The organism is Micromonospora sp. WMMD1219 (genome assembly GCF_049315215.1).
GTDB lineage: Bacteria > Actinomycetota > Actinomycetes > Mycobacteriales > Micromonosporaceae > Micromonospora > Micromonospora tulbaghiae.
This window is the reverse complement of record NZ_CP186057.1, coordinates 3107064-3163360: the sequence shown is the minus strand read 5'-3', so window position 1 is coordinate 3163360 and position 56297 is coordinate 3107064. Positions and strand designations below refer to the sequence as shown.

Annotated in this window: 54 protein-coding genes and 1 pseudogene (2 of these 55 cut by a window edge); 20 read left to right on the top strand and 35 right to left on the bottom strand. The window is 73.6% G+C overall.

The window, feature by feature from the left end; translation table 11 throughout:
* From ACN27C_RS15315 to ACN27C_RS15300, 4 genes are all read right to left on the bottom strand, one after another.
* On the bottom strand, positions 1–484 hold the 5' portion of the coding sequence (locus ACN27C_RS15315; protein ID WP_422751447.1) for a hypothetical protein. It extends 287 nt beyond the left edge of the window; only the first 484 of its 771 coding nucleotides appear in the window; its start codon is at positions 482–484; its stop codon lies beyond the left edge, outside the window.
* A 111-nt stretch (positions 485–595) separates the two neighbouring features.
* A complete protein-coding gene (locus tag ACN27C_RS15310) occupies positions 596–835 on the bottom strand; it encodes a YrhB domain-containing protein (protein ID WP_252450172.1) in 240 nt (79 codons plus the stop codon).
* Positions 836–974: 139 nt separating this feature from the next.
* Positions 975–1400 (bottom strand): nucleoside deaminase, encoded by a 426-nt coding sequence (locus ACN27C_RS15305; protein WP_422751446.1) that lies wholly within the window; start codon positions 1398–1400, stop codon positions 975–977.
* Between the two features lie 15 nt (positions 1401–1415).
* A complete protein-coding gene (locus ACN27C_RS15300) occupies positions 1416–2447 on the bottom strand; it encodes a hypothetical protein (RefSeq protein ID WP_422751445.1) in 1032 nt (343 codons plus the stop codon).
* 81 nt (positions 2448–2528) lie between these two features.
* On the opposite strand from ACN27C_RS15300, the gene ACN27C_RS15295 reads away from it, so the two are divergent.
* Positions 2529–3044 carry a hypothetical protein gene (locus ACN27C_RS15295; protein WP_357473199.1) on the top strand — a complete coding sequence of 172 codons (516 nt, stop codon included), beginning with the start codon at positions 2529–2531 and terminating at the stop codon, positions 3042–3044.
* Positions 3045–3055: 11 nt separating this feature from the next.
* Here ACN27C_RS15295 and ACN27C_RS15290 read toward each other — a convergent pair whose 3' ends face one another.
* Positions 3056–3703, bottom strand: coding sequence for an MOSC domain-containing protein (locus ACN27C_RS15290; RefSeq protein ID WP_357473202.1), 648 nt, complete (start codon positions 3701–3703; stop codon positions 3056–3058).
* A gap of 128 nt (positions 3704–3831) precedes the next feature.
* On the opposite strand from ACN27C_RS15290, the gene ACN27C_RS15285 reads away from it, so the two are divergent.
* Both ACN27C_RS15285 and ACN27C_RS15280 read left to right on the top strand, forming a co-directional pair.
* Positions 3832–6789 (top strand): Hsp70 family protein, encoded by a 2958-nt coding sequence (locus ACN27C_RS15285; RefSeq protein WP_422751444.1) that lies wholly within the window; start codon positions 3832–3834, stop codon positions 6787–6789.
* Positions 6790–6866: 77 nt separating this feature from the next.
* A complete protein-coding gene (locus tag ACN27C_RS15280; protein WP_422751443.1) occupies positions 6867–8987 on the top strand; it encodes a M14 family zinc carboxypeptidase in 2121 nt (706 codons plus the stop codon).
* Positions 8988–9064: 77 nt separating this feature from the next.
* Here ACN27C_RS15280 and ACN27C_RS15275 read toward each other — a convergent pair.
* Positions 9065–10944, bottom strand: a pseudogene (locus tag ACN27C_RS15275) (propionyl-CoA synthetase).
* Between the two features lie 155 nt (positions 10945–11099).
* Here ACN27C_RS15275 and ACN27C_RS15270 point away from each other — a divergent pair.
* Both ACN27C_RS15270 and ACN27C_RS15265 read left to right on the top strand, forming a co-directional pair.
* Positions 11100–11351, top strand: coding sequence for a hypothetical protein (locus ACN27C_RS15270; protein WP_422751442.1), 252 nt, complete (start codon positions 11100–11102; stop codon positions 11349–11351).
* Between the two features lie 200 nt (positions 11352–11551).
* A complete protein-coding gene (locus ACN27C_RS15265) occupies positions 11552–12031 on the top strand; it encodes a hypothetical protein (RefSeq protein WP_120573594.1) in 480 nt (159 codons plus the stop codon).
* A gap of 54 nt (positions 12032–12085) precedes the next feature.
* On the opposite strand, the gene ACN27C_RS15260 is transcribed toward ACN27C_RS15265, so the two are convergent.
* Positions 12086–12628: a hypothetical protein gene (locus ACN27C_RS15260; protein ID WP_120573593.1), complete on the bottom strand. Its 543-nt coding sequence runs from the start codon at positions 12626–12628 to the stop codon at positions 12086–12088.
* A gap of 99 nt (positions 12629–12727) precedes the next feature.
* Between ACN27C_RS15260 and ACN27C_RS15255 the strand changes: the two genes are divergently transcribed.
* Entirely contained in the window at positions 12728–13948 is a 1221-nt protein-coding gene (locus ACN27C_RS15255; protein WP_422751441.1) for a GNAT family N-acetyltransferase, read from the top strand.
* A gap of 426 nt (positions 13949–14374) precedes the next feature.
* A complete protein-coding gene (locus ACN27C_RS15250) occupies positions 14375–14761 on the top strand; it encodes a hypothetical protein (protein WP_121683154.1) in 387 nt (128 codons plus the stop codon).
* A gap of 16 nt (positions 14762–14777) precedes the next feature.
* On the opposite strand, the gene ACN27C_RS15245 is transcribed toward ACN27C_RS15250, so the two are convergent.
* From ACN27C_RS15245 to ACN27C_RS15230, 4 genes are all read right to left on the bottom strand, one after another.
* Positions 14778–15248: a ribose-5-phosphate isomerase gene (locus ACN27C_RS15245; protein WP_120573590.1), complete on the bottom strand. Its 471-nt coding sequence runs from the start codon at positions 15246–15248 to the stop codon at positions 14778–14780.
* A 72-nt stretch (positions 15249–15320) separates the two neighbouring features.
* Complete coding sequence (locus ACN27C_RS15240; RefSeq protein WP_357798439.1) at positions 15321–16520, bottom strand: DUF1015 family protein; 1200 nt, start codon at positions 16518–16520, stop codon at positions 15321–15323.
* 87 nt (positions 16521–16607) lie between these two features.
* Complete coding sequence (locus tag ACN27C_RS15235; RefSeq protein WP_120573588.1) at positions 16608–16937, bottom strand: hypothetical protein; 330 nt, start codon at positions 16935–16937, stop codon at positions 16608–16610.
* A 127-nt stretch (positions 16938–17064) separates the two neighbouring features.
* Positions 17065–17688, bottom strand: a complete 624-nt coding sequence (locus ACN27C_RS15230) for a disulfide bond formation protein DsbA (RefSeq protein WP_120573587.1) — start codon at positions 17686–17688, stop codon at positions 17065–17067.
* Positions 17689–17916: 228 nt separating this feature from the next.
* Here ACN27C_RS15230 and pepN point away from each other — a divergent pair, with 228 nt between their 5' ends.
* Complete coding sequence (gene pepN, locus ACN27C_RS15225; protein ID WP_422751440.1) at positions 17917–20463, top strand: aminopeptidase N; 2547 nt, start codon at positions 17917–17919, stop codon at positions 20461–20463.
* Positions 20464–20602: 139 nt separating this feature from the next.
* Here pepN and ACN27C_RS15220 read toward each other — a convergent pair whose 3' ends face one another.
* The 14 genes from ACN27C_RS15220 to ACN27C_RS15155 form a co-directional block, all read right to left on the bottom strand.
* Positions 20603–21016, bottom strand: coding sequence for a DUF5130 family protein (locus ACN27C_RS15220; RefSeq protein ID WP_091423148.1), 414 nt, complete (start codon positions 21014–21016; stop codon positions 20603–20605).
* The gene (locus ACN27C_RS15215; RefSeq protein ID WP_026268244.1) at positions 21003–21287 is read right to left on the bottom strand and encodes a hypothetical protein; all 285 of its coding nucleotides are present in this window, start codon (positions 21285–21287) and stop codon (positions 21003–21005) included. Before ACN27C_RS15215 ends, ACN27C_RS15220 begins: the two co-directional genes overlap by 14 nt.
* Positions 21288–21357: 70 nt before the next feature.
* Positions 21358–22830 (bottom strand): amidase, encoded by a 1473-nt coding sequence (locus tag ACN27C_RS15210; RefSeq protein ID WP_393158118.1) that lies wholly within the window; start codon positions 22828–22830, stop codon positions 21358–21360.
* Between the two features lie 63 nt (positions 22831–22893).
* Positions 22894–23889 carry an amidohydrolase family protein gene (locus ACN27C_RS15205; protein WP_422751439.1) on the bottom strand — a complete coding sequence of 332 codons (996 nt, stop codon included), beginning with the start codon at positions 23887–23889 and terminating at the stop codon, positions 22894–22896.
* A gap of 3 nt (positions 23890–23892) precedes the next feature.
* Entirely contained in the window at positions 23893–24417 is a 525-nt protein-coding gene (locus ACN27C_RS15200) for a 3-hydroxyanthranilate 3,4-dioxygenase (RefSeq protein ID WP_013288058.1), read from the bottom strand.
* A complete protein-coding gene (locus ACN27C_RS15195) occupies positions 24410–24835 on the bottom strand; it encodes a RidA family protein (protein ID WP_120573584.1) in 426 nt (141 codons plus the stop codon). Before ACN27C_RS15195 ends, ACN27C_RS15200 begins: the two co-directional genes overlap by 8 nt.
* The gene (locus tag ACN27C_RS15190) at positions 24832–25605 is read right to left on the bottom strand and encodes a 2-keto-4-pentenoate hydratase (protein WP_422751438.1); all 774 of its coding nucleotides are present in this window, start codon (positions 25603–25605) and stop codon (positions 24832–24834) included. Before ACN27C_RS15190 ends, ACN27C_RS15195 begins: the two co-directional genes overlap by 4 nt.
* The gene (gene dmpG / locus ACN27C_RS15185) at positions 25602–26660 is read right to left on the bottom strand and encodes a 4-hydroxy-2-oxovalerate aldolase (RefSeq protein ID WP_358175140.1); all 1059 of its coding nucleotides are present in this window, start codon (positions 26658–26660) and stop codon (positions 25602–25604) included. The genes ACN27C_RS15190 and dmpG overlap by 4 nt, the downstream gene beginning before the upstream one ends.
* Complete coding sequence (locus ACN27C_RS15180) at positions 26657–27586, bottom strand: acetaldehyde dehydrogenase (acetylating) (protein ID WP_422751437.1); 930 nt, start codon at positions 27584–27586, stop codon at positions 26657–26659. Before ACN27C_RS15180 ends, dmpG begins: the two co-directional genes overlap by 4 nt.
* Positions 27587–27631: 45 nt before the next feature.
* On the bottom strand, positions 27632–28441 hold the full coding sequence (locus tag ACN27C_RS15175; RefSeq protein WP_121683144.1) for a 2-keto-4-pentenoate hydratase: 810 nt from the start codon (positions 28439–28441) through the stop codon (positions 27632–27634).
* Between the two features lie 56 nt (positions 28442–28497).
* Positions 28498–29979 carry a 2-hydroxymuconic semialdehyde dehydrogenase gene (locus ACN27C_RS15170; RefSeq protein ID WP_422751628.1) on the bottom strand — a complete coding sequence of 494 codons (1482 nt, stop codon included), beginning with the start codon at positions 29977–29979 and terminating at the stop codon, positions 28498–28500.
* 20 nt (positions 29980–29999) lie between these two features.
* The gene (locus tag ACN27C_RS15165) at positions 30000–31331 is read right to left on the bottom strand and encodes an FAD-dependent oxidoreductase (RefSeq protein WP_422751627.1); all 1332 of its coding nucleotides are present in this window, start codon (positions 31329–31331) and stop codon (positions 30000–30002) included.
* Positions 31325–32665, bottom strand: a complete 1341-nt coding sequence (kynU, locus tag ACN27C_RS15160; protein WP_422751436.1) for a kynureninase — start codon at positions 32663–32665, stop codon at positions 31325–31327. Before kynU ends, ACN27C_RS15165 begins: the two co-directional genes overlap by 7 nt.
* 14 nt (positions 32666–32679) lie before the next feature.
* Positions 32680–33564: a tryptophan 2,3-dioxygenase family protein gene (locus tag ACN27C_RS15155; RefSeq protein WP_135241658.1), complete on the bottom strand. Its 885-nt coding sequence runs from the start codon at positions 33562–33564 to the stop codon at positions 32680–32682.
* A gap of 142 nt (positions 33565–33706) precedes the next feature.
* On the opposite strand from ACN27C_RS15155, the gene ACN27C_RS15150 reads away from it, so the two are divergent.
* From ACN27C_RS15150 to ACN27C_RS15140, 3 genes are all read left to right on the top strand, one after another.
* Complete coding sequence (locus tag ACN27C_RS15150; RefSeq protein WP_091423095.1) at positions 33707–34147, top strand: Lrp/AsnC family transcriptional regulator; 441 nt, start codon at positions 33707–33709, stop codon at positions 34145–34147.
* Positions 34148–34225: 78 nt separating this feature from the next.
* The gene (locus ACN27C_RS15145; protein WP_120573575.1) at positions 34226–34735 is read left to right on the top strand and encodes a hypothetical protein; all 510 of its coding nucleotides are present in this window, start codon (positions 34226–34228) and stop codon (positions 34733–34735) included.
* 14 nt (positions 34736–34749) lie between these two features.
* Positions 34750–35619 carry a class F sortase gene (locus tag ACN27C_RS15140; protein WP_120573574.1) on the top strand — a complete coding sequence of 290 codons (870 nt, stop codon included), beginning with the start codon at positions 34750–34752 and terminating at the stop codon, positions 35617–35619.
* Positions 35620–35628: 9 nt separating this feature from the next.
* Here the strand turns inward: ACN27C_RS15140 and ACN27C_RS15135 are convergent, their stop codons facing one another.
* Complete coding sequence (locus tag ACN27C_RS15135) at positions 35629–36168, bottom strand: HNH endonuclease (protein WP_013288071.1); 540 nt, start codon at positions 36166–36168, stop codon at positions 35629–35631.
* A gap of 255 nt (positions 36169–36423) precedes the next feature.
* Between ACN27C_RS15135 and ACN27C_RS15130 the strand changes: the two genes are divergently transcribed.
* The 3 genes from ACN27C_RS15130 to ACN27C_RS15120 all read left to right on the top strand — a co-directional run bounded on the left by ACN27C_RS15130 (position 36424) and on the right by ACN27C_RS15120 (position 39525).
* Positions 36424–37452: a mechanosensitive ion channel family protein gene (locus tag ACN27C_RS15130; RefSeq protein ID WP_393158245.1), complete on the top strand. Its 1029-nt coding sequence runs from the start codon at positions 36424–36426 to the stop codon at positions 37450–37452.
* 234 nt (positions 37453–37686) lie between these two features.
* Positions 37687–39060 (top strand): MFS transporter, encoded by a 1374-nt coding sequence (locus ACN27C_RS15125; RefSeq protein ID WP_252450197.1) that lies wholly within the window; start codon positions 37687–37689, stop codon positions 39058–39060.
* 78 nt (positions 39061–39138) lie between these two features.
* A complete protein-coding gene (locus tag ACN27C_RS15120; protein WP_120573572.1) occupies positions 39139–39525 on the top strand; it encodes a globin in 387 nt (128 codons plus the stop codon).
* Positions 39526–39541: 16 nt separating this feature from the next.
* On the opposite strand, the gene ACN27C_RS15115 is transcribed toward ACN27C_RS15120, so the two are convergent.
* The 4 genes from ACN27C_RS15115 to ettA form a co-directional block, all read right to left on the bottom strand.
* Complete coding sequence (locus ACN27C_RS15115) at positions 39542–40126, bottom strand: YbjN domain-containing protein (protein ID WP_120573571.1); 585 nt, start codon at positions 40124–40126, stop codon at positions 39542–39544.
* A 131-nt stretch (positions 40127–40257) separates the two neighbouring features.
* Positions 40258–40920 (bottom strand): hypothetical protein, encoded by a 663-nt coding sequence (locus ACN27C_RS15110; RefSeq protein WP_120573570.1) that lies wholly within the window; start codon positions 40918–40920, stop codon positions 40258–40260.
* Positions 40917–41360, bottom strand: coding sequence for an acyl-CoA thioesterase (locus ACN27C_RS15105; protein WP_120573569.1), 444 nt, complete (start codon positions 41358–41360; stop codon positions 40917–40919). The genes ACN27C_RS15110 and ACN27C_RS15105 overlap by 4 nt, the downstream gene beginning before the upstream one ends.
* Positions 41353–43029 carry an energy-dependent translational throttle protein EttA gene (ettA, locus tag ACN27C_RS15100; protein ID WP_120573568.1) on the bottom strand — a complete coding sequence of 559 codons (1677 nt, stop codon included), beginning with the start codon at positions 43027–43029 and terminating at the stop codon, positions 41353–41355. The genes ACN27C_RS15105 and ettA overlap by 8 nt, the downstream gene beginning before the upstream one ends.
* A gap of 214 nt (positions 43030–43243) precedes the next feature.
* Between ettA and ACN27C_RS15095 the strand changes: the two genes are divergently transcribed.
* From ACN27C_RS15095 to otsB, 4 genes are all read left to right on the top strand, one after another.
* On the top strand, positions 43244–43525 hold the full coding sequence (locus ACN27C_RS15095) for a hypothetical protein (RefSeq protein WP_121685652.1): 282 nt from the start codon (positions 43244–43246) through the stop codon (positions 43523–43525).
* Positions 43518–43904: a hypothetical protein gene (locus ACN27C_RS15090; protein ID WP_422751435.1), complete on the top strand. Its 387-nt coding sequence runs from the start codon at positions 43518–43520 to the stop codon at positions 43902–43904. The genes ACN27C_RS15095 and ACN27C_RS15090 overlap by 8 nt, the downstream gene beginning before the upstream one ends.
* Positions 43905–44045: 141 nt before the next feature.
* Positions 44046–45446 carry an alpha,alpha-trehalose-phosphate synthase (UDP-forming) gene (locus ACN27C_RS15085; protein ID WP_013288079.1) on the top strand — a complete coding sequence of 467 codons (1401 nt, stop codon included), beginning with the start codon at positions 44046–44048 and terminating at the stop codon, positions 45444–45446.
* Positions 45443–48043 carry a trehalose-phosphatase gene (gene otsB / locus ACN27C_RS15080; protein ID WP_120573565.1) on the top strand — a complete coding sequence of 867 codons (2601 nt, stop codon included), beginning with the start codon at positions 45443–45445 and terminating at the stop codon, positions 48041–48043. Before ACN27C_RS15085 ends, otsB begins: the two co-directional genes overlap by 4 nt.
* Positions 48044–48189: 146 nt before the next feature.
* Here otsB and cobA read toward each other — a convergent pair whose 3' ends face one another.
* Genes cobA through cobC form a run of 3 tightly spaced genes read right to left on the bottom strand, consistent with a single transcriptional unit; the run spans position 48190 to position 51586 of the window.
* Entirely contained in the window at positions 48190–49437 is a 1248-nt protein-coding gene (gene cobA, locus ACN27C_RS15075) for a uroporphyrinogen-III C-methyltransferase (protein ID WP_422751434.1), read from the bottom strand.
* Positions 49434–50504, bottom strand: a complete 1071-nt coding sequence (cobT, locus tag ACN27C_RS15070; RefSeq protein WP_120574183.1) for a nicotinate-nucleotide--dimethylbenzimidazole phosphoribosyltransferase — start codon at positions 50502–50504, stop codon at positions 49434–49436. The genes cobA and cobT overlap by 4 nt, the downstream gene beginning before the upstream one ends.
* Entirely contained in the window at positions 50504–51586 is a 1083-nt protein-coding gene (gene cobC, locus ACN27C_RS15065) for an Rv2231c family pyridoxal phosphate-dependent protein CobC (RefSeq protein WP_422751433.1), read from the bottom strand. Before cobC ends, cobT begins: the two co-directional genes overlap by 1 nt.
* Positions 51587–51707: 121 nt before the next feature.
* On the opposite strand from cobC, the gene ACN27C_RS15060 reads away from it, so the two are divergent.
* On the top strand, positions 51708–53840 hold the full coding sequence (locus ACN27C_RS15060) for a transglycosylase domain-containing protein (protein ID WP_350814940.1): 2133 nt from the start codon (positions 51708–51710) through the stop codon (positions 53838–53840).
* Positions 53841–53951: 111 nt separating this feature from the next.
* On the opposite strand, the gene ACN27C_RS15055 is transcribed toward ACN27C_RS15060, so the two are convergent.
* Together ACN27C_RS15055 and ACN27C_RS15050 are read right to left on the bottom strand one after the other, a co-directional pair.
* Positions 53952–54521 (bottom strand): GNAT family N-acetyltransferase, encoded by a 570-nt coding sequence (locus ACN27C_RS15055; protein WP_120573561.1) that lies wholly within the window; start codon positions 54519–54521, stop codon positions 53952–53954.
* Positions 54518–55888: a cobyrinate a,c-diamide synthase gene (locus ACN27C_RS15050; protein WP_422751431.1), complete on the bottom strand. Its 1371-nt coding sequence runs from the start codon at positions 55886–55888 to the stop codon at positions 54518–54520. Before ACN27C_RS15050 ends, ACN27C_RS15055 begins: the two co-directional genes overlap by 4 nt.
* Before the next feature lie 135 nt (positions 55889–56023).
* On the opposite strand from ACN27C_RS15050, the gene ACN27C_RS15045 reads away from it, so the two are divergent.
* Positions 56024–56297 carry the 5' portion of an SURF1 family protein gene (locus ACN27C_RS15045; protein WP_357795105.1) on the top strand. 545 nt of this gene lie beyond the right edge of the window, so the window shows 274 of its 819 coding nt (coding positions 1–274); its start codon is at positions 56024–56026; the stop codon falls past the right edge of the window.

Sequence of the window (56297 nt, the reverse complement as noted above, 5' to 3'; positions counted from 1 at the left end):
CGGCGCCGAGCAGGGTGCCGGTGCTCGTGGCGGCGCGGAACCCTCCGGGGGCGGACTGCGTGATGCTCAGCCTCGACCCGTGCGCCGGATGGGTGAGCGTGACCGTCATCCCGTCTAGCTCGGCCCGCCAGCCGTCGCACGAGGCGCCCGGCACCCGACGGATCTCCCGCCATCCGCGTGTCTCGGCGGCCCGCCGCATCTGCTCGGACAGCGCGCAGTCGGCACCGTCGCCGTACTGGAACTCGATCCGGCTCCCGCCGACGTCGTCGGCGGCCAGCCAGACGCCGTACCGGTAGCCCTGCACTGTCGTCGCGCCGCTCGGCTCGACACCGGGAAGCAGTTCGCCGGGCGCGCTCCGAATTGCCTCGGCGCTCAGCGGCTCGGTGCCCCGGCCGCCGTACCAGGACCCGAGGGCCAGGCCGGCCGTACCGAACAGCAGCGCGCCGAGCAGCGCCATCGCGACGTACCCCGGCCGACGCCCCACCGGCCCACCCCCTGTCGCCGTGCGGCACAGCGTAGGCGTCGCACACCGTCCGCGGTGCCCCGCGTGACGACGGTGCCGGCACCCCGGTGCGTGGGCAGGCGATCCCCGCGTTCAGGCAGAGAAGCGGGCTTCGCCCGTTCGCTTGTCCACCGCGACCGGAGAGTTGCCGGCCATCGCCTCGCGCCAGTCGCCGGATTCGACGTACGCCTTCCCGTCGTAGGGGAACACGTACACGTCGTCGAGTTCCTTCACGGCGTCGTCCACGATGACGACCGGATGGGGGAAGCGGTATCGGATCTCGGTGTCCAGGAACTCTTCGGCGATCTGCCGCGCCGATTCCGGTGCGATCACGGTTTCACCGTCTCCACATCTCGGCCCAGCCGCTTCCTCGCAGCAGGGGCGGCCACCACACGGCCATGTAGCGACGCCAGAGGCCACCGCGCCGCTCGACCCGGTGCTCCGCCGTGGCGCGTCCACCGTCGCCTCGGTGCTAGTAGTGGTCCTCGATCGGCCGGCGTGCCTCGTCGAACAGCGCCGGCCCGTCGTACCGCACCGGACGCGGCGCCGAAGTCGAAGGCTTGACCTGCTCGAACTGTTCGGTGGACAACGCGTACACGACCCGGCCGAGGCCGGACGCGTTGATCGCCACGGTGCACATCGGGCAGGGCTGGCAGCTGGTGTACATGGTGGTGGCGACCGCCGCCTCGGGGGCGAGCTGTCGGGCGGCCCAGCGGGCCAGTTTCAGCTCCGGATGGGCGGTGACGTCCCGGTCGGAGACCACCGTGTTGTGGTCCTCGATCAGGACGGTGCCGTCCGCGCCGACGAGCAGCGACGCGAACGGCCGCTCGCCGGACGCGCCGGCCCGGTCGGCGAGTTCCACGGCGCGGCGCAGGAACGCTTCGTCGTCGGGTGTCATCGGCCCTCCACGTGTTCAGTCGGCGGCGATCTGCTCGACGGATCGGGCGGCGACGGCGAGCAGGGCCGGGTCGGCGCTGCGGGCGTACGCATCGCTCAGGGTGTCGACGAATTTGATCGCGTGCGCGTCCCCGGTGTCCAGCGCCCGCGCCATGGCCTCGTCGGGTTCCGGCCCGGCGGCCGGCGGGAGGGAACGGGCCTCGGCCGGGGCGTAGGCCGCGGTGACGGCGGCGGTCGCCGCCCAGGCGGCGGCCAGGCTCGGGTGCCACAGCGCCAGCGGCAGGGCCGGCAGGGTACGCAGGACGGCGTTCGGCGCGGTGGCGGCGTGCACGAGCATCACGGGACTGGCGTACCCGTGCGTGCCGTGCCGGACCACCGCGGCGTCGACGACAGCGGCGAGCCGGGTGGGCACGTCGGCGGCGGCGTCGCCGGGCACGGCCGCCGCGGCGGCCGGCCACCGGTCCAGGTCGGCCAGCTGCGCCAGGCGGGACCGGATGCCGAACCGCTGATCGGGTACGCGCGGCACGGCGTCGAGCGCGGACCGGGCGTCGGTTCCGGGGTACGGCCCGCCGCCGGGCGGGGCGAGCGGCTGCCAGCGGGCGGCCCAGTAGGCGAGCCCCTGGCCGAGTTCGGCCACGCGCGGTGCGGTCTCGGCGTCGAGCAGCGCGCGCACGGCGTGGCCGACGCGGATGACGCCGTGGGTGGCGCCGGCGGCGATCCCCGGCAGCAGTCGTGGCCACCACCGGGCCAGCACGTCGCGCCACGGGTCGCCGGCCAGCTCGCGGTCGAAGAGGTCGAGCCAGTCGCCGGTACGCACCGGGTCGCCGAGCGGGTCGCGCCACTCGTCGGCGGCGATGCGCCGGATGCCGCGCGGGCGTTCCTCCAGCCGGTCGGCGTACGCGTCGATCCAGCGGTGCACAGCTCGTTCGTGCCCGTGGCGCACCAGGGCCTCCGCCGCCATCGGCACGTGGTTGGACAGCCACCCGTCGCGCTCGGGACCGGTGTGGCGTACGCGCTCGTACGCCTCGTCGAGTACGGAGTTCAGCACGCCCGCAAGCGTCCGACCTGAAGTCCGGTTGACGTCAAGCGGGCGCGGAACCGACTGGTGTCCGGCGGCGTCGAAGCGGCCATGAGACTTCGTGCCCTGCTCGTCGTCGCCCTGGCCGCGCTCGGCCTGGTCGTGGTCATGTCACCCGCCGAACCCGCGTGGGCCTGCTCGTGCGCCCTGTCCACGACCGAGCGGGACGAGCGGGCGGACAGCATCGTCGTCGGCACCGTCTCGGAGGTGACCGACCGCGGGGTCCGGATCACCGTCGACTCCGTCGAGAAGGGCGGCGCCGGGGTCGGCAACACGCTCGGCCTGAAGGTGTCGCGCAGCGAGGAGAGTTGCGGCTACGGCTTCCGCGTCGGCGCGCGGTACCGAGTGAACTCGTCCGCCGGTGCCACCGGGCTGTGCGCCGGGATCCGCGAGATCTCGGCCCCGGCGCTCGCCGCCACCCCGTCCGCCGCCTCGGCGGAGCGGACGCAGGTCGCGGCACGGCACGTCCCCGGCCCCTGGTGGATCGTCGGCGGCGCGACAGTGGCGGTACTCGCCGCCGGGCTGGTGGTGGCGGCCAGGCGGCGGGCCGGAGGCGGACGCCCCTGACCGTCCCCCGGTCAGGACAGGCGGCGGCGGAGCTGCGCCATGTCCTCCGCGGGCAGCGCGTCGGCCACCAGCAGCCGGGGCAGCAGCTCCGGCTCCAGCATCGTGGCCCGGAACACCAGCGCCACAGTCACGTCGTGGTCGGGCCGGTGCACGATCTCGACCGGGTCCCCGGCGCCGACGCTGCCCGGCGTGATCACCCGCAGGTACGCCCCGGGCCGTACCTCCTGGGTGAACCGCTTGATCCAGCCGCGTTCGCCCAGCCACCCCTGGAACGTGCCACAGGGGATGCGCGGGCAGGAGACCTCCAGCACCAGGTCCGGCCCGATCCGCCACCGCTCGCCGATCCGCGCGCCGTTGACGTCCAGCCCGGTGGTGGTCAGGTTCTCCCCGAAGCTGCCGTCGGCGAGCGGGCGGCCCAGCTCGGCCTCCCAGTGGTCGAGGTCCTCCCGCGCGTACGCGTAGACCGCCTGGTCGGTGCCGCCGTGGTGGGCGACGTCGTAGACCCGGTCACCGGCGAGCCCGACGTCGCCGGTGCCCTTGGGGCCGGGCGCGGTGACGGCGACGCGACCGTCCACGGGCCGCTTGTCGATGCCGGTGGCCCCGATCCCCTTCCACGGGTTCGGTTGCGGTCGGCCCACGTTGACGGAGATCACCTTCATGACGGTGACGGTATGCGGCCGGGCGTCGTACCGGCCAGTCCATTCCCGGGCCGGGTGGGCGGCGCGGCGGCGCGGCCTGCGTACGATGCGGGCCGGACATCCTCGTCGGGTGGTGGAGGTAGCCGCGGATGGCAGGCCAGCAGGACGGTTTCGCCCTCGGCGTGGACCTCGGCACCTCGAACACCGTGGCGGTGCTGCGCTGGCCGGACGGGCGGACCCGGCCGGTGCTCGTCGACGGCCACCCGATCCTGCCGTCCGGCGTCCACGCCGACGCGGACGGTCACCTGCACGTCGGGCGGGACGCGCAGCGCCTGGCCCAGGCCGACCCGGCCGGCTACGAGCCGAACCCGAAGCGCCGGGTCGACGAGGAGACGGTGGAGCTGGGCGGGCGGGCGTACCGGCCGGCGGAGCTGCTGGCCGCGACGCTGCGCGCGGTCGCGGACGCGGCGGTGGCGGCGGTCGGGATGCTGCCCCCGGCGGTGGTCACCCACCCGGCGGCCTGGACTCCGGCCCGCCGTCAGGTGCTGCACGACGCGCTGGAACTCGCCGGCTGGCCGGCCGCGGCCGAGCACACGCTGGCCGGGCCGATCGCGCCCGGCACCCGCCTGCTGCGCGAGCCGGTGGCCGCCGCGCGCTACTTCACGCAGGTGCTGCGCCGGCCGGTGCCGGTGGGCGGCTCGGTGGCGGTGTTCGACTTCGGCGGCGGCACGCTCGACGTGGCGGTGCTGCGCAACGAGGGCGCCGACCCGTGGGGCGACTCCGGTTTCCAGCTGGTCGCCACCGGCGGGATCCCCGACCTCGGCGGTCTCGACCTGGACGCGGCCCTGCTCGGACGGCTCGGCGAGCTGGTCGGCCCGGTCCACCCGCGCGAGTGGGCCCGGCTGACCGCTCCGGCGAGCACCGCCGAGCGGCGGGACCGCCAGCAACTCTGGGACAACGTGCGCGGCGCCAAGGAGATGCTTTCCCGGGCCATGGTGGCGCCGGTCGCCGTACCGGGGGTGGAGGCGGCGGTCCCGCTGTCCCGGGAGGACTTCGAACGCCTGGCCGCGCCGCTGCTGGCCCGGGCGGTGACGGAGACCCGGGAGGTGACCGCCGCCGCCGGGCTGCGCCCCGAGCAACTGTCCGGCCTGTTCCTGGTCGGCGGGTCGACGCGGGTGCCGCTCGTGGCCCGGCTGCTGCACGCCGAGCTGGGCATCGCGCCGACGGTGCTGGAACAGCCGGAGATGCCGGTCGCCGAGGGCGCGCTCACCGACCTGCCGCTGCCCCGGCGGTCCGGCCGTCCCGCCCACCCGGCGTCGGCACCACCCGCGCCGACCCGGCCCGAGCCGGCCGAACCCGCGCCCACCTCGCCCGGTTCGGCTGCGGACGCCACCGCGGCGACGGTCCCCGGCGGTGCGACGAGGCCGAACCCGACCGCGCCGTTCGGCGGAGCGGACGCGGCGCCCGCCGGTCCGCACGGCACGCTGGTCGCCGACGGACCCGTCCCACCGACGTCCCCCACGAGGTACGACGGCACGCCGCTCGCCGGGGGTCCGGTCCCGCACCCGAGGTACGACGGCACTCCGGGCGCCCCCGGTTTCGTGCCGGGGGCAGCGCCCGCCGCGCACCACGCCGGACCCGGCGTACCCGGGATGCCGCCGCCCCCGCCCGGTGGAGGATGGCCGCCGGCGGGGCCCGGTCCCGGCGTACCCGGGGCGCCCTTCTCCCCCGCCCCGGGCGGTGTCCGGCCCGGCGGCGGCCGGCCACGGCGCGGCCGGTGGGTCGCGCTGGGCGCGGGTCTCGTGGTCGTCGCCGTGGCGGCGGCGGTGCTGCTCTGGGTGTTCCGGGACCGGCACCCGGCGCTTGACTTCCACACCGCCGAGCTGGTGAGGACGGTGTCCGTTGGTGACGCGCGGCCGGACCAGATGTTCACCGCGACGCTCGGGGAACGCGCCTACCTGGTCCGTTCGCTGCCCGACGACCACCTGCACGTGACGGCCGTCGAGGCGGCCACCGGGAAGACGGTCTGGGAGAAGCGGACCGACGCGGCCGCGCAGCGGTGGGCGGGGATCCGGCCGCTGCCCGACGGGCTGCTCGTCCTCGGCGACGCCACCGGCAGCGGCACCCCGCGCGTGCTCGCGGTGCTCGACGGCGACTCCGGCAAGCAGCGCTGGCAGACCGATGTCGGCCGCGACGACACCCTGTACCTCGGGCCCGACACGATCGTCCGGCTGGATCGCACCGGCGAACGCCTGGTCGGGCTGCGGCTGGACGACGGCCGCCAGCGGTGGGAGCGGCGCAACCCGCGCACCGAGTACGGCGACGCGCGCACGAAGGTCGTCCCGGTACGCACCGGCGCGGCACTGGACGGCCCCGCCGACGCCGAGGGCGCGCCGCTCGCGCCGTGGGCGGGGAAGGCGGACCGGCTCGTGCAGGTCGGCGCGGACCGCTCGGTCCGGGTCCTGGACATGCGCAGCGGGAAGATCCTCAAGGAGCGGGGCAACATGGCCGGCCTCGACGATCCGATGGCCGCCCGCGACGACCGGCTGTACGTGGCGGAGAACGATCGTGGCCTGCGGCTGCTCGCGTACGACCTGGGCGGTCTCGGCACGCCCAGCGTGCTGTACGAGGCGCCGGAGCAGGGCGGCCGGGTGAAGGATCTCGTTACGTGCGGGGAACGTCGCGTGTGCCTGCTGGAGACTCCCGGCAGCGGCGCCGACGACACCCGGGTGGTGGCGGCGACCGAGGGTGAGGGCACCCGGCAGTGGCCGGCGCCGCGCGCCGAGTCGCTGGTGCCGGTCGGTGAGCACGTGCTGGCCGGGCGGGACTCACCGGACGCGGTGACGCTGTTCGCGCCGGACGGCGCGGTGGTGATGCGCGACCGGGACGGGTTCGCGGTCCGGCTGGACGCCGGCAACCTGCTGATCTTCTCCGAGACGCCGAGCGCGTACGAGGACGACCGGGTCCTCGCCGGGACGGCGGTGGACGGCAAGCCGGTCGAGATGGGGCAGTTGAAGCAGATCCGCAGCGAGTCCTGCTCGTGGAACACGGAGATGCTGGTGTGCGGCGCGGACAAGGAGTTCCGGTTGTACCGGTTCGCCGGCTGACCGGAAGTGAGCTTGACAGCGATCGATGCCTCGGCTGGTGTGAACGGGAGAGAGATCGACGTTCGTCAGGAGGCCCCGTGTTCGTCCGACGACGGTGGACCGCACTCGCCACCACCAGCATCCTGATCGCCGCGGCGCTGGCCCATCCCGGGCCGGGCGCCGCCGCACCGCCCTCCCCCGCGATCACGCTCGCCCCCACCGAGACCGCTCTGGTCCGCGTGCGGCTCGCCGACCGGGCGCAGCTCGACCGCCTGGTCGCGGGCGGCGCCGACCTGGCCAACCGTCCCCGCTCCCGCGACGGCGCGTGGATCGCCGACCTGGTCCTCACCGGACGGCAGCTCGCCGACCTCACCCGGCAGGGGGCCACCGCCGTGCAGGTGGTGCAGCGCGCCGACGACGGTGCCCGGCACCTGGCCGAGAGCCGCCGCGCCGCGCAGGACCGCACCCGCGCCGGGCTGCGTACGAGCGGCGCCGCCGCCGTCGACACGCTCCAGTTCCTCCAGGCGTACTGGTGGACCACCGGCGGCCGGACGTTCCTCCAGGCCCAGGTCGCCACCACCGCCACCGACGACCCGGACGTCGAGATCACTGTCACCTGGCGGACGGCCGACGGTGCCACCGGCTCGTTCCCGCTGTACCGCTTCGAGGACTCGGGCGAGTACCAGTACCACTACGCGCTGCCGCAGCCGGTGCCGAGCCGTCCGGTGCAGCTCACCGCCACCTCCACGCTGGGCGGCACGAGCCGGCCGGTGACGCCGTCGCTCTGGCCGGACGCGACCCCGCCGCCGCAGCCGGCCGGCTACCAGAAGGACTTCATCGACGCGTACCTGACGCCCGTGGACATCAAGGCGCGCATCGCCCGGCTCGGCCGCCAGTACCGCGACCTGGTCGACGTCATCGACCTGCCGAACAAGACCCAGGGCTACCGCCGCAACGCCGCCGCCTACCTGGGCGACCCGGCGGCCGCCGCCGTGGTGGTCGAGTCGGTCCGCTTCGGCGACCAGGGCATGAACGGCGTACAGGTGCGCACCGTCGACCCGGGCCGGCCGAACCGGCCGCTGAGCATGCGCTACCGGGACCGGGTGCTCACCATCTCGCTGGCCACCGACGGCGCGGGCAAGGTCACGAGCACCACCGACGACGTCGCCGCCCTGATCAACGCCCCGCGGGGCGCCCGCTTCCGGGCCACTGTGGAGGACGGCTCGGCCGGCCTGCCGATGCCGGCGACCGGTCCGGTACGCCTCGACGACGGCTTGCAGGGCACCGAGGTGCCGGCCCGGCCGTGGACGGTGCAGGCGCTGCGGATCGGCAAGCACCGCGACGGCTCCCGGATCGGCGTGCTGGCGTACTCGCAGGAGCACGCCCGCGAGTGGGCGACCCCGCTCGTGACGCTGGAGTTCGCCGAGCGGCTGCTGGCGAACGCGCGTACCGACGCGGCGACCCGCAAGCTGCTGGAGCAGGTGGACGTGTTCGTCGTACCGACCGTGAACCCGGACGGCGCGAACTACTCGTTCCACGACTACAACTTCCAGCGCAAGAACCTGGTCAACCACTGCACCGGCGCCTCCCGTGACCCGAAGAACCGCACCATGTGGGGCGTCGACGTCAACCGCAACTACACGGTCGGATCCCTGTTCGACGGGTACGTGGGCGCGAGCGCGAACTGTCTGTCCGGCAACTACGCGGGCACGGGGGAGCTGTCCGAGCCGGAGAGCCGCAACGTGATCGACCTGGCCAAGGCCCACCCGAACATCAAGTTCGCGATGAACGTGCACTCGTACGGCGGCTACTTCATGTGGCCGCCCGGGGCGTACAAGGCCGACGGGCGGGTGACGCTGCCGCGCCCGTCGATCGACGAGTCGACGCTGTTCCTGGGCAGCGCGCGGCGCATCGTGGGCGCCATCGCGGCCGAGCGCGGCACCGTCACCTGGCCGTCGCAGACCGGCCCGGTCGCCGACGTGCTCTACTCGGCGGCCGGCAACTCGGCCGACCAGCTCTACTACGAGCTGGGCATCTTCGCCTGGGACTTCGAGGTGGGCAACGACAGGTGGAACGAGGCCACCGGTCAGTGGGAGGGCGTCGGCTTCCAGCCGCCGTTCGACGAGGCGCACGCCGAGGCGCAGGAGTACGCCGGCGGCCTGGTGGAACTGGTGCGGGTCGCGCGCGACTACGCCGCCGGCAACCCGGTCCGGCGCTGACCGCAGGCGGTCCCCGGCCGGTGGAGTCCGGCCGGGGACCGCGTCGGTCCGTCCGGCGTCGTGTCGGCCCGGCCGCGTCAGCTCGGGGTGCCGAGATCGCGGAAGACGGCGAGCGCGCCCGGGTCGTCGATGGTCGCCGGCACCGGCTCGTCGCGCCCCTCCACCAGGCCCCGCATGGTGCGCCGCAGGATCTTCCCGGAGCGGGTCTTCGGCAGCGCCGGCACCACAGTGACCCGGCGGAACGCGGCCACCGGGCCGATCCGCTGCCGGACCAGCGCGACCAGCTCCGCGGCGAGCGCGTCCGGGTCCACGTCGGCGCCGGCCTTGAGCACCACGTACCCGCTGGGCGCCTGCCCCTTGAGCGCGTCGGCCACGCCGATCACCGCGCACTCGGCCACCGCCGGGTGCGTCGCCAGGACCTCCTCCATCGCGCCGGTGGACAGGCGGTGCCCGGCCACGTTGATGACGTCGTCGGTGCGGCCCATCACGTACAGGTAGCCGTCCTCGTCGAACCGGCCGCCGTCGCCGGTCAGGTAGTGGCCGGGGAACGTCGACAGGTAGGAGCGGACGAACCGCTCGTCGTCACCCCAGAGCGTGGGCAGGCAGCCGGGCGGCAGCGGCAGCCGGATCACGATCGAGCCGTCCGTGCCCGGCGGCACGTCCCGGCCCGCGCCGTCCACCACGCGCACGTCGTAGCCGGGCACCGGCACCGACGGCGACCCCGGCTTGATCGGCAGCGGCTCCAGGCCGCGCGGGTTGGCCGCCACCGGCCAGCCGGTCTCCGTCTGCCACCAGTTGTCCACCACGGGTACGCCGAGCCGCGCCCCCGCCCAGGCCCAGGTGTCCGGGTCCAGCCGCTCACCGGCGAGGAAGAGGGTACGCAGCGCGCCCAGGTCGTACCGGTCGATGTGGCTGCCGTCCGGGTCCTGGCGGCGGATCGCCCGGATCGCGGTGGGCGCGGTGAACAACGCGGCCACCCGGTGCTCGGCGGCGACCCGCCAGAACGCCCCGGCGTCGGGGGTGCCGACCGGCTTGCCCTCGTAGAGCACAGTCGTCGCGCCGGTGAGCAGCGGCGCGTACACGATGTAGGAGTGGCCGACCACCCAGCCCACGTCGGAGGCGGCCCAGAAGACCTCGCCCGGCTCGATGCCGTAGACGTTGCGCATCGACCAGCGCAGCGCCACCGCGTGCCCGCCGTTGTCCCGCACCACGCCCTTGGGCCGGCCGGTGGTGCCGGAGGTGTAGAGGACGTAGAGCGGGTCGGTGGCGGCCACCGGCTCGCACGGCGCCGGTTCCGCATCCGCCATCACCTCGGCCAGGTCAGGTCGCGGCCCGGCACCAGCGGGGCCGGCTCCTGCGGGCGCTGCACCACCACGCAGCGCTCCGGCGCGTGCGCGGCCTCGTCGAGTGCGGCGGTCAGGATCGGGTGGTACGGCACCACCCGGTCGGCCTCGATGCCGCAGGAGGTGGCCACCACCACCTTCGGCCGCGCGTCGTCGATCCGGACGGCCAGCTCGTGCGCGGCGAATCCGCCGAACACCACGGAGTGCACCGCGCCGATCCGGGCGCACGCCAGCATGGCGACCACCGCCTCCGGGACCATCGCCAGGTAGAGCAGCACCCGGTCGCCCCGGCCGACGCCGAGACGGCGCAGCGCACCGGCGAACCGGGCGGTCTCGGCGAGCAGTTCGGCGTAGGTGAGGGTACGGACCGTGCCGGTCACCGGGCTGTCGTGGATCAGCGCGGGCTGGTCACCACGCCCGGCGGCGACGTGCCGGTCCAGCGCGTTGTGACAGGTGTTCAGCACCCCGTCGGGGAACCAGCGGTACAGCGGCGCCGCCGAGTCGTCGAGGATGCGTTCCGGCGGGATGACCCAGTCGATGTCGGCCGCCGCGTCCCGCCAGAAGCCGGCCGGGTCGGCGATGCTCCGCTCGTACGCTGATCGATACGTGCCCATGCCGTCATGCTGCTCCGCGACGCCGGGCCGGCACGACGGCCGGGCGGGGCCGGTGCGCCGGAAGCACGCCCCGGCTCGCTGAACGGCCGCTCACGGCGGTGGGCGGTCGCCGACCCGGCCGTTTCCGCCGGCCCGGACGGGGGTAGGGCGGGCACATGGAGACGAACACGAAGGCGTACCTGGTGGGCGGTCCCCGCGACGGCAGCAGCCAGGACACGGACGGCAAGGCCCTGGTGGAGATCGAGATCGACGGGATGATCCACCGCTACATCCGGACCACCAAGCAGCACGGCGACGACGGCGTGGTCTACAACTACGACGGCATGGTGGCGCCCGGTGGCGGCGAGCCGGGCGTCGAGGACCCGGCGGCCCGGGTCGCGTCGCCGAAGGCCGACGAGCAGAGCTGAGCGCTCAGCCCAACGGGCGACGGATGAAGCCCGTGCGGCGGGGTAAGGCAGCACGGTCCTGGTGGAGCGACGACCGGTGTCGCGGCGTACCGCGGCCGGGCACGGGCGGGCGGCACGCATGCCGCCCGCCCGTGCGTCCCGCGGACCACCCCGGCAAACCGAGTTTGATCAATGACGGGCATCGACTAGCGTGCCCAGACGTGAAAACGAACCGGATCATCCCGATCCTCCTGACCTGTGCCGTGCTGGGCCTCGCCGCGTGCGGCGACGAGAAGCCCTCGACCACGGCCGGGCCGGCGGCCACGTCGGCCTCCGCGGCCCCCTCCACGGCGGCCCCCTCGCCGTCGGCGGCCGCCGTGAGCGACAAGGACCTCTGCACCGCCGCAGAGAAGATCAACAAGGACATGCGGACGAAGCTCATGGCCGTCGTGCAGGGGGGCGGCGACCTGACGAAGCAGACCGGCGCGATCCTGATCGAACTCGGCAACCGGGTGACCGAGCTGGCCGGGACCGCCGGCGACGGCAAGGCGGCCACCGCCCTGAAGGAGTTCGGCGCGGAGGCCGGCAAGGCCGGCTCGGCCGCCGACCCGGGCACCGCCGCCGACAACCCCGCCATGGAGAAGGCCAGCAAGGACATCAACGCCGCCTGCAAGACGGCCGGCGCGCCGACCACCTTCTGACGCCGACGCCCCGGGTCGTCCGTCCGGCGCGTACCGGACGGACGACCGGTGGGCTCAGTTGCCGGTCACCCAGTTCCAGGCGGAGACCACCCACTCGGTCTGCTGGAGATAGGCCACACCGACGCCGACCAGGAACAACGCGGTCACCAGGTGGGCGCCCCTGGCGCTGCGGCGCACCCGGCCGAACTGCCGCTCCAGGATCAGCCGGCCGAGCAGCCGGGCCAGCGCGAACAGGCCGACCGCGGTGAGCAGGCTGAGCACGAACGTCAGCAGCGGGGCGACCAGGTTGCCCCGGCCGGAGATCGCCCAGATGCCCCAGCACACGAACGCGAACAGCGCGCCGGCGGCGCTCAGCTCGCCGCCCTTGCGCGCCTGGGCCAGGTGCCAGCTCATCGGCCGGCGCGGCGCCGGCTCCGCCGCCCAGTCGCCGTGCTGCTCGACAGTGGGGAACTGCTCGGTGCGCGGCGTACGCGACGGGCGCGGCTGACCGACCGCCGCCACCCCGCGCTGGAACGCGTCCCGCTGCGGGGGCACCACCCCCGGCTGGGGCGGCACCTCCACGGTGCGCTCGGCCCACGGCTGTGTCTGGTCCGCCATCTTCCGTCCTCCCCCTCGACCGGTACCGGCCTCCGTTCCGAGGGTAGCCAGCCCGCAAATAGGGTGCCGACCCCCGTCACCGTGCGATACACACGTGCCGTGACTGACGTGCTGGTATCCCGAGCCGAGGACTTCGACGACATCGCGGCGCTGCTGGCGCTGGCCTTCCACGGCGATCTCGACCCCGAGGTGCAGGCGCTGGAACGCCCGATCTTCGAGCCGGACCGGTCGCTGCTGGTCCGCGACGGCGGGACGGCGGTGGCCCACGCCGCCGCGTTCAGCCGCGAGCTCGCGGTGCCGGGCGCGGAGGTGCCCGCCGCGCACGTGACGATGGTCGCTGTCGCGCCGACGCACCGGCGGCGGGGCCTGCTCACCACGCTGATGCGCCGCCAGCTGCGGGACGTCCGCGACGCCGGCCGGGAGCCGATCGCGGTGCTCTGGGCCAGCGAGGGACGCATCTACCCCCGCTTCGGCTACGGGTCGGCGGCCCCGCGCTACGTCCTGTCCGTGGACACCACCGGCCTGCGACTGCCCGCCCCGGCACCCGCCGAGGGCAGGCTGCGTCTGGACCGTCCGGACGCGCACCGGGACGAGCTGGCCCGGCTGTACGAGCGGGTCCGCGCCGAACGTCCCGGCTGGTCCCGCCGCGACGAGCGCTGGTGGTCGTACGTGCTGGCGGACCTCAAGGCGCACCGGGGCGGCGCCACCGAGCGCCGGGTGCTGCTGCACGAGGGCGCCGACGGCCTCGACGGGTACGCGCTCTACCGGACGAAGGACAACTCGTCGGCCACCGGGCCGCAGGCCGAGGTGCAGGTCGGCGAGGTGGTGGCGGCGACGCCGGAGGCGTACACGGCGCTGTGGCGGTTGCTGCTCTCGGTCGACCTGACCCGCCGGCTGTCGTTCCCGATCGCGGCCCTGGACGAGCCGCTGTTGCGGCTGGTGGACGAGCCCCGCCAGCTCTCCCCGCAGCTCGCCGACGCGCTCTGGGTACGGGTGGTGGACGTGCCGGCCGCGCTCGCCGCCCGGCGCTACGCCACCGACGTGGACGTGGTGATCGAGGTCACCGACGAGCTGCTGAAGGAGAACACCGGCCGCTGGCGGCTGGTCGGCGGACGCGACGGCGCCCAGTGCACGCCCACCACGGCCCCGGCCGGCCTGGCGTGTGACGTACGCGCGCTCGGCGAGCTGTACCTCGGGGGCGCGAACCCGTACGCGCTGGCCGCCGCCGGCCACGTCCAGGAGCTGATCCCGCACACGCTGACCGCGCTGACGCCGGCCTTCACCTGGCACCGCACCCCCTCCCCCATGGAGGTCTTCTGACCGCCCCCTCGCCCCGCACCCCTCCCCGCCCAGCCCGGCTGACCCGCCCAGCCCGGCTGACCCGCCCAGCCCGGCTGACCCGGCGATCATGAAGTTAGCAGCGCGGATCGTCCGATTTGTCCCGGCTAACTTCATGATCGCGAGGACGAGGGCGCGGGGGCGGGGGCGGGAGCAGGGCCGGTGGGACCGCCTCGTCGTTCCCGACCCGCACGCCCATCGGGGGACTCGTCGGCGCGCGCCTCGTCGACCTTGGAGTTGTGGCACCTCACATACCTCGCTGACGGGGCGATCCGGGCGCCACAACTGCAAGATCGACAAGGTCGGCGGGATCGGGTGTGCCGGGGAGCGGGTGTGGGACGGCTCGGTCGACGGGCCGCGCGGGGTGCGAGCAGCGCGCGGGTGGGTCGGGGGCGGTACGGTCGGGGGATGGGTGAGGCGGAGCGACGGCGACGACGGCTGCGGCATCACGGCGAGGCCGGCACCCCGGCCGACGCCGACAGCACCGGCACCGGCGGGACCACCGCCAGCACCGCACCCGTACACGACGACGTGACGCCCCGGCCCGCGCGCGGTGGACGGCCGGGCGAGCCGGAGCCCCGGGGACGCCGCGCCGCCGCGCCCGCCGAGGAGGGCGAGCGCGGGCTGCGCGGGCTGGTCGGCTCCGGCTCGTCGCAGGTGAGCGTGACGGCCGCACTGCGGGCACGCGACGCGGCCCGCCCCACCGAGGACGACCTCGCCGAGGCCGAACAGCGGGTGGTGCTCATCCGCCGCAACTGGGTGCCGCGCGAGGACCTGCCCCGCAACGGGCGGTGAACCCGGAGGGGTCCGCTCAGGCGGGCAGCTCGGGCAGGCGGCGGCTCTGCTCGTAGGCGGCCACCTGCTCGATGCGCCGGCTGTGCCGGGGGTTGCCGGAGAACGGCGTGGTCAGGAACGCCTCGACGAGCGCGGTGGCCTCGTCCAGCGTGTGCTGCCGGGCGCCGATCGCGACGATGTTGGCGTCGTTGTGCTCGCGGGCGAGCTGGGCGGTGTCGACGTTCCAGGCCAGCGCCGCCCGGACGCCCGCGACCTTGTTCGAGGCGATCTGCTCGCCGTTGCCGGAGCCGCCGATCACCACGCCGAGGCTGCCCGGGTCACCGACCACCCGGTCACCGGTGTGCAGGCAGAACGCCGGGTAGTCGTCGTCCGGGTCGAAGACGTGCGGTCCCACGTCGACCACCTCGTAGCCCTGCTTGGCCAGGTGATTGGCGAGGTGCACCTTCAACTCGAAACCGGCGTGGTCGGATCCCAGGTAGACGCGCATACCGCGCAGTCTGACAGGCCCGCCTCCGGACCGGCGCGCGGGCGGCGACCCGGAGGCGGATTCGTCACACGGTCAGTGCGGCAGCTCGGCCACGACCAGGCCGGCGCGCGCCTTCGGGGTGAACCAGGTGCTCTTGCGCGGCATCTTCTCCCGGGCCAGGTTCACCGCGACGAAGTCGTCGACAGTCACCGGCGCGACGAGCACCGCCAGCTCGGCCCGGCCGGCGTCGACCTCACCGACGAGCCAGCTCGCCGGGTAGTCGCCGCCCACGTAGGTGATCCGCTTGTCGCCCGGGTCGAGGCCCAGCGCGTCGCGCAGCAGCAGGCGCTCGACGAGCGCGTGGTCGAGGTTCTCCAGCCGGCCGGCGCCGACGTGGGGCAGCGTCACCGCGTACCCCCGGCCGCCCAGGTGGAGGTGCACGACGCCGCCGGTGGCCGGGACGTCGACCGGCCCGTGAACCGGGGTGACCTCCGCGCCCGCCGCGCGCAGCCGGTCGAGCAGCTCGTCCGGCGTGGTGGTCAGCTCGCTGACCAGCCGGTTGTAGGGCTGGATGGCGACCGACGCGGGCGTGGTGACCACCGCGAGGAAGCGCGGGAAACCGCCGGTCTGCGCGGCCAGGCTGCGGTGGTTGCCGTCCGCGACCACCAGCTCCCCGCCGCCGGCGAGCGCGGTCAGCTCGTCCTGCGCCGGGCCCGGACCGAGCAGCCAGATCGCGTGCGTGCGGCCGGACTGGTCGACGTCCGTCGCGGCGGGCGCGCCGGCCGCGTCGGTCGCCGCCGCGAGCGCGGCGTGCAGCTCGTCGCCCTTGCCGGTCTGGAGCAGGAGTACGGGTGAGAGCAGGTGACCGAGCGCCTCGGCCAGGGCGACGCGCTCGCGCACCTTGGCGATGAACACGTCCTCGTTGCGGATCACCAGGCCCGGCTCGTCGGCGCGGGTGGAGATCTGATCGGTGTCGACCATGGCCCACAGCCCGTACGCGCTCTCCTCGCCCGGCGCGCTGATCCGGTAGAGCACCACCACCTGCTCGGCCGGCGTGTAGCTGCCGTCCGCCTTCGCCTCGGCCAGGCGCGCCACGGCGTCCGGCAGCGCGTCGAGGAAGGACTTCCCGAGGCTGCCGGGCGCCCGGTGGGGCATCTCGATGCCCAGGGCGCTGTGCGGATTCGCCTCGACGATGGAGGTGATCTCCGCGTCGTCGGCGAACTCGTCGTAGTTCTGCGCGCCGGTGCCGCCAGTGGTGATCCAGGCCCGGGCGATCGGATGCACGACCGTCATGTCCGCTGACGCTACCCGGGCCCCGATCGGCGCCGCCGCCGGACTCACCCGCTTACCACCAGGTGATAGCGACCGGCCCGGGACGGCTCAGGCGGTGGAGTTGCGGTGCCGGCCCGCGGCGGGGCGGCGCACCGGCGGGGCAGGGCGGGAGCCGGCGTTGAGGCGTACCGTCGTCGCACCGACGGCGGCGCCGGACCGCGACGGCGCGCGGCCGGGCCGGACGGTCTCGCCCGGCGGTGTCATCCGCGAGGTGGCCACCACCCGGGCCACGCCGACCACGATCGGCGGGGCCAGCAGGTCGGCCACCTCGGCCGGGCCGGCCGGCCAGTGGCTCTCGGTCACCGACCAGTACGTCGCACCGGAGTCCTCGGTCGCCTGCTGCGGCGCGTCGTCGGACATGCGGCGGTGCTTGGCCATGGGAACGCCTCCAGGAGCTGCCGTGCTGCGGCCCCCCGCGGGCCGTCGGCTGGGACACCCGGTGAAACGAGCCCCGCACCGGCCCGGTGACGGGCGGTGCGGGGCCCGGGCGCGTCACGTCACGCGCTCAGTCGAAGACCGGACCCTGCTCCCGGGTGCGCTTCAGCTCGTAGAAGCCGGGGGTGCCGGCGACGAGCAGCACGCCGTCCCAGAGACGGCCGGCCGCCTCGCCCTTCGGCGCCGGGGTGATCACCGGGCCGAAGAAGGCGACCTGAGCGCCGTCCGGACCCGGGGCGTGGATCACCGGGGTGCCCACGTCGGTGCCGACCGGCCGCATGCCCGCCTCGTGGCTGGCCCGCAGCGCCTCGTCGTACTGGGTGGACCCGGCCGCGTCGGCGAGCGCCGGGTCCAGGCCCACGTCGGTGAGCGCGCCCACCAGCATGTCCCGGCCCAGGCCCTCCTTGCCGAGGTGGATCCGGGTGCCCATCGCGGTGTAGAGCTTCGCCAGCGCCTCGGCGCCGTGGGCCTGCTCGACGGCGATGCACACCCGCACCGGGCCCCAGCCGTCGCGCATCAGGTCCCGGTACTCCTCCGGCAGTTCCCGGCCGTCGTTGAGCACGGACAGGCTCATCACGTGGAACCGGATGTCCACGTCCCGGACCTGCTCGACCTCCAGCAGCCAACGGGAGGTGATCCACGCCCACGGGCACAGCGGGTCGAACCACATGTCCGCGGTGACACGTTCGGTCACGGTGTTTTCCCTTCACGACATCGTCGCGCCGGGGACCCGGCGCGGTCACCTCCGATCCTCACCCCGTACCCCGGCGCCCGGTACCGGAATGAGAGCGTGACCTCGACCACCGAGAGCGGTCCGTGCATGGAAGACTCGGTCTTCGACGGGCCGTCACGAGCGGCCGGGGGAGAACCGGCGCCGCGGGGCGCGGCGAGACGAGTGGGATGGAGACGAACAGTGCCGGGAGTGCGCAACCTGACCCAGGTCGAGGCGACCGAGCGGGCCCGCCTGCTCGAGGTGACCGGGTACGACATCAGCCTTGACCTGTCGACCGCGGTGCAGTCCACCGGTCGCACGTTCCGCTCGGTGACCGAGGTCCGGTTCCGCTGTACCGAGCCGGGGGCGACCACATTCATCGAGACAGCCGCCGAATCGGTGCGGTCGGCCACGCTCAACGGCGAGCCGGTGGACCTGTCCGGCTGGTCCGCCGAGAAGGGACTGACGCTCAGCGGCCTGGCCGCCGAGAACGTGCTGGTGGTCGACGCCGACTTCGGCTACTCCAACAGCGGGCAGGGCCTGCACCGCACCGTCGACCCGGTGGACGGCGAGACCTACCTCTACAGCCAGTTCGAGACCGCCGACGCGCAGAAGGTCTACGCCTGCTTCGACCAGCCCGACCTGAAGAGCGTCTACACCTGGCACGCCACCGTCCCGGACCACTGGCGGGTCGTGTCGAACATGCCGGTGCAGCGCGAGGAGGCCGCCGGTGAGGGCCTGAAGACGGTGCACTTCACCGTCTCGGAGCGGATGAGCACCTACATCACCGCGCTGTGCGCCGGCCCGTACCACGAGGTGCGCCGCACCCACGACGGCATCGACATGGGCTACTTCTGCCGGGCCAGCATGGCCCCGCACATGGACGCCGACGACCTGCACCTGATCACCACGCAGGGCTTCGACTTCTTCCAGGAGAAGTTCGGCGTGCGTTACCCGCTGCCCAAGTACGACCAGCTCTGGGTGCCGGACTTCAACGCCGGCGCGATGGAGAACTTCGGCTGCGTCACGCACGCCGAGTCGCACTACATCTTCCGGTCGCAGGTCACCGACTTCGAGTACGAGCAGCGCGCCAACACGATCCTGCACGAGCTGGCGCACATGTGGTTCGGCGACCTGGTCACCATGCGCTGGTGGAACGACCTGTGGCTCAACGAGTCGTTCGCCGAGTGGGCCAGCCACTGGTGCAACACGCACGCCACCCGCTTCACCGACGCGTGGACCACGTTCCTGTCGATCCGCAAGAACTGGGGCTACCGGCAGGACCAGCTCTCCTCCACCCACCCGGTCTACTGCGAGATGCCGGACCTGGAGGCCGTCGAGGTCAACTTCGACGGCATCACATACGCCAAGGGCGCGAGCGTGCTCAAGCAGCTCGTCGCGTACGTGGGCGAGGAGCCGTTCCTGGCCGGCCTGCGCGCCTACTTCGGCAAGTACGCCTGGGGCAACGCCACCTTCGACGACCTGCTGTCCGAGCTGGAGTCGGCCTCCGGCCGGGAGCTGCGCAAGTTCGCCGCCCAGTGGCTGGAGACCGCGCAGGTCAACACGCTGCGCCCGGAGGTGACCATCGGCGCCGACGGCACGTACGAGCGGGTGGTGGTCCGGCAGGAGGCGCCGGCCGCCTACCCGACGCTGCGTACCCACCGCATCGGCGTCGGCCTGTACGACCTGACCGACGGCCGGCTGGTGCGCCGCGAGCTGATCGAGACGGACGTGACCGGCGAGCTGACCGAGCTGTCCGAGCTGCACGGCAAGCCGGCCGCCGACGTGCTGCTGCTCAACGACGAGGACCTCACCTACGCCAAGCTGCGGCTGGACGAGCGGTCGATGGCCTCTGTGGTGCAGCACATCGCCGGCTTCGACTCGTCGCTGGCCCGGGCGCTGTGCTGGACCGCCGCCTGGGACATGACCCGGGACGCCGAGCTGTCGGCCCGCGACTACGTGGCGCTGGTGCTGGCCGGGCTGACCGCCGAGACCGACATCAACCTGGTCACGGCCACGCTGCGGCAGGCGACCACGGCGCTCACCTTCTACGCCGACCCGGAGTGGGCGCCGACCGGCTGGGCCGACCTGTCCCGTACCGCCCGGACCGCGCTCGCGGCGGCCGAGCCGGGCAGCGGCTTCCAGCTCGCCTGGGCCCGCGCGTACGCCTCGTCGGCCCGCTCCGGCGAGGACCTGGCCACGCTGCGCGGCTGGCTGGACGGCAACGGGGTGCCGGAGGGGCTGACCGTCGACACGGAGCTGCGCTGGACGGTGCTCCAGTCGCTCGTCGCCAACGGCGCGGCCGGTGCCGCCGACGTGGACGCGGAACTGGCCGCCGACCGTACCGCCAGCGGCGAGCGGGAGGCCGCGTACGCGCACGCGCTGGTGCCGACCGTCGAGAACAAGGCCGCGGTGTGGGCGCTGCTCACCGGCCCGGACGCGCTGCCCAACTGGCGCAACCGGGCGCTGTTGCAGGGCTTCACCCACCCGGCGCAGGTCGAGCTGACCGCGCCCTACCGGGAGCGGTACTTCGCCACGGTGGACCAGGTGTGGGCGCAGCGCGACAGCGAGCCGGCGCAGGAGTTCGTGCAGCTCGCCTACCCGGCGTACCTGGTCGAGGAGGACACCGTCGCGGCCACCGACGCCTGGCTGGCCCAGGACGGCCGGCCGGCGTCGCTGCGGCGGCTGGTGGCCGAGGGCCGCGACGGCGTGGTCCGCGCGCTGAAGGCCCGGGAGCGGGACGCGCGCAGCGCCTGAGTGAGGCATGCCGGCCGGGGCCGGCGCGGGTGGCAGCCCGTGCCGGCCCCGGCCGCTGTCGTGGGCCCTGCGCCGCCGGCGAACGAGAAAGCCCGGCCCGCGTGTGCGCGGGCCGGGCTTCGTCGTGTGTGCGGGCGGATCAGCCCTTGCCGGCGTGGCTGGCGAGCTGGTCGAGGCCCTGGATGATGCCGCCGGCCAGGTCGCCGCCGCCGAAGGAGGCCACCATGGAGAGCGCGGCCAGCTTGGCGTACGTGTCCGGGATGCGCTTGCGCGCGTACTTGCCGGTGACGATCTCCAGCTGCCGCTGGTTGGGCGACACCGCGATCAGCACCGAGCGGTCCGGGTCGGCGAGCTGGCGGTGCAGCCGCTCGGCGTGCTCCCGGATCGGCTCGTCGAGGCCGCCGACGTAGACCGAGAAGACCAGACCGGTGCCCTGGTCGGCGAGGCGCAGCGCCTCGTCGATGCGGAGCAGCTGACGGGTCGAGAACGGTCCGTCCAGCACGTCGGGCGGGGTGCCCGTCCCCGTCGTGGGCCGCGCTTCACCAACGGTCACTTGCGCCTCCGGTTCCACCGGCCGGCGCCTCCCGGCCGGCCTGCTCCTGCTTGCGGCTGGTCAACGCCGGCGCCTGCGCCCCGGCGGCCAGCGCCGTGCCGGCCGAGTCGGCCAGCTGCTCCGGACGGCCCAGGAACCAGACCGGAGTGAAGTCGAAGGGCCGGCCCGGCCGGTAGCGCTTGGCGCCGCCACCGTTGCCGCGGCTGCCGACGGCCGCCAGGGCGGCGATCAGCAGCACCGCGGCGGCCGGGATGCCGACGAAGACCACCAACGTCTCGGTAACAGACAATCCCAACGCCCCCAGGCGGAAAGAGAGACCAGGAATGGTGCGGGTCGGCCGGTCAGGACCGGTCGCGCCCCACGTCACTTGTGATGTTCACGTTAGCGGAGTCGGCGGCCCGCCAGATTGCGGGGTGCTGATCCCATCCGTCACTCCGGTGCTCCAGTTGCGCGGCAGTGGCGAGCAACGTCGCGTCGTCGCCGTACCGGCCGGTGAGCAGCACCCCGACCGGAAGCCCGTCGGCGGTCCGTCCGACCGGCAGCGAAACGGACGGATCGCCCGTCACGTTGAAGACCGCGCAGTACGGCGAGAAGCGCCGCTGCCGGTCGAAGTCCTCGGCCGGTTCGAGGGCGGCGAACGCGCCCACCGGCGCCTGCGGGGTCGCGAGCGTCGGGCAGAGCAGCAGGTCACAACCGGCGGTCCGGCGTACGCCACGGCGTACCTGCGCCTGCAGTTCGCCGAGCGCGGCCATCAGCCGGGCCGCGCCGAGCGCCTCGCCGCGCTCGCGCAGGAACCGGGTCAACGGCAGCAGGTCGCCCTCGCGCCCGGCCGGGACCGGGGTGACCGCCAGCGCGTACCAGACGGTCTCGAACAGCGGCCACGCCTCGGGGCCGAGCGGCGCGGGGACGTCGACCACCTCGTGGCCGGCGTCGGCGAGCAGCGCGGCGGCCCGGTCGACGGCGGCGACGCAGTCCGGGTGGACCGGTTCGTCGGCGAGCATCGGCGTGGTGAAGCGGCCGACGCGCAGCCGGCCGGGGCCGGTGGCGTGGGCGGCGCGGGTGACGCCGAGGTACCCGCCGGCGGGCGACTCCGGCGGCAGGTACGGCTCGCCGGGCACCGGGCGCGCGAGCACGTCGAGCAGCGCGGCCACGTCGCCGACGGTACGGCCGATCGGCCCGTTCACCGGCAGCCCGAAGCCGCCGAAGCCGAGCGGCCCGCCGGAGACCATGCCCCGGCTGGGCTTGTAGCCGACCAGGCCGCAGAGCGCGGCCGGGATGCGCAGCGAGCCGCCGCCGTCGGAGCCCTGCGCCACCGGCACGAGCCCGGCGGCGACCGCCGCTGCCGCTCCGCCGCTGGACCCGCCCGCGGTGTACGCGAGGTTCCACGGGTTTCGGGCCGGCGGCGCCACCAGCCCTTCGGAGTAGAGCGAGCAGCCGAGTTCGGAGGTGGTGGTCTTGCCGAGGCTGACCAGGCCGGCGTCGGCCAGGAGGCGGACCACGTCGGCGTCGACCGGCGGGACGAAGTCGGCGAAGGCGGCCGAGCCGAAGGTGGTGCGTACCCCGGCGGTGAGCGTGAGGTCCTTGATCGCGGTCGGCACCCCGTGCAACGGACCGCGTTCCTCGGCCCCGAGCGCGTCGGCGGCACGGGCGGCGGCAAGGGCCCGGTCGGCGGTGACGGTGACGAACGCGCCGACGGTGTCGCCGAGCGCCTCGACCCGGCGCAGGTGGTGCTCGACCAGTTCCAGGCTGGACAGCTCGCCCCGGCGGATCGCGGCGGCCTGTTCCAGCGCGGTCAGGTCGTGCGGCTCGGCCATGCCGTCCATCCTGCCGGTCCGGCGGCCGGGAGGCCCGGCGACACGTCCGGCGGGCGGCCGCCTTCAGCGGCCGAGGAACCGCAGCGCGTTGCCGCCGAGCAGCGCGTCCCGCTGCGCGTCGGTGAGGAAGTCCGCCCGGTGCACCACCTGGCCGACCGGCCGCTCCCCCAGCGGGTACGGGTAGTCGCTGCCGAGCAGCACCCGCTCGGCGCCCATGGTGTCCACGAGCAGCCGCAGCGCGGCCGGTTCGAAGACCACCGAGTCGACGTGGAACCGGTCGACGTAGGAGCTGGGCGGTGCGCTGGACGCGCCGCGTACCAGGTCGCCGCGACGGTGCCAGGCGTTGTCGGCGCGGCCCAGCCAGAACGGGAAGCTGCCGCCACCGTGCGCGAAGCAGATCCGCAGCGTGTCCGGCACCCGGTCGAACACGCCGCCGAGGATCAGCGAGAGCACCGACAGGTGCGTCTCGGCCGGCATCCCGGTCAGCCAGCGCGCCATCCACCGGTCCAGCCGGGGCCCGCCGGGCATGTCCCACGGGTGCACGAACACCGGCGCGCCGACCTCGGCGCAGTGGGTCAGGAACTGCACGATGCCCTCGTCGTCCAGATCCCGGTCACCGACGTGGTTACCGATCTCCACGCCGGCGTGCCCCGCCGACAGGCAGCGGTCCAGCTCGGCGCAGGCCGCGTCCGGGTCCTGCAACGGCACCTGGCAGAACGGCACCAGCCGGCCGCCGCCCGCGGCGGTGACCTCCAGCGTGAGGTCGTTGAAGATCCGGGCCACCTTGACCGCCTGGTCGGCCGGGCGGTCGTAGCTGAAGAACACCGGAGTGGGCGAGACGACCTGCACGTCCACGCCGTCGGCGTCCATGTCGGCCAGCCGGGTCGACGCGTCCCAGCACTGCGCGCCGATCGGGCGGAACTCCGTCTCCCCCACCATGATCATGGCGGCGCGCTCGGAGTCCACCCGCAGCCAGGGCCAGCCGGACCCGCCGCACGCCGCGGCGAGGTCCGGCCACCCCTTCGGTACGACGTGCGTGTGCACGTCCACGACCGGCACGCGTCAGCCCTTGCCCGGGTGCAGCGCGCCGCAGTTGTCGCAGGTGCGGGCCTTCTCGTCGGCGTAGAACGCGGCGAAGACCGGGGGCAGGTCGGCGGCGATGTCGCGGACCTGCAACTCCACCTCGTGCACCTTGTGGTGGCACTCGCCGCAGTACCACTGGAACTTCTCCAGCGTGCCCTCCTCGCGGACCCGCTCGATCACCATGCCGATCGAGCCGGCCTCGGGGCGCTGCGGCGAGTGCGGGGTGTTCCGCGGCAGCATCCACATCTGCCCCTCGCGCACGTGCACCGTACGCGGCCCCTCGGGCAGCATCAGGTTGATGTGCATGTTGCCCTTGACCTGGTAGAAGAACTCCTCGTACGGGTCGACGTGGAAGTCCGTGCGCTGGTTCGGGCCACCCACCACCATGACGATGAAGTCGTCGCTGCCGGGCAGCATCTCCTTGTTGCCCACCGGGGGCTTGAGCAGGTGCTGGTTCTCGCCGATCCAGCCGGAGAAGCTGAACGGCTCGGCGATCTCACTCATGGGAACCTCCCGACGGAAGTAGGGCGACGGCCTGCATCTCGATCAGCAGATGCGGGTGCGGAAGCTGGTGTACGGCCACCGTGGTCCGGGTCGGCCCGGTGGCGTCGAAGAACTCGGCCCACACCTCGTTGTAGCCGCCGAAGTCGTTCATGTTGACCAGGTAGCTGGTGACCTGCACCAGGTCGGTCAGGTCGGCGCCGACCGTGCGCAGCAGGTCCCGGATGTTCTCGATCACGGCCCGGGTCTGCTCCCGGATGTCCAGGTCGGTGGTGCCGAACTCGTCCACCGCGACGCCGGCGAACGTGTTGTCCGGCCGGCGCGACGACGTACCGGAGACGTAGACGAACCCGCCGGCCACCTTGACGTGCGGGAACGCGCCGCGCGGCACGGCCTTCCCGGCCACCACCCGGGCCGTCATGGCAGGGCCTTCATCGAGGCGGAACCCAGCTTCTCCACAGTGGCGCGCACGTGCGCACCGGGGCGCAGCGGCACCGCCGCCGTGGCCGCGCCGGCCAGGAACACCCAGCCCTTGCGCAGCCGTACGCCGTGCCGGCCGGCCAGTCGCAGCCCCTCGTCCAGCGCGCGGCGCGGGTCGCCGAGGATGGCGGCGGTCGAGCCGACCTGCGCCACCCGCCCGTCGATCTCCAGCAGCACGCCGAGGTTGTCCAGCCCGTCCGGCACCGGCGACCACGGCCCGACCACGAACGCGGCGGCCGAGGTGTTGTCGGCGATCACGTCCGGCAGCGAGAAGGTGAAGTTCGCGTACCGGGAGTCGATCAGCTCGATCGCCGGTGCGACCGCACGCACCGCACGGGTGAACGAGCCGACCGGTTCGCCCGGGTCGGGCAGCCGGTCCAGCAGGAACGCCACCTCCGGCTCGACCCGGGGGTGGATGAAGTCGCCGACGTCGACACCGCCGCCGTCGGGCACCCGCATCACGTCGGTCAGCCGGCCCCAGATCACCTCGTCCACGCCGACCTGCGCCATCTTGGCCTTGCTGGTCAGCCCCATCTTCAGGCCGACCAGCCGCTCACCCCGGTCGAGGCGGCGCTTGACCAGCGCGGTCTGCACCGCGTACGCGGCGTCGACGTCGAGGCCGGTCTCGGCGGCGAGCTGCGGGATCGCGGTGGCGTCGTCGGCCGCCGCACCCAGCTTCTCCGCGATGCCGGCGATGTCCGGCCCGATCATGAGTTACTCCCCTTAGCCGCCAGGTCCAGTGCCACGTCCACGATCATGTCCTCCTGGCCGCCGACCATCCGGCGGCGGCCCAGCTCGACCAGGATCGAGCGGACGTCCACGCCGTACTTGGCCGAGGCCCGCTCGGCGTGCCGCAGGAAGCTGGAGTAGACGCCCGCGTACCCCAGGGAGAGCGTCTCCCGGTCGACCTGGACCGGCCGGTCCTGCAACGGGCGGACCAGGTCGTCGGCGGCGTCCATCAGCGCGAACACGTCGCAGCCGTGCTTCCAGCCGTGCAGCTCGGCGACCGCGACGAAGACCTCCAGCGGCGCGTTGCCCGCACCGGCGCCCATGCCGGCGAGCGACGCGTCCACCCGGACGGTCCGCCCGGACGGCGAACCGAGCGGGCCGTCGCCGAGGATCCGGCCGTGCTCGACCGCCAGCACGCTGTTCGCCACGCCCAGGGACAGGTTGTGGTGCGCGTGGATGCCGATCTGCGTCTCGGGTTCCAGCACCTGCCGGTACGCGTCGACGCGCTGCGCCACGTCCGACATCAGCAGCCGCCCGCCGGAGTCGGTGACGTAGACGCAGTGCGCGCCGTACGACTCCATCAGCTTGGCCTGCGCGGCCAGCCCGGCCGGGTCGTTGAGGTGCGACATCATCAGGAACCCGGAGACGTCCATGTCGTTCTCCCGGGCCCAGGCGATGTGCTGGGCGGAGATGTCCGCCTCGGTGCAGTGCGTGGCGATCCGGACGCTCGTCACGCCGAGCGCCTTCGCCGCCTTCAGGTCGGCGATGGTGCCGATGCCCGGCAGCAGCAGCGTGGTGAGCCGCGCGGTGGTCAGCACCTCGGCGGCGGCGGCGATCCAGTCCGCGTCGGCGGCGGCGCCGTGCCCGTAGTTGACGCTGGAACCGGCCAGGCCGTCGCCGTGCGCCACCTCGACCGCCGCCACACCGGCCGCGTCGAGCGCGGCGGCGATGGTACGCACCTGGTCGACCGTGTACCGGTGGGCGATGGCGTGCATGCCGTCGCGCAGCGTCACGTCCTGGATGTAGAGGTCGGTCATCGCGCACTCACCTCCCGCAGCGCCACCAGCCGCTCGGCGGTACGCAGCGCGGCCGACGTCATGATGTCGAGGTTCCCGGCGTACGCGGGCAGGTAGTGCCCGGCGCCGGAGACCTCCAGGAACACCGACACCTGAAGGCCGGTGAAGTGCCGGCCCAGCACCGGCGCGTACGTGTCGACGGCGTCGAACTGCACGTCCTGCTTGAGCCGGTACCCGGGCACGTACTCCTGCACGGCCTTCACCATGTCGGCCACCGAGGCGGCGATCGCGCCCCGGTCGGCGTCGGCGTCCGGGCACAGGCAGTAGACCGTGTCGCGCATCAGCAGCGGCGGGTCGGCCGGGTTCAGCACGATGATGGCCTTACCGCGCTCGGCGCCGCCGACCACCTCGATGGCGCGGGCGGTCGTCTCGGTGAACTCGTCGATGTTGGCCCGGGTGCCCGGACCGGCGGACTTCGACGCGATCGAGGCGACGATCTCCCCGTACGCGACGGGGGTGACCCGGCCGACCGCGTGCACGATCGGCACCGTGGCCTGCCCGCCGCAGGTCACCATGTTGACGTTCGGTTCGCCCAGGTGCTCGTCGAGGTTCACCGGCGGTACCACGTACGGGCCGATCGCGGCCGGCGTCAGGTCGACGACGGTGCGGCCGTGTGCCCGCAGCACCTCGTCGTGCCGCTTGTGCGCGCCGGCCGAGGTGGCGTCGAAGACGAGCTGGACGTCCGCGAACTCGGGCAGCGCGACCAGGCCGTCGACGCCCTCGGCGGTGGTGGTCACGCCGAGCCGGCGGGCCCGGGCCAGACCGTCCGAGGCCGGGTCGATGCCGGCCATCGCCACCATGCGCAGGCTCTCACTGAGCCGCAGCACCTTGATCATCAGGTCGGTGCCGATGTTGCCCGACCCGAGCACCGCCACTCCGACGCTCATGCTGTGCCGCCTTTCGTTCGCGACTGCGGGGCTCGCAAAACCGGCTCACTCCTCGCGCTCACGGGTCTCCTCCGAGGAGAAGCAGGTACGCACCGAGCCGAGCCCGGAGATGCGCGCCTCGTACGCGGCGCCGGGCGTGACCGGCACCATCGGGCCGAGCGCGCCGGAGAGCACCACGTCGCCGGCCCGCAGCGGGTCACCGGCGCGGGCCATCGTGCCGGCCAGCCACTGCAACGCGTGCAGCGGATTGCCGAGGCAGGCCGCGCCCGCGCCGACCGAGACCGGCTCACCGGCGTGCTCCAGCACCATGCCGCACAGCCGCAGGTCCACGTCGGCGAGCCGCCGGGGCGCGGTGCCGAGCACGAACAACCCGCTGGAGGCGTTGTCCGCCACCGTGTCCACGATGGAGATGTCCCAGTCCGCGATCCGCGAGTCGACGATCTCGATGGCCGGCAGCACGTGGTCCACCGCCCGGATCAGGTCGACAGTGGTGACCCGCTCGTCCGGCAGGTCCGCGCCGAGCACGAAGGCGATCTCCGCCTCCACCCGCGGCTGGAGCAGCCGGTCGATCGGCACCTCGACACCGTCGCCGACGGCCATGTCGTCGAAGAGCACCCCGAAGTCGGGCTGGAAGACGCCGAAGCTCTCCTGCACGGTCCGCGACGTCAGGCCGATCTTCGCGCCGACGCGGCGGTGCCCCTTGCCCAGCCGTTGCCGGGTGTAGACCTGCTGCACCTGGTACGCGGCCTCGATGTCGCCCTCGGGCAGCAGCCGGCCGCGTAGCGGCGGGCAGGGCTTCCCGTCCTGCCGGGCCACTGCCAGTTCCCGGTTGGCGGCCTCGATGTCCACGGTCATGGCGGCTCCTCGCTTACGTCGCTGGGGATTCCGGCCATTCTGCCCACCACGCGCACTCATGTGAGGTCCACGCAGACGTTGGTCAGCTCGGAGTAGAAGTCGAGCGAGTGCACGCCGCCCTCGCGGCCCACTCCCGACGCCTTCACCCCGCCGAACGGGGTGCGCAGGTCGCGCAGGAACCAGGTGTTCACCCAGACGATGCCCGCGTCGAGCCGGGCGCCGGCCCGGTGCGCCCGGCCCACGTCCCGCGTCCACACCGTCGCCGCCAGGCCGTAGGCGGTGCCGTTCGCCAGCGCGTACGCCTCGTCCTCGTCGTCGAACGGCGCGACGTGCACCACCGGGCCGAAGATCTCCTCCTGGTTGGTGCGGGCGTCCGCCCCCAGGCCGGTGAGCACAGTCGGCTGCACGTACGCCCCGCCGTCACGGCCGTCGCCGAAGCGCGGCGTGCCGCCTCCCGCGCGGACCTCGGCGCCCTCGGTGCGGGCCAGCGCGTAGTGGCCGAGCACCTTGTCCCGGTGCCCGTGCGAGATGAGCGGCATGTTCGCCGTCGCCTCGTCGTCCGGCCAGCCGTACGCCAGCTCGCCGGCCCGCTCGGCCAGCCGTGCGGTGAACTCCTCGAACACCGGCCGCTGCACGTAGATGCGCTCGGTGCACAGGCACACCTGGCCGCCGTTGGTGAAGCTGGACCGCACCGAACCGGCGACCGCCGCGTCCAGGTCGGCGTCGGCGAACACCAGGCCGGCGTTCTTGCCGCCCAGCTCGAAGCTGACCGCCTTCACCCCGTCTGCGGCGGCGCGCATGATCGCGCTGCCGGTCGCCGACTCGCCGGTGAACGTGATCGCGTCCACGCCCGGGTGCCGGGTCAGGTGCTCGCCAGCCGAGCCCGGGCCGAAGCCGTGCACCAGGTTGAACACGCCCTCAGGCACGCCCGCCGCGGCCATCACCTCGGCCAGCAGCGTGGCGGAGGCGGGAGTCTCCTCGCTGGGCTTGACCACGACGGCGTTGCCGCAGGCCAGGGCCGGGGCGACCTTCCAGGTGAGCAGCAGCAGCGGCAGGTTCCACGGCACGATGACAGCGACCACGCCGACCGGCTTGCGGACCGCGTAGTTCAGCGCCCGGCCCCCGGCCGGGGTGACTGTGGTGAACGACTCGGTGGGCGCGGTGGCCACGATCTCGGCGAACGCCCGGAAGTTGGCCGCGCCGCGCGGGATGTCGAGCGTCCGGGCCTGCGAGATGGCCTTGCCGGTGTCCGCGACCTCGGCGGCGACCAGGTCGTCGAAGCGCCGCTCCAGCTCGTCGGCGACCCGGCGCAGCACCTCGGCGCGTTCCCGCTCCCCCATCCGGCCCCACGGGCCGCGCAGCGCCGCCCGGGCCGCCGCGACCGCGTCGTCCACAGTCGACTGCGACGCCTCGACCACCTCGAACACCGGCTCGCCGGTGACCGGGCTGCGCTTGGTGAACCGGGAACCGGCGTCGACGAACTCGCCGCCGACGAAGTTGCGGAGCAGGCCGGGGCCGTCCGGCGCGTGCCCGGACATCAGCCGGGGATCCCAGAGCGTCATCGCCGCCGCCCCAGCGCCGCGCGGACACCACCGGCCAGCAGCGCGACCGCGCCGGCCGCGACCGCGCCGACCACCGCGTACTGCGCGCGCACCCGGCGGCGCACCTGCGCGTACGGGGTGGTGGAGAAGGAGACCAACTCGTACTGGGAGACGTAGCGGCCGGGCAGCGCCCGTTCCAGCGCGTGCTCGACCTGCTTGCGGGTGCGGAACACCGGCGAGGCGACCTTGTCCCGCATCTCCACGAAGTTCGCCAGCGCCATCCGGGCGATCGCCTCGGCGTTGTCCTGGCGGCGGTGCTGGAACAGCGGCAGCGCGGCGGCCCACTCGTCGTCGCACTCGTCGAGGCAGCGGTCCAGCTCGACCACGTCCTCGAACGCGCAGTTCGCGCCCTGGCCGTAGAACGGCACGATGGCGTGCGCGGCGTCGCCGATCAGGCCGACCTTGCCGGCCACCTGCCACGGGGTACAGCGCACCGTGCCGAGCACACCGACCGGGTTGTGCTGGTAGTCGTCGACCAGGTTCGGCGCCAGCGGGACCAGGTCCGGGTAGTGCGTGGCGAAGAACTGCTCGATCGCCGCCGGGCTGCTGAGCGAGGCGAAGCTGCGGGTGCCGTGGGTGGGCCAGAACAGCGTGCAGGTGAAGGAGCGGTCCGGGTTCGGCAGCGCGATCATCATCGAGGTGCCGCGCGGCCAGATGTGCAGCGCGCCCGGGTCGAGCGCGAACTCCCCGCCCAGCGGCGGGATGGTCAGCTCCTTGTAGCCGTAGTCGAGGAAGTCCAGGCTCTCGGTCACGCCGCCGTACGCGAGCAGTTGCCCGCGCACCGCGGAGCCGGCGCCGTCGGCGCCGAGGACGACCGAGGCGGTGGCGGTGACCTTGCCCTGCGGCGTCTCGAACGTCATCTCGCCGCCGAGCGGGTCGAGCCCGACCAGCCGGTGGTCGAACGCGACGCGCACGTTCGGCAGCGCGGCGGCGGCGTCGAGCAGCGCGTTGTTCAGCGCGCCCCGGCTGATCGAGTTGATCGCCCGGTCCCCGGAGCCGCTGTACGACTGGAACTCCGGCTCGCCCTCGACCGGGTGGATCATGCGGCCGCGCATCGGCAGCGCGTCCGCCATCACCTCCTCCTCCAGGCCGATGCGGCGAAGCGCGTCCAGGCCGCGCTCGGACAGCGCCAGGTTGATCGACCGGCCCCGCTCGACGGTGCCGGTACGCGGGTCGGGCCGCCGCTCGTAGAGGGCCACCGGGTAGCCGCGGCGGGCCAGGTAGCAGGCCAGCAGGCAGCCGGCCAGCCCGGCGCCGACCACAGCGATCTCGTCGCGCTCCGTCACGATCCCTCCTTGTCGAACGTCGCCGCCAGCGCCTCGGCGACCCGCCAGCAGTCGTGGTACGTGGAGTACAGCGGCACCGGCGCGAACCGGACGATGTCCGGCTCCCGGGCGTCGGCGACCACGCCGTGCTCGTGCCGCAGCCGCTTGGTCAGCTCGTTCGCGCTGCCCACCCAGCCGCCTTCCGTTCGCGACTGCGGGGCTCGCAGACCCGGCTCACTCCTCGCGCTCACGCCGATGCGCACGGAGAGCTGACAACCGCGGCGGGCCGGGTCACGCGGGGTGACCACCGTCAGCGGGCGGCCGGGCGTCACCTCGTCGAGCAGCTGCTCCAGCCAGGCGGTGAGCCGCAGGCTGCGTTCGCGCAGCGCCGGCATGCCGACCGAGTCGAACAGCTCCAGCGAGGTACGCACCGGGCCCATCGCGAAGATCGGCGGGTTGGAGATCTGCCACGCCTCCACGGTGGCCGGCGGCCGGGACACCGGCGTCATCTCGAACCGGGTCGCCGCCTCGGTGCTCCACCAGCCCTCGAAGCGCGGGATCGACGGGTCGCCGAGGTGCCGCTCGTGGACGAAGACGCCGCCCAGCGCCCCCGGGCCGGAGTTGAGGTACTTGTACGAGCACCAGGCGGCGAAGTCGACGTCCCAGTCGTGCAACGACAGCGGCACGTTGCCGGCGGCGTGCGCCAGGTCCCAGCCGACCACGGCGCCCGCGGCCCGCCCGGCGGCGGTGATGGCCGGGATGTCCATCAGCTCGCCGGTCAGGTAGTTCACGCCGCCGAGCATCAGCAGCGCCACCGTGTGGCCCTCGCGGGCCAGGAAGTCCAGCACGTCCTCGGTGCCGAGGGTGTCGGAGCCGGGGCGCGGCTTGAGGCGCACCACAGTGGTGTCCGGGTCCAGGCCGTGGAAGCGGGCCTGGCTGCGCACGGCGTAGCTGTCCGAGGGGAACGCGCTGTCCTCGATGACGATGCGGGTGCGCTCGCCGGCGGGCCGGTAGAAGCTGACCATCAGCAGGTGCAGGTTGACCGTGAGGGAGTTCATCACCACGGTCTCCGCGGGCAGCGCGCCGACCAGGCGGGCGGCCGGTGCGGTCAGCAGCTCGTGGTACGGCAGCCAGGGCCGCTCCGACTCCAGGTGCCCCTCGACGCCCAGGCGGCTCCAGGCGTCCAGGTCGGCGAGGAGTTCGTCGCGGGTGGCCCGGGGCTGGAGGCCGAGCGAGTTGCCCGCCAGGTACGCCGTGTCGGGGTGGCGGCCGCCGTCGGCGGGTGGGATGTGGAACAGGTGCCGGTGGCCGGGGTCGGCGGCGTCGCGGCGGAGGGCTTCGTTCTCGGGGGTGTGCATGCTGTTCTCTCTCGTCACATCGCGGTGCGGGCCGACCACAGCTCCGGGAAGACCACCCGGGCCATGCTGCGCTGCAACCATGCCAGTCCGGCGGAACCGCCGCTGCCGACCTTGGCGCCCATCGTGCGCTGGACGGCCTTGACGTGGTTCCAGCGCCAGTCGCCGAACTCCTCGGCGATCTCGGTGAGCGCGTCGCCGAGCAGGCGCAGGTGGTTGTCCGGCCCGTTGTCGCCGTAGATCCGGACCCACGCCGCCTCGATCGCCGGGTGTCCCTCGTGCTCGGCGTTCACGTCCCGGGACAGCAGCTCGTCCGGCACGTCGAAGCCCTTGCGGGCCAGCAGCGCCACCACCTCGTCCCAGAGGCTCGGCGTGGCGAGCGCGGCGGTCAGCTCGTCGTACACCTCGGTCTGCCGGCGGAACGGGCGGATCAGCGCCCGGTCGCGCAGGCCGAGCAGGAACTCCAGCTGGCGGTACATGGCGGACTGGAAGCCGGAGCCCTCGCCGAGCCGGTCGCGGAAGCGGTTGAAGTCGGCCGGGCTCATCCAGCGCAGGCCGTGCCACGCGGCGTTGAGGCCCTCCAGGTGCAGGGCGGCCCGGCGCAGCGGGGGCAGCGCCTCCCAGATCCGGTCCTCGCGCAGCTCACGCTTGGCGTGCCGCAGCTCGTGGCAGGTCAGGCCGAAGTACAGCTCCATGATCTGGCTGACCATCAGGAAGGACATCTCGCCCGGGTCGTCGCTGAGCGGCTCCTGGAGCCGGTGCAGCGTGCTGGCCCGCACGTACGCGTCGTACGGCACGCGGTCGGCGAACTCCAGCGTCGGCTCGCCGCCGTTGCGTGCCGCCCGAGCCGCCCGTTCCTGGGGGGTTACCGGGCGCACCGCCGTCGTCTGTTCCACAGTCATTCTCCGTCCGTGCGCGGGGTAGACGTCATGATCCCGCTGGTGGGCGGCCGAATGGAATGCCTGTTCAACGGCGGTATGGTGGTCTCACTTCGCGAACCGAAACCATCTCGCGTCGCCGTCTTTACGGAAGGAAGGTCCGCGCGTGGACGACATGGACTGGGCGCTGCTGCGCGAGCTCCAGGCCGACGCCCGGCTCTCGTACAGCGAGTTGTCCCGCCGGGTCCACCTGTCGCCGCCCGCTGTCGCCGAGCGGGTACGGCGGCTGGAGGAATCCGGTGTGATCACCGGCTACCACGCCCACGTCGACCTCACCCGGGCCGGGCGCACGGTGCTCGCGCTGATCCGGATGTCCTGCTACGGCGCGCGCTGCATCCTCAACGACCCCGACGTCGCGGGCTGGCCGGAGATCATGGAGATCCACCGGATCACCGGGGACGCGTGCAGCATGCTCAAGGTCGCCGCCACCAACATGGGCGAGTTCGAGGAGGTCATCGACCGTCTCGCGCCGTACGGGCAGCCGTCCAGCACGATGGTGCTCTCCACCCCGCTGGCCTGGCACCCCGTGGTCAAGGCGCCTCGTTAGCTTCCCCTGCCCTCCGGGAAAGCAGGCGCCGCTGCCCGTCAGTGGTCCGGCGCACCGTCGCGCCGGGAGGGGGGAACCATGCGAGGGCTCCTGTCACATCGTGCGTTGTCGTCCGTGTTGGGCCTGCTCGGCCTGGTCGCGGCGTTCGTCCTGACCACCGCGCCACCGGCCCGGGCCGGGGAGAGCGTGTTCATCGAGGTGACGCCGAACAGCGTCCAGGCCGGTTCCCGGGTGAACCTGCGCGCCGGGTGCGACAACAGCAACAACCGCCAGGCGCAGGTCACCTCCGACGCCTTCGGGCGGGTGACGCTGCGGCCGGACAACGGCTTCCTCAGCGGCTCGGTCACCGTGCCCGGCAACAAGGCGCCGGGCGACTACCCGGTGAACCTGGACTGCTCCAACGGCAACACCGCCTCGACCATGCTCACCGTGCTCAACATGGCGCAGCCGAGCAAGGGACCGGCGACCGGCGGCGGTGGCACCGCGGGTAGCCGGGGCACCGGCTCGCTGCTGCTGGTCGGTGGCCTGGTCGCGGTGGCAGTGGTCGCCGGTGTGAGCGCCCGCCGTAAGTCCGGCGGCCGCGTCTGACGAGAGGTGCCGCAATGGCCCGCTCATCGCGCCGCCGGGACCGTACCGGCCCGGCGGCGGACCGCAGACGCCGCGCCGCCGCCCGTCCCGGCCGCCGGTCGCCGCAGCGCGCCGGCCGGCTCCGGGCCGCGCTGCGGCTGACCGCCGGGGCCGCGCGCCGGTTCGCCCACGTCGCCGGGCACGCGTTCTCGGCCAGCGTCGCCACCGCCGACCCGCAGTCCCGGCCGGTCCCGGCCCGCGCCGCCAGGACCACCACCCGCCGGTACGCCCCGAGCCGCAACCCGGGTGTCCCGGTGCTCGTGGTGGCGAGCGTGATGGCGCTGATCGTGGCCATGCTCGGCGTGGAACGGGTGACCGGCGTCAGCGTGCTGCCGGACCGGATCGTCGCCGGCCTGCGCCCGCCGCCGAAGAAGTTCCCGGTGCTGCCGGCCAGTCCACCGACCGGCCTGAGCATCGGCAAGCTCGACCTGCGTGCGCCGGTGCACCGGGTGGGCATCGCGCCGGACGGCAGCATCGCCGTGCCGGACGTGGAGCGGGCCGGCGAGGTCGGCTGGTACGACCAGGGCCCCACCCCCGGCCAGTACGGACCGGCCGTGCTCGTCGGGCACGTCGACACCACCACCGGTCCGGCCGTCTTCCACGGGCTGCGGGAGCTGGACGACGGCGACCGGATCGAGGTGACGCGGGAGGACCGCTCGGTGGCGGTGTTCGAGGTGACGTCGATCGAGCGGTACGGCAAGGAGAAGCTGCCGGTGGAGGACGTCTACGGCGACTTCAGCCGGCCCAACCTGCGGCTGATCACCTGCGGCGGGCGCTGGGTTGGGGGCGAGACCGGGTACGCGGACAACCTGGTCGTCTACGCCTCGCTGGTCAAGGCGCGCTGAGCGGGCCGGTCAGGCCGCCTCGGGCTCGGGCTCGCGCAGGTCGAGCCAGTCCGCCCAGCGCGGGTCGGGGGCGCGGTGCCCGAGCACCCGCCAGGCGGCTCCTTTGGGCGCGGCCGGCAGGTGGTGCAGCCGCCAGCCCAGCTCGGCGGGCGTCTTGTCGCCTTTGGTGTGGTTGCACCGCGCGCACGCGGCGACCACGTTCTCCCAGGCGTGCCGACCGCCCCGGCTGCGTGGGAAGACGTGGTCGATGGTCTCGGCGGGCCCCCGGCAGTACGCGCACCGCCACCCGTCGCGGGCGAACACGGCCCGCCGGGACAGCCCGACGTGGGTGCGGTACGGCACCCGGACGTAGCGGGTCAGGCGTACCACCGAGGGCACCGGTAACGCGTTGCGCGCGCTGTGCAGGATGCCCTCGCCGTCGGCGACGCAGACCGCCTTGGCGGACAGGACGAGGATCGCGGCACGACGCACCGACACGACGCACAGGGGCTCGTAGGTGGCGTTGAGAACGAGTGCACCGGAGCCCGCCGTGGGTCGTATGTCAGGCATCGCGCTCACCCTCCCGGTCCAGTCGCTCCCGCCTCGTCTGCGCCGGAACCGCCCCGCGGACAGCGCGGAACGGCTCCGACGCCGGCCGGATCACCGACGTCCGTTGCGCCAATAGTCCCTGATCGCGCCCCGGATTGCACGTACTAATCCGGGCTACCCCCTCCGGTAGCGACACTTCACCGAGGTGGCGGTGTCCGCCGCTCGTCACCGGTGCGGTACGAAAGCAGGGTGAACGTCTCCGACCTGATCTCCGCCCTGCTGTCGGCCTTCTCCGACCGGCGCCCGGACTGCCAGGGCAGCAGTTCCTGCGAGTTCCTGTACCGGCTCACCGGCTCCGCCTGGTTCGCCGAGAGCAGCTACTGGATCCTGCTGAAGCCGCTACGGGTCGCGTTGATCCTGTTGATCGCGGTGGCCGCCCGGTGGGCGCTGCACCGGACCATCAACCGGCTGGTCCGGACCACCACCCAGGGCGCGGTGCCGACCATGCTCCGCCCGCTGCGGGAACGCATCCCCAGCGCCACGCTCGACCCGGACCAGTTCGTGCCGGAGCGGCGGCGGCAGCGGGCCGAGGCGATCGGGTCGGTGCTGCGCAGCATGGTCACCGCGTTCGTCTTCGGCATCGCGCTGCTGATGGTGCTCAAGGAGTTCAGCTTCGACCTGGCCCCGCTGCTGGCCAGCGCGGGCATCGCCGGCGTGGCGCTCGGCTTCGGCGCGCAGAGCCTGGTGAAGGACCTGATCGCCGGCCTGTTCATGTTGATAGAGGACCAGTACGGCGTCGGCGACACCGTCGACCTGGGCGAGGCCACCGGCGTGGTCGAGGCGGTGGGGCTGCGGGTCACCACGGTCCGGGACGGCCGCGGCGTGCTCTGGTACATCCGCAACGGCGAGATCGTCCGGGTCGGGAACAAGAGCCAGGGCTGGGCGCTGGTCGTGGTCGACCTGCCGATCGGTTTCGCCGGCACCGAGGAGGCCACCGCCGTGCTGCGTACCGCGGCGGCGTCGGTGGCGCTGGACCCGGAGCTGGCGCCGAGCATCGTGGAGCAGCCGGAGGTCCTGGGCGTCGAGCAGATGACAGTCGACGGCGCGGTGATCCGTACCGTCGTCAAGACCACGGCGGACGGGCAGTTCGCGGTCGGGCGCGAGCTGCGCCGGCGCCTCGCGGAGGCGTTGGAGAACTCGGGGATCGTCGCGCAGATCGCGGCCGCCCGGCTGTTCCCCGGCCTGCCGGTCCAGCCGCCGGCGCCGCCCGCCGCCGAGGGTACGGGCACCGGCGGACCCACCTGAGCCGCCGGACGAGCCGGGCTATTTTCCGGGGTTCCGCACCGCGCGGCCCCTCGGGTATCGTCCGTTCGTTCAGTCGGAGATGCGACGATCAATCCGTTCGCCCTAGCCAGTTGTCAGACGATCGGGCAGAATCCGGTGCACACGCTCCACCGGGGGGCGTGCTCGTGTCCTCGCTGATCGATTGATCTGACGACGGTTCCCGGTCGGGCCATCACAAGTGGTCGACCAGGAACGATGGAGGCGACGGTGTCCGACGCGCGACCCGCCCGGGAGGGCCCGGCCACCTTCCGGGACGTCTTCGGTCAGTCGGAGTTCCGCGCCATCTTCGCCGCCAACACCCTGTCCTGGGTGGGTGACTACCTGGCCCGCGCCGCGGTCACAGTGCTCGTGCTGCGCGAGACCGATTCGGTCGCGCTCTCCGCCGCCGCGTTCGCCGCCAGCTACCTTCCGTGGCTGGTCGGCGGACCGCTGCTCTCCGCGCTCGCCGAGCGGCACCACTACCGGCGCGTCATGGTGGTCTGCGACGTCCTCCGGATGGCGCTGATGGCGCTGGTCGCGATGCCCTGGATGCCGACCTGGTCGGTCTTCGCGCTGATCTTCCTGGCCACGCTCGCGAACCCGCCGAGCCAGGCGGCGCGGTCCGCGCTGATGCCGCACATCCTGACCGGGGACCGGCTGGTCGTGGGCCTGTCCGCGTTCACCAGCGCCGGCCAGGCCGCCCAGGTCGTCGGCTACCTGATCGGCGCCACGGTGGCGGCGCTCAACCCGAACACCGCGCTGCTCGTCAACGCGGTGACCTTCGCCGTGTCGGCCGCGATCGTCCGCTTCGGCGTACGCGAGCGGCCACCGGCGATGACCGAGGTGCACCGCAGTCACCTGCTGCGGGAGACCGTCCAGGGTTTCCAGATCGTCTTCGAGCGGCCGGTGCTGCGCGCCATCGCGGTACTGGTGTTCAGCGCGATGCTCTTCTCGATCGTCCCGGAGGGGCTGGCCGCGGGCTGGGCCGCCGACCGGACCGACGGCGGGATGGACGCCGGCACCGCCCAAGGGCTGATCATGGCCGCCGTCCCGGTCGGATACATCCTCGGCGGGCTGACCATCAGCCGGCTCGTCGGCCCGGACCGGCGGCTGACGCTGATGCGACCGTTGATGATCATCGCGCCGGCGACGCTCGTACCCGCGCTGTTCAATCCGCCGCCGGCCGTGGTGGCGCTGCTGGCCGCCGGGTGCGGCTTCGCCGTCGCCGGGCTCGTCCCGGTCGCCAACGGCCTGTTCGTGCAGGCGCTCCCGGACGGCTTCCGGGCCCGGGCGTTCGGCGTCATGGCCAGCGGCACACAGATCATCCAGGGCGCCGCTGTGCTGGCCACGGGCGCGCTCGCCGAGCGCTTCTCGGTCCCGTCGGTGGTCGGCGTGTGGAGCGCCGCCGGGGTGCTGATCATGTCTGTGGCGGCACTCGCCTGGCCCCGGCCGCAGGTGATCCACGACGCCATCGCGACGGCCCGCGCCGAGTCGCCGGCCGGCGGCGGAACCGCGCACGCGCCCGCGCGCGGCCCCGCGTCGGGTGACCGGAACCACGAGCACGGCCGACGCCGGCACGCGGTGACGTGATCCGCGCCGCCCCGCGGGCGGGCGCAGGCGCCGGGCCGCACCTGGCAGGATGGAAGCGTGACTTCCCCAGGCGAGTCGATGACCCTCTTCGAGGCGATCGGCGGTGAACCGGCCTTCCGCAAGCTGGTGGACGAGTTCTACGCCGGTGTCGCCGACGACCCGCTGCTGCGGCCGATGTACCCGGAGGAGGACCTGGGCCCGGCGGCGGACCGGCTGACCCTGTTCCTCATCCAGTACTGGGGTGGCCCGCACACCTACTCGGAGCAGCGCGGCCACCCGCGGCTGCGGATGCGGCACGCCCCGTACCGGATCGGCGCGGCCGAGCGGGACGCCTGGCTGCTGCACATGCGCCGGGCGGTGGACGCGCTCGACCTGCCGCCGCAGCTCGCCGCCGCGCTCTGGGACTACCTGGAGCGGGCCGCCTACTTCATGGTGAACGTGATGGAGGATCCGGCCGCCGGCTGAGCCCGGCCGGCCCGGCTCAGAGCAGGGCGCCCTCGTCGTGCAGCCAGTCGACGAACGTGACGGCGACCGCGGCGCCGCAGTCGAGCATCTCGACGAGCAGCGCGTCGTGGGCGCCGGCGCCGAGCGGGACCTGCAACTCGGCGTAGATCGGGAGCTGACCGCGCTCGGTCGGGTCACCGATGTACGCCTTGCAGAAGCGCCGGGTGTGGTTCCACTCGTTCACCACGCGGTAGGCGCGGTCGGCCCAGTCCGGCGGAACCGTCGCGTGCGGGCGGGCCCGCATCACCAGGATCTCGTCCTCCGGACCCTCCAGCGCGACCAGCACGGCGTGCCGCTCCCACATGGCCAGCAGGTTGCCGTCGCCGTCGGCCAGGTAGCGGACGTCGAGCAGGTCGAGCGCGTCGCAGACCCGGCTCAGCGTGACCGGCGCGACGGTGGCCGGCATGTCCGCGAGGACCGGCCGCTCGGGTGGCGCCACGTCGTCCCCCGGCTGGCGAGGGGTCGGTGGGCCGACCCGGATGGTGTCATCCACTGTGGTCCCGCTTCGAGTCTCCGGCTCCCCGCCAGCGGCGGGACCAGGGCGCCATGACCACCACGGCATCGCTCGCGCACCTCACTCCCCAGCGGATCCGGACGCCTACGGTGCGTTGGATCCGAGGATGGACGGTACCCGGACAGACGGCGTGAGGCATCCCCCCAACGACCGCCCCAAACCGGAAGGACGAACCGGGGTCATCCGTTCGGATGACCTGGCGTCGGCCTGAGTGCAAGATCGGCGACGGTACGCGACCAGGCCGCCCCGAACGGTCCGACGAGTCCGACCCATCGGCCCGCCGTGCGCACCTGAACGTCGTCCGCGCCGGCACCGAGGAAACCCATCCGGACCAGGGCCTGCACCAGCCGCTGCGACACGTCCACGGGCGTGCGCGGCGCCTCGTCCGGGGTCACCACCACCGCGACGTGGTCCAGCAGCGCGTCCCGCAGCACCCGCTGCCCGACCGCGCGGCCCGCCACGCCGTGCGTGGCCGCCTCGCGCAGCGTCCCGGCCGCCGCCTCCGCGATCCGGCGCAGCTCGGCACCGGGCAGCGCCTCCACCGCCCGGCTCGCCGCCGGTGGGAGCTGCCACCGCCAGCCGTCGTCCCGGCGTACCGGAAGCGCCCCGCCGCCGGCGGAGAGTTCGGCCAGCAGCTCCCCAGCGGCGACAGTGGCGTCCCCGGGGGCGGTGCCCGGCACGGTACGGACCACGAGCACGCCCCACGGCAGCCGCGCCCAGAGGGCGGTACGGCCCGCACCCGGCACCGGCCGCAGCCGCACCAGTGTGGCCGGGTCGAACCGGACCAGCCGGGCCAGGAACGCCCCGGCGTCGGCCGCCCCGGTCAACCCGTGCCCGGTCATCCGCTCAGCCCCGGCGCGTATCGGAGCAGGAACGCCCGCTCCTCCGGCGAGATCCGGCGCGGGCGCTGCTCCGCCAGGTCGAACGGCACCAGCAGCGACCGGGCGGTGCCGGCCAGCGTGTCGCCGTCGTACAGCTCGTACGCGACCGAGAAGGAGGCGGCCCTGATCTGGTCCACCCACAGCTCGATCCGTACCGTCGGCGCGGCCTCCGCGCTGGCCCGGCCGAGCGCGTAGTCGACCGGGCGCAGGTAGTCGACCTCGTGCCGGCGGATGACCACACCGTCGGCGAACGAGCCCACTCCCCACGCCCGGCCGCCGGCGAACATCATCGCCACCCGGGCCTCCTCGTAGAGCGTGAGGAAGCGGGCGTTGTTGACGTGGCCGTACGCGTCCAGGTCGGACCAGCGCAGCGCGCAGTGGTAGACGAAGCGGTCAGTCACGGGTGAGCTTGCGGTAGGTCACCCGGTGCGGGCGGGCCGCCTCGGCGCCGAGCCGGTCGACCTTGTTCTTCTCGTACGCCTCGAAGTTGCCCTCGAACCAGAACCACTTGGCCGGGTTCTGGTCGTCGCCCTCCCAGGCCAGGATGTGCGTGGCGACCCGGTCCAGGAACATCCGGTCGTGGGAGATCACCACGGCGCAGCCGGGGAACTCCAGCAGCGCGTTCTCCAGGCTGGACAGCGTCTCCACGTCCAGGTCGTTCGTCGGCTCGTCGAGCAGGATCACGTTGCCGCCGATCTTCAGCGTCAGCGCCAGGTTGAGCCGGTTGCGCTCGCCACCGGAGAGCACCTTGGTCGGCTTCTGCTGGTCCGGCCCCTTGAAGCCGAACGCGGCGATGTACGCCCGGGACGGCATCTCGACCTTGCCCACCATGAGGTGGTCGAGCCCGTCGGACACGACCTCCCAGACGGTCTTGTCGCCGTCCAGGCCCTGCCGGTTCTGGTCGACGTACGACAGCGAGACGGTCTCGCCGACCCGGACCGAACCGCTGGTCGGCTGCTCCAGCCCGACGATGGTCTTGAACAGCGTGGTCTTGCCGACGCCGTTCGGGCCGATGATGCCGACGATGCCGTTGCGGGGCAGCGAGAACGACAGGTCGTCGATCAGCACCCGGTCACCGAACGCCTTGGTGAGGTTCTGCGCCTCGATGACCGTGTTGCCCAGGCGCGGGCCCGGCGGGATCTGGATCTCCTCGAAGTCCAGCTTCCGGGTCTTCTCCGCCTCGGCGGCCATCTCGTCGTAGCGGTCCAGGCGGGCCTTGGACTTGGTCTGCCGCGCCTTGGCGTTCGAGCGGACCCACTCCAGTTCCTCGGAGAGGCGCTTGCGCATCTTGGCGTCACGGCGTCCCTCGACGGAGAGCCGGGCGGCCTTCTTCTCCAGGTAGGTGGAGTAGTTGCCCTCGTACGGGTAGGCCCGGCCGCGGTCCAGCTCCAAAATCCAGTTGGCCACGTTGTCCAGGAAGTACCGGTCGTGGGTGATCGCCAGGACGGTGCCGGCGTACTTGGCGAGGTGCTGCTCCAGCCACTGCACGCTCTCCGCGTCCAGGTGGTTGGTGGGCTCGTCGAGCAGCAGCAGGTCCGGCGCCTCCAGCAGGAGCTTGCACAGCGCCACCCGGCGGCGCTCACCACCGGAGAGCGTGGTGACGTCGGCGTCCGGCGGCGGGCAGCGCAGCGCGTCCATCGCGAGTTCGAGCTTGGAGTCGATGTCCCACGCGTCGGCGGCGTCCAGATCCTCCTGGAGCTTGCCCATCTCCTCCATCAGCTCGTCGGAGTAGTCGGTGGCCATCTGCTCGGCGATCTTGTTGAACCGCTCCAGCTTGGCCTTGGTCTCGGCGACCGCCTCCTCGACGTTGCCGAGGACCGTCTTGGCGTCGTTGAGCGGCGGCTCCTGCGCGAGCATGCCGACGGAGTAGCCGGGCATGAGCCGGGCCTCGCCGTTGCTGGGCCGGTCCAGCCCTGCCATGATCTTGAGGAGGCTGGACTTACCGGCGCCGTTCGGACCGACCACCCCGATCTTGACACCCGGCAGGAAGTTCAGCGTCACGTTGTCGAGCACGACCTTGTCGCCGTGCGCCTTGCGCGCCTTGTCCAGGACGTAGATGAACTGGGCCACGGTGCGGGCTACCTCCGTCGGTTGCGATCGCGGGCTTGTCGGGTGCGGGGGGCCGTCGTCGATCTCCGCCGGCCGCCGCCGGCCGGGAGCCGGCCGCACGCACGCCGCCGTCAATCCTGACAGGTACGGACCGCGACGCCCACATCACCCCACCCCAGGGGTACGGCGGCGAGCCTCGTTGCCGACACGGGTACTACTCGTTAACGTCGGCAGTATGACCAAGAAGATCGCCATCAGCGTGCCCGACGACGTGGCCGAACGACTGGCCCAGGAGCCGAACGTCTCCGCGTTCGTCACCGAGAGCGTGCGGCAACGGATGGCGGGCGAGCGCACCAGGCGTACGCTCCGGCAGGTCGGCTTCCGGCTGTCCGACGGCGGGCTCGCCGACGCGGGCCACGCGCTCGACGAAGCCCAGGCGAAGATCACCCCGGAACTGCGCGCCCGGGCCGCCGCGTTGCTGAGCGAGTCGACACGTGGACGGCCGACCCGTGACTGACCCTGGGCTGGTGCTCGACACCGCGTGCCTGCTGGCCTACTCGGAGGGCACCGAGGCAGTCGGGGAGCAGATCGCGGCGGTCGCGGACCGGGGGCAGACGGTGATCGTGCCGGCGCTCTGTCTCGCCGAGGCGTACCGGCAGGTGGCCGTGGACGGCTGGCGCCTGCTGGACATCCTCGGCGATCTCGACCACGTGCTCGTCACCCCCGTGGCGCACGACATGTGCATGTTCCTCGGCGGCTGGTCGCGCACGCTCCCGAGCATGGACCTCGCCCAGGTGGCGCTGGAGGCCGCACGGGCCAGCACACCGATCATGAGCGACCGGCGGGAACTGCTCGGTGAGGTGCTGCCCAAGGAGTGGCCGATCATCGACCTCTGAACCGCCGGTGTCGACAAGATCACGCGATGGGTTCGGCGGTTCTGGGACGGGTAGGTAACTCCGGCACGGGGGATCAGACGCCGCAGCTACGCTCAGTACGCTCATCGCGGTGGACCCGTCAGTACCCGGAGGTGGCCGATCGTGACCGTCCGTAGCTCCTTTGTCGTAGTGGCCAACCGCCTGCCGGTCGACGAGGTGAGCACACCCGAGGGGCGGCAGTGGCGGCGCAGCCCCGGCGGGCTGGTGACCGCGCTGCACCCGGTGCTGGCCGAGCACCAGGGCACCTGGGTGGGGTGGGCCGGCGGCACCGGCGCCGCGCCCGAGCCGTTCGACCTGGAGGGCATCCGCCTGCACCCGGTGCCGCTGAGCGCCGAGGAGCTTGAGCGCTACTACGAGGGCCAGTCGAACGCCACGATCTGGCCGCTCTACCACGACGCGGTGGAGACGCCCGCCTACAAGCGGCGCTGGCGCGAGGCGTACCGGCTCGTCAACGCCCGGTTCGCGGAGGCCGCCGCCGACGTGGCCGCCGAGGGCGCCACGGTCTGGGTCCAGGACTACCAGCTTCAGCTCGTGCCGGCGATGCTCCGGGAGCTGCGGCCGGACCTGCGGATCGGTTTCTTCCTGCACATCCCGTTCCCGCCGATCGAGCTGTTCATGCAGATGCCGTTCCGCACCGAGATCCTGCGTGGACTGCTCGGCGCGGATCTGGTCGGCTTCCAGCAGCGGCTGGCGGCGCAGAACTTCGTCCGCCTGGCCCGGCACCTGCTCGGCCTGCGCTACGAGGGCCAGATGATCCAGGTCGACGGCCGGCAGGTGAAGGCGGGCGCGTTCCCCATCTCGATCGACACCAAGGAGATGGAGCGGCTGGCCGAGGATCCGGCGATCCAGGCCCGGGCCAAGCAGATCCGGGAGGAACTGGGCAACCCGAAGACGATCATCCTGGGCGTCGACCGGCTCGACTACACCAAGGGCATCGAACTCCGGCTGAAGGCCTTCCGAGAACTCCTCGCTGACGGAAAGTTGACAGTTCCGGACGCGGTTATGGTGCAGGTCGCCACGCCCAGCCGCGAGCGTGTGGAGCACTACCAGGCACTTCGGGTGAAGGTGGAACGCGAGGTTGGCCGGATCAATGGTGAATTCGGCCGGGTCGGCGTGCCTGCCGTGCATTATCTGCATCAGTCGTACAGTCGCTCCGAACTGGCCGCGATGTACGTCGCGGCCGACGTGATGATGGTGACCCCGCTGCGAGACGGAATGAATCTGGTGGCCAAGGAGTACGTCGCATCGCGCGCCGACCAGGGCGGCGCGCTCGTGCTCAGTGAGTTCGCCGGCGCCGCGACAGAGCTGCGCCAGGCGTTCCTGTGTAATCCGCACGACCCGGACGCGGTGAAGGACGCGTTGCTGCGGGCCGTGCATGTCGAAAAGCCCGAAGCCCGCCGCCGGATGCGCGTCATGCAGCGCCATCTGCGCAGCCACGACGTGGGCCACTGGGCCAAGTCGTTCCTCAGCGAGCTCGGCGTCCCCGATACGGAGGCTGCGTGACCTCGCCCGCCCCCGCCGCCTCCCACGGCGGCGTGCTGGATCCCGAACTGCGTGCCGCCATCGGCCGTATCGCCCGGGTTCCGCAACTCCTGGTCGCCTGCGACTACGACGGCACACTGGCGCCGATCGTCGAGGACCCCAGCAAGGCCGTGCCGCTGCCCGAGTCGGTGGCGGCCGTACGCGCGCTCGCCGCACTGCCGCAGACGAGCGTCGCCGTCGTCTCCGGCCGGGCGCTGCGCGACCTGGCCACACTCTCCCGGCTGCCCAGCGAGGTACACCTCGTCGGCAGCCACGGCTCGGAGTTCGACATCGGCTTCGTCGAGCGGCTCACCCCCGAGCTGATCGCGGTCCGGCACCGGCTCCGTGAGGCGCTGCGCGAGATCGCCGCCGAGCACCCGGGCATCCGCCTGGAACGCAAGCCGGCCAGCGTGGCCGTGCACACCCGGGGCGTCGACCCGCACGTCGCCGCCCGGGCCGTCGAGGCGGTCCGCAACGGCCCCGCGACCTGGGAGGGCGTGACCGTCACCCAGGGCAAGGAGGTCATCGAGCTGTCGGTGGTCGTGACCAACAAGGGCACCGCCGTCGACCAGCTCCGCACCCAGCTCGCCGCGAGCGCGGTGCTGTTCATCGGCGACGACGTCACCGACGAGAACGCCTTCGGCAACCTGACCGGGCCGGACGTCGGCATCAAGATCGGTCCCGGGGAGACCCGGGCCGACTACCGGGTGGCCGAGCCGATCGAGGCGGCCCGCGCGCTGGGGCTGCTGCTGGAGACGCGGCGGCACTGGCTGTTCGGCGAGCGGGCGGTGCCGATCGAGCGGCACTCGATGCTGGCGAACGGCCGTACCGTCGCGCTCGTCACGCCGGAGGCCAAGATCACCTGGCTGTGCCACCCGAAGCCGGACTCGGCGGCGATCTTCGCCGACCTGGTCGGCGGCAGCCCGGCCGGGCACTTCACGGTCGGCCCGGAGCGGGGCGGCATCCCGCTGGGCCAGCGCTACCGCAGCAACACGATGACCGTCGAGACCCGCTGGTCCGGCCTGACCGTGACCGACTGGCTCGACCTGCCGGTCCGCGAGACCACGCCGGACGACCCGGCCGTGGTCAGCGGCGACTCGACACTGGTCCGGGTGCTCAGCGGCACCGGCCGGGCCCGGGTCGAGTTCGCGCCGCGCCCCGAGTTCGGCCAGGTGGCGGTGCAGCTCCAGCCGCTCGACGACGGCCTGCTGGTGCTCGGCTCCAACGAGCCGGTCGCGCTGCACTCCCCCGGCGTCGAGTGGGAGGTCACCAACGACGCCGGGTACGAGACCGCGAAGGCGGTTGTCGACCTGTCCGCGGCCGGCGGCCAGGTCGTGCTGGAGCTGCGCTTCGGCACGCAGAGCCTGGAACCGCACCGGCTGCCGCTGCACGAGCGGCAGGCTGCCGCGGAACAGCCCTGGAAGGACTGGGTGGCCTCGCTGCGGCTGCCCGCGACCGCCCGGGACCTGGTCGCCCGCAGCGCGCTGACGCTGCGCGGCCTCTGCCACGAGCCGACCGGCTCGATCCTCGCCGCGGCCACCACGTCGCTGCCGGAGGAGCTGGGCGGTGTCCGCAACTGGGACTACCGCTACTGCTGGCTGCGGGACGCCGCGATGACCGCCCGCGCGCTGGTCGACCTCGGCTCGACCGAGGAGGCCGAGGGGCTGCTGCGCTGGATCGACGGCGTGGTCGAGCGCACCGGCGGGCACCCGGAGCGGCTGCACCCGCTCTACACGGTGGACGGCTTCGAGCTGGGCGCCGAGGCGGTCATCGACACGCTGCCCGGCTATGCCGGCTCCCGGCCGGTACGCGTCGGCAACCTCGCCAACCACCAGCTCCAGCTCGACGTCTTCGGCCCGGTCGCGGACCTGATCGCGGCGGTGGCCGACGCCCGGGGCTCGATCCGCGACGACGAGTGGCGGGTGCTGGAGAACATGGTCGAGGCGGTACGCCGCCGCTGGCACGAGCCCGACCACGGCATCTGGGAGGCCCGCCTCCCCCCGCGGCACCACGTCTTCTCCAAGGTCATGCTCTGGATGACAGTGGACCGGGCGCTGCACGTGGTACGCCGGCACGGCGGCGAGGACCGGCCCGAGTGGGTCGAGCTGCGCGACCGGATCGCCTCGAACGTGCTGGAGCACGGCTGGCACCCGGAGGCCGAGGCGTACAGCGTCGCCTACGGCTACGAGGAGATGGACGCCTCGTCGCTGTGGATCGGCATCTCCGGGCTGCTCGCCGGCGACGACCCGCGCTTCCTCTCCACCGTCCTCAAGATCGAGGCGGAGCTGCGCAGCGGGCCGGTCGTCTACCGGTACCACTGGGACGACGGCCTGCCCGGCCGGGAGGGCGGCTTCCACATCTGCACGTCGTGGCTGATCGAGGCGTACCTGCGCACCGGCCGCCGCAGCGACGCGGAGGAGCTGTTCACCCAGATGCTCGACACGGCCGGGCCGACCGGGTTGCTGCCGGAGCAGTACGACCCGCTGGCCGAGCGCGGGCTGGGCAACCACCCGCAGGCGTACAGCCACCTGGGCCTGATCCGCTGCGCCCTGCTGCTGGACAACATGCTCAAGCAGTGACCTGACCGAGCGCCCGGACGGCGGCGGGGCCCCACGGTCCCCGCCGCCGTCCCGTCCCACCCCGCCCTCGGCGATCTTGCACTTGCTGCCCCGACAGAGGGGACATAACGGGCCCCTGGCGGGCACCAAGTGCAAGATCGGCGTTATCAGGGGGCGGCGGGCGGCGTCAGGGCGTGGACCACGTCGCCTACGACCACGATCGCGGGTGGGCGTAGCGCGGCGGTCTCGACGTCTTGCGCGACAGTGCCCAGCGTGGAGCGCAGCGTGCGCTGGGCCGCCGTCGTGCCCTCCTGGATCACCGCGGCGGGAGTGCCCGCCGGCTTGCCGTTCGCGATCAGGGTCGCGGCGATGGCGGCGAGGTTCTTCAGGCCCATCAGGATCACAAGCGTGCCGCGCAGCCCGGCCAGGGCGTCCCAGCGTACGAGCGACGCGGGCGCGTCGGGTGCGAGGTGCCCGGACACCACTGTGAACTCGTGCGCCACGCCCCGGTGGGTCACCGGCACCCCGGCCACCTCCGGCACCGCGATCGCGCTGGTCACGCCGGGCACCACAGTCACCGGCACGCCCGCCTCGGCGCAGGCCAGCAGTTCCTCGCCACCGCGGCCGAAGACGTACGGGTCGCCGCCCTTGAGCCGTACCACCACCTTGCCGGCCCGGGCCCGGTCCACCAGGATCCGGTTGATCTCCTCCTGGGCGCGCGACGGCCCGTACGGGATCTTGGAGGCGTCGACCAGTTCGACGTCCGGGCGCAGCTCGTCCAGGAGCAGGCCGGGCACGAGCCGGTCGGCGACGACCACCTCGGCCTCGGTGAGCAGCCGCCACCCCTTCACGGTGATCAGCTCCGGGTCGCCCGGTCCGGCGCCGACGAGCGCGACCCGTCCCCCGGCGGCGCCTTCCGCCTCGGGCGACGGCGCGAAGCCGGGGCCGGTCCGCGCGCCCAGCAGGTCCCGCACGGCATCGCGGACGCCCATCGCCCGGCGCGGGTCGCCGCCGCCGAGGACCGCCACGGTGACCGGGCCGTGCCGGGTCACCGCCGGCGTCCACGCGCTGGCCGCCGTGCGGTCGTCGGCGCGCACGCAGAAGATCCGCCGCTCGGCCGCTGCCGCGCTGACGGCAGCGGCGGCGGCCCGGTCGTCCACCGCCACCTGGACCAGCCAGGCGCCGTCCAGGTCGTCGGGGGCGAACCGGCGCGGCTCCCAGTGCAGCCGCCCGGCGTCGACGTGCGCGCGCAGCGCCGGGGTCAGTTCGGGCGACACCAGCAGCACGTCCGCGCCGGCGTCGAGCAGCGCGGGCACCCGCCGGGTCGCGACCGCTCCCCCGCCGACGACGACCACGCGCCGCCCGCCCAGCCGCAACCCCAGGGGGTACGGGCTCGGCGGCGTCGGCCCGGTCACTTCTCCGCCACCCCGGCGGAGTCGAACGTGGCCACCTCGTGCAGCACTCGGACCGCGCCGGTGACCACGGGCAGGGCGAGAAGCGCCCCGGTGCCCTCACCGAGCCGCAGTCCCAGGTCGATCAGCGGCTCCAGGCCGAGGTGCCGTAGCGCCGCCGTGGCACCCGGCTCGGCGCTGCGGTGCCCGGCGACCATGGCGCCCACCGCGTCGGGCGCGAACGCGGCGGCGGCGAGCGCGGCGCTCACCGCGATCACGCCGTCGAGCAGCACCGGCACCCGTCGCGCGGCGGCGCCGAGGATCAGGCCGGTCAGCGCGGCGTGCTCCAGCCCGCCGACTGTGGCCAGCACGCCCAGCGGGTCGGCCGGGTCGGGCTCGTGCCGGGCCAGCGCGGCCCGCACGACCGCCACCTTGCGGGCGTACGTCTCGTCGTCGACCCCGGTGCCCCGGCCGGTGGCCGACTCCGCGTCCACGCCGGAGAACGCGGCGATGAGTGTGGCGGACGGGGTGGTGTTGCCGATGCCCATGTCGCCGGTGAGCAGGATGCCCGCCCCGGCGTCGATCAGCTCACCGGCGACCCGGATGCCGGTCTCGACGGCCGCGCGGGCCTCGTCCCGGGTCAGCGCGGCGGTGACTGTCATGTCGCGGGTGCCGGGGCGGACGTTCGCGGCCACCAGACGCGGCCCGGCCGGGTCGGCGGACTCGGCGCCGGGGATCGGGGTGGCGACGCCGACGTCCACCACCGTGACCGAGGCGCCGGCCTGGCGGGCGAACGCGTTGACCACCGCGCCGCCGGCCAGGAAGTTGGCGATCATCTGGGCGGTGACCTCCTGCGGCCACGGGGTCACGCCCTGGGCGTGCACGCCGTGGTCACCGGCGAAGATCGCCACCGCGGCCGGCTCGGGCAGCGGCGGCGGGCAGGCGCCGGCCAGCCCGGCGAGGCGTACCGAGAGCGGCTCCAGGGCGCCGAGCGAGCCGGCGGGCTTGGTCAGCCGTCCCTGCAACTCGCGGGCCGCCGCCATGGCGGCCTCGTCGAGCGGCCGGATCGCCGCGACTGTGGACTCCAGCATCATGCCTCCAGGATCCGTGCCAGCGTCTCGATGAACGCGTCGGTGGTGCCCCGGTCGCGTACCGCGATCCGGAGCCAGTCCGGGCCGAGCCCGGGGAACGTGTCGCCCCGGCGTACCGCCCAGCCGTGCGCGCGCAGCCGCTCGCGTACCTCGGCGGCGCCGGCCACGTGGATCAGGACGAAGGCGGCGGCCGGGCGCCCCGCCACGCGTACCCTCGGCAGGCCGGACAGGCGGGCCACCAGGTGGTCGCGGTCGGCGGCGAGTTCGGCGGCGATGACGCGTTCGGCCGCGACGGCGGCCGGCGCGGCGCAGGCGGTGGCGGCGGCGAGCGCCGGGGTGGAGACCGCCCAGAGCGGCTGCGCGGCGGCGAACCGGGCCAGCAGCGCGGCGTCGCCGAGCAGGTAGCCGATCCGCAGCCCGGCCAGGCCCCAGGTCTTGGTGAGGCTGCGCACCACCACGAGGCCGGGCAGGTCGCGGCGGGCGGCGAGCGACTCGGGCTCGCCGTCGACGCCGGGCGCGGCGGTGGTGTCGGCGAACGCCTCGTCGACCACGAGCACCCGGCCGGGACGGGCCAGCGCGGCGATCGTGTCCGCCGGGTGCAGCACCGAGGTCGGGTTCGTGGGGTTGCCGATCATGACCAGGTCGGCGTCGTCCGGGACGCGGGCGGGGTCCAGGCGGAAGCCGTCGGCGGGGTCGAGCAGCACCCGGTCGACCCGGTGCCCGGCGGCGCGCAGCGCGGCCTCCGGCTCGGTGAACTGCGGGTGCACCACCACGGGGTGGCGGACGCCGGACAGCGCGCGGGCGATCAGGACGAAACCCTCGGCGGCGCCGGCGGTGAGGAGTACCTCCTCCGGGGGTCGCCCGTGCCGGTGAGCGACGGCGGCGCGGGCCGACGCCGGGTCCGGGTACGCGGCCAGGTCGCCCAGCGCGGCGACGACCGGGTCGGCCAGCCAGTCCGGCATCGGGCCGCGGCGCACGTTCACCGCCAGGTCCACCAGGCCGGGCGTGGCCTCGGCGTCCCCGTGGTGGCCCAGGTCGGGCTCGTCGAGCGCGGCGGCGCTCCCGGTCGGTGCTGCGGGCATGTCCGCGATCCTGCCGGGTAGCCGCCGCCCGGGACAGCGCATCCCGGCGTGGGTCGCGTCACGGTCCGCCAGTTTATGAGTTCTTCTCATTTCCGAATCGGAAATGTCATAGCTTGACCCCGTGAGCAGTCGTCCCCTTGCTTCCGCTGGCCGTCTCGTTCCCCTTCTCCGCGCCGGGCTGATCGCCGGCATCGTGGTCGCCGCCGCCCTGTACCCACTGGTCGCCGTCACCGGCATCGGGGCCAAGGCCACCGCGCACGCGATCGAACAGAAGACGAGCATCCTCAAGACCGCGCTGCCGGCCGAGACCTCGTACGTCTACGCGCCGGACGGCAAGACGGTGCTGACCATGTTCTACGAGGAGTACCGGCAGTACACCAAGATCGAGAGCATGTCGCCGAACATCCAGCAGGCGATCGTCGCCGCCGAGGACAACCGCTTCTACCAGCACCACGGCGTCGACCCGAAGGGCGTGGCGCGTGCCTTCGTCTCCAACGCCCGGTCCGGCGGGGTCTCCCAGGGCGCCTCGACGATCACCATGCAGTACGTGCGGATGGCGCTGCGGGACAGCGCGACCACGCCGAAGGAGGTCCAGGAGGCCACCCAGCAGACCAGCCTGCGCAAGGTCAAGGAGATGCGCATGGCGCTGGACATCGAGAAGCACCTGAGCAAGGAGCAGATCCTGGAGCGCTACCTCAACTCGGCCTACTTCGGCCACCGCGCGTACGGGATCTACGCCGCCTCGCAGATCTTCTTCTCCAAGACGCCGGCCACGCTCACCCCGGTCGAGGCGGCCACGCTGGCCGGGCTGGTGAAGTCACCGTCGGAGTACGACCCGATCACCTCGGACCAGAAGGACGCCACCGGCCGGCGCAACTACGTGCTGGACAACATGGCCCGCCTCGGCTACCTGTCGCCTGACGCCGCCGCCGCGGCGAAGGGCCAGCCGATCAAGCTGAAGCTGACCGACCCGCCGAACGACTGCGCCGCGATCGACGGCGGGCACCGCAGCTGGGGCTTCTACTGCGACTACCTGAAGAACTGGTGGAGCTCCCAGCCCGCGTTCGGCGAGAACCGGCTGGAACGGATGGACAAGCTGCGCCGCGGCGGCTACCGGATCGTGCTCGCGCTCGACCCGAAGACCCAGGCGGCGGCGGAAAAGAACGTCGGGGCAAAGGACAACACCGGCAGCCCGTTCGCCAACGGGATCGTGGTCGCCGAACCCGGCACCGGGCGGATCAAGGCGATGGCGGTGAACCGGAACTACTCGCTCGACCTGGCCGAGAACCCGAACAGCTCGAACCCGGAGGCCGGCCCGAAGGTCAAGGCGAACTATCCGAACACGGTGGCGCCGCTGCTGGGCGGCGGGACGCTCCCGGGCTACCAGGCCGGTTCGACGTTCAAGATGTTCCCGATGCTCGCCGCGCTCAACGCCGGGATGCCGCTGTCCACCGCGTACGACTCGCCGCACACGTACAAGTCGGCCGTCTACGACGGGTGGGCCCCGTCCAACGCCAGCGGCGCGATGACCGGGCGGCAGACCATGTGGTCCGGGTTCGGCAAGTCGGTGAACACCTACTTCGTCCAGCTGGAGGAGAAGATCGGCGCGGACGCCGGGGTGCGCCTGGCCGAGCAGCTGGGGCTGCGCTGGCGTACCGACGTGGACAAGGAGCAGGCGTCGCCGGGCAAGGCGAAGAAGTGGGGCGCGTTCACGCTCGGCGTCTCCGACGCCACCCCGCTGGAGATGGCTAACGCGTACGCCGCCATCGCCGCCGACGGACGCTACTGCGAGGCCATCCCGGTCAACGCGATCATGAACCGGGACGGCACGCCCGCCACGTACACGACGGCGGGCGGGGTGCAGCGGGAGGTCGCCAAGCCGCGGTGCCGGCAGGTGGTGAACGCCGACGCGGCCCGCGCCGCCACCGACGCGGCGCGCTGCCCGACCGGCGACACCCCGGCCAAGGGGAGCTGCGGCGGCTGGTCGACGGCCGACAGCGTGCGGGGTACGGTCGGCCGCCCGGTCGCCGGCAAGACGGGTACGACAGACAGCACCCGGTCGGCGTGGTTCGTCGGCTACACGCCGGAGCTGGCGGCGGCGAGCTTCATCGCCGACCCGGACAATCCGTTCAACGCGGTGGGCGACGGGCAGTCGCAGATCCCGGTGAACGCGGTGGCGCAGACCCTGCGGGACTCCCTGAAGGGCCAGCCCACCCGCCAGTTCACCCCACCCTCGGACCAGATAGTCGGCTGATCCCCTCTGTTCCGCCCGGGGGTGCGCCCGGGTAGTTGATCAAGGAGTTTGCGTCAGGGATCGAACGATCTCCAGACGCGAACTCCTTGATCGACGTTGAGAGAGGGGCGGTCAGCGGAGGTCGGCGGCCACGAAGGACCACAGCTCCAGGTCGACCCGGGCGCCCCTGACGAAACCGGCGTTGCGCAGCAGGCCCTCGTAGCTGAAGCCGGCCTTCTCGGCGACCCGCCGCGACGCCACGTTGCCGGCCGCCACCCGCAGCTCCACCCGCTGGAACCCGTGCTCCAGGATCAGCGCGATCGCCACCGCGTCCACCGCCTCGACCGCCAGGCCGTAGCCCCGGGCGTGCGGCGCGATCGCGTACGACAACTCGGTGAGCCGGGCGCCCCAGTCCGTGCGGCGGGCCCAGAGCGAGCCGACCACCCGCTGGTCCTCCCGGCGGACCACCGCCCAGTGGTCGCCGTCGCCGCTGTCGCGCCGCTGCCGGGCCAGTTCGGTGCACCACGCCCGCCCGTCGATCTGCCCGGACGCGTCGGCCAGCGGCAGCCAGCGCTGCGTCTGCCGGTCGGCGAACACCTCGTCCACCGCCTCCGCGTCGGCGGCGACGAGGTGCCGGACCTCGATGCGCGGGGTGGAGACGGTCAGCGCCGGGAACCGGCGTACCGCCACCTGCCCGATCATGCCGAAGCCCCCACCGGTGCCAGGGCGGCGGCCACCAGCCGGGCCGCGATGTCCGGATGCGCGGCCCAGTGCGGTACGAGCTGCGAGGCGTGCACGGCCTGCCGGACGAAGCCCTCCGGGTTGCCACCCTCCCAGCGCCAGGCCGGCCGGTCACCGGCGCGCGGAGTGAGCACGGCGGCGTGCTGCTTGTGGCCGGTCACCGTGGCGCCGGCCGCCGCCACCACGCTGTCGGTGACCGCCGTGGCCGTCCGGTAGCCGACCACCAGGCCGTCCCGGACCGTGCCGACCGCGTCGAGCACCCCGCACATGGGCAGGCCGTCCAGCTCGCGGGCCAGCCAGAGCAGGCCCGCCCCCTCGGCGATCACCGGACGGCCGGAGCGGGCCAGCTCGGCCACCGCGATGCAGAGGCGGCGGTTGGCGGAGAGCTGCTCCGCGTACGTCTCGGGCAGCCCGCCGCCGACGACCAGCGCGCGGGTACCGGCGGGCAGCGCCTCGTCGCGCAGCGGATCGAGCGTCACCACCTCGGCGCCCGCCGCACGCAGCAGCTCGGCGGTCTCGGGGTGGCTGTAGGTGCCGGCCGGCCCGCCGGCGAGCGCCACCACCGGCCGCTCCCCCGACGGCTGCGGGGCGTCGGCCGGCTCCGGCGACCACGGCTCGACGGTGAGCGCGGGGGCGGAGCGGGCCAGCGCCAGCAGCCGGTCGAGGTCGACGGTGGCGGCCACCGTCTCACCGAGCCGGCGTACGCCCCGTTCGGCGTCCGCGTCGGCGCGCACCACGGGCCCGGTGCCGAACCGACGGGCGGGCAGCACCGGGGGCAGCTCGTGCCGGCGCAGCGCCCCGTAGACCGGCACGCCCACGTCGTCGAGCGCCTCGCGCAGCAGCGCCTCGTGCCGGGGCGAGGCCACCCGGTTGAGGATCACGCCGCCCAGCCACAGCTCGTCGTCGTACGCCCGGAAGCCGTGCACCAGCGCGGCCACCGACTGGCCCATCGCGGCCACGTCCACCACGAGCACCACCGGACTGCGCAGCGCCGTGGCGACGGCCGCCGTGGACTCGCTCTCCGGTCGCCCGGCGACCGAGTCGTAGAGGCCCATCGTGCCCTGCACCAGCGCGAACCCGGCGCCGGCCGCGCCGTACGCGAAGAGGGGGGCGATGCGCTCCGGGCCGACCAGTCGCGGATCAAGCGTGCGCCCGGCGCGCCCGGCGGCGAGCCCCAGATACGCCGCGTCCACCTGGTCCGGCCCGACCTTGAACCCGGCCACCGGGATCCCCCGGTCGGTGAGCGCCGCGAGCAGGCCGAGGGAGACGGCGCCGGTGCCGTGCCCCGAGGAGGGCGCACTCAGCACGACGCGCGGCACGTCGGTCATCATCGACTCCTGATGTGGGTGGTTTCCGCCCGCGTGACCATACCCGTCCGGCCCGGCGCGCGAGGGCCACGCACTCCGCCGTTTTCTCCCTGGCCGCGGCGAGTGGCATCGCTCATACGGGTAGCCTTGGCCAACGTGTACCGGTTCCTGCTGACCCCGCGCTGGCTCGGCTACCTCGCGCTCACGCTCGTCGCCGCCACGGTGATGGTGTTCCTGGGCAACTGGCAGCTGGACCGCTACCGGGGCCGGACGGCGGTCAACGAACGGATCGACGCCGGGGCCACCATGACGCCCGCGCCGCTGCGCGACGCGCTCCCCGCGCCCAGCGGCGGCGACGTCGGTCCCGCGCCGTCCGAGGAGCTGACCTGGAGCCGGGTCACCGCCACCGGCCGGTACGACAGCGCGAACA

Coding starts and splice junctions, on each gene's coding strand:
- ACN27C_RS15245 (WP_120573590.1), bottom strand. CDS start 15,248: ATGCGCGTCTACCTGGGATCCGACCACGCCGGTTTCGAGTTGAAGGTG.
- ACN27C_RS15140 (WP_120573574.1), top strand. CDS start 34,750: ATGGCCCGCTCATCGCGCCGCCGGGACCGTACCGGCCCGGCGGCGGAC.
- ACN27C_RS15135 (WP_013288071.1), bottom strand. CDS start 36,168: ATGCCTGACATACGACCCACGGCGGGCTCCGGTGCACTCGTTCTCAAC.
- ACN27C_RS15295 (WP_357473199.1), top strand. CDS start 2,529: ATGAGACTTCGTGCCCTGCTCGTCGTCGCCCTGGCCGCGCTCGGCCTG.
- ACN27C_RS15180 (WP_422751437.1), bottom strand. CDS start 27,586: ATGAGCGTCGGAGTGGCGGTGCTCGGGTCGGGCAACATCGGCACCGAC.
- ACN27C_RS15145 (WP_120573575.1), top strand. CDS start 34,226: ATGCGAGGGCTCCTGTCACATCGTGCGTTGTCGTCCGTGTTGGGCCTG.
- ACN27C_RS15190 (WP_422751438.1), bottom strand. CDS start 25,605: ATGATCGGGCCGGACATCGCCGGCATCGCGGAGAAGCTGGGTGCGGCG.
- ACN27C_RS15195 (WP_120573584.1), bottom strand. CDS start 24,835: ATGACGGCCCGGGTGGTGGCCGGGAAGGCCGTGCCGCGCGGCGCGTTC.
- ACN27C_RS15210 (WP_393158118.1), bottom strand. CDS start 22,830: ATGGCCGAGCCGCACGACCTGACCGCGCTGGAACAGGCCGCCGCGATC.
- ACN27C_RS15095 (WP_121685652.1), top strand. CDS start 43,244: ATGACCAAGAAGATCGCCATCAGCGTGCCCGACGACGTGGCCGAACGA.
- ACN27C_RS15175 (WP_121683144.1), bottom strand. CDS start 28,441: ATGACCGTGGACATCGAGGCCGCCAACCGGGAACTGGCAGTGGCCCGG.
- ACN27C_RS15120 (WP_120573572.1), top strand. CDS start 39,139: ATGACCCTCTTCGAGGCGATCGGCGGTGAACCGGCCTTCCGCAAGCTG.
- dmpG (WP_358175140.1), bottom strand. CDS start 26,660: ATGACCGACCTCTACATCCAGGACGTGACGCTGCGCGACGGCATGCAC.
- ACN27C_RS15240 (WP_357798439.1), bottom strand. CDS start 16,520: ATGACGGTCGTGCATCCGATCGCCCGGGCCTGGATCACCACTGGCGGC.
- ACN27C_RS15055 (WP_120573561.1), bottom strand. CDS start 54,521: ATGATCGGGCAGGTGGCGGTACGCCGGTTCCCGGCGCTGACCGTCTCC.
- ACN27C_RS15110 (WP_120573570.1), bottom strand. CDS start 40,920: ATGACCGGGCACGGGTTGACCGGGGCGGCCGACGCCGGGGCGTTCCTG.
- ACN27C_RS15250 (WP_121683154.1), top strand. CDS start 14,375: ATGGGTGAGGCGGAGCGACGGCGACGACGGCTGCGGCATCACGGCGAG.
- ACN27C_RS15270 (WP_422751442.1), top strand. CDS start 11,100: ATGGAGACGAACACGAAGGCGTACCTGGTGGGCGGTCCCCGCGACGGC.
- ACN27C_RS15235 (WP_120573588.1), bottom strand. CDS start 16,937: ATGGCCAAGCACCGCCGCATGTCCGACGACGCGCCGCAGCAGGCGACC.
- ACN27C_RS15260 (WP_120573593.1), bottom strand. CDS start 12,628: ATGGCGGACCAGACACAGCCGTGGGCCGAGCGCACCGTGGAGGTGCCG.
- ACN27C_RS15200 (WP_013288058.1), bottom strand. CDS start 24,417: ATGAGTGAGATCGCCGAGCCGTTCAGCTTCTCCGGCTGGATCGGCGAG.
- ACN27C_RS15125 (WP_252450197.1), top strand. CDS start 37,687: ATGGAGGCGACGGTGTCCGACGCGCGACCCGCCCGGGAGGGCCCGGCC.
- cobC (WP_422751433.1), bottom strand. CDS start 51,586: ATGCCCGCAGCACCGACCGGGAGCGCCGCCGCGCTCGACGAGCCCGAC.
- ACN27C_RS15050 (WP_422751431.1), bottom strand. CDS start 55,888: ATGACCGACGTGCCGCGCGTCGTGCTGAGTGCGCCCTCCTCGGGGCAC.
- ACN27C_RS15155 (WP_135241658.1), bottom strand. CDS start 33,564: ATGACTGTGGAACAGACGACGGCGGTGCGCCCGGTAACCCCCCAGGAA.
- ACN27C_RS15305 (WP_422751446.1), bottom strand. CDS start 1,400: ATGACACCCGACGACGAAGCGTTCCTGCGCCGCGCCGTGGAACTCGCC.
- ACN27C_RS15290 (WP_357473202.1), bottom strand. CDS start 3,703: ATGAAGGTGATCTCCGTCAACGTGGGCCGACCGCAACCGAACCCGTGG.
- cobT (WP_120574183.1), bottom strand. CDS start 50,504: ATGCTGGAGTCCACAGTCGCGGCGATCCGGCCGCTCGACGAGGCCGCC.
- kynU (WP_422751436.1), bottom strand. CDS start 32,665: ATGCACACCCCCGAGAACGAAGCCCTCCGCCGCGACGCCGCCGACCCC.
- ACN27C_RS15115 (WP_120573571.1), bottom strand. CDS start 40,126: ATGCCGTGGTGGTCATGGCGCCCTGGTCCCGCCGCTGGCGGGGAGCCG.
- ACN27C_RS15285 (WP_422751444.1), top strand. CDS start 3,832: ATGGCAGGCCAGCAGGACGGTTTCGCCCTCGGCGTGGACCTCGGCACC.
- ACN27C_RS15170 (WP_422751628.1), bottom strand. CDS start 29,979: ATGTCCGGGCACGCGCCGGACGGCCCCGGCCTGCTCCGCAACTTCGTC.